This is a genomic window from Halorubrum trueperi (assembly GCF_042662525.1).
In the GTDB taxonomy this organism is placed as follows: Archaea; Halobacteriota; Halobacteria; order Halobacteriales; family Haloferacaceae; genus Halorubrum; species Halorubrum trueperi.
Map to the genome: position 1 here is coordinate 1 of NZ_JBHSXI010000002.1, position 52,710 is coordinate 52,710.

Consider the following 52,710-nt stretch of genomic DNA (forward strand, 5'->3'; position numbering starts at 1 on the left):
CAACAACCTCAAGAAGCTCGCCAAAACACTATGATCCCGCTCCCGTACCGCATTTTCAATAGAGCAAAAATTGAGAAAGTTACAGCCGACAAGCAGGACTGGGAGGGTGGCATTGAGAGACTCCAACAAGCCTTTTCGCAAACAGGGGGCAAAAAAGCGTTCAACGAACATATCGAAGACCATATGAGTGCGATTACAACGTTATTCCAAGCGTTTCAGCGGCCATATGAATTTGATGAGGTTCTACTGGAGGATGACACTGTCAGAGTGAGTCGTCGAGGCTCGGCAGACGACAGTGAGCCCGTCGAAAAGATGAGTTCTGGACAGCGAGCGGCACTTGGGCTGGCGATTTTCATGACGAATAATCTCGCCCATCCAACTGCACCACCAGTCATGCTACTTGATGAGCCGGTAGCTCACTTGGATGATATCAATACAGTCTCGTTCTTCAATCTGCTAATTAGCGCCGCAACGGAACTGGACCGGCAGATTCTATTTGCAACGGCGAATGAAGACATTGCGAATCTTCTCAAAGAGAAGATCGGCGATAGTGACGATTTCAAGTCAATCGATCTGGATAAGGCCCGCTGATTCTACCGCGAAATCCAAAGAACCCGATGAACAATCCCGGCAATCTCTTCAACCGCATAATCGATCTGCGCGAGCGTACTGTCCTGCCCGACCGCAAATCGAATCGCCGAATGCCAGCGATCTGCATCTTCTGTGATCGTCACCAATGCTAACGGTGAAAGAATCTTAGTTGATGCTAGGCGTCGGCCAGTCGGGTGTGATGCCGACCAGTTCGGCGCTTATTCGCCAGAGCCGCCGTCGCACCGCCTGGTTCGTCGCCTCGGGCACGGGGTCAACGGGACCATCGCTGCCGATATATTGGCCACTCATAGAGCCGTACGTCGGCTCCACCAGAAGCGATTGGAGACGTTCGGCGGCCGCTTGCTTTGAGGTAGCGACACCCGGAACCAGCCCTGCGATCCGAACCAGCAGCCGCGTTCGGAGCGACGCCTCACGGAACAGGTCCGTCGACGGAACGAATCCCGGATGAACGCAGTTGACCGTGACTGCGGCGTCGTCCGGGAGCCGGGCATCAAGTTCGACCGTGAACGCGATGTTCGCCAGCTTCGAGCGGGCGTACGCGTCGAGTGAGTCGTACTCGTCCGTCAGCTGTAGGTCGTCCAGATCGAGTGTCGCCCGCCGATGGATGTCCGAGGCAGTGACGACAACACGCGGATCGGATGAGTCACGGAGATGGTCGAGCAATTCGTATGTCAGGAGGTAGGTGGCCAAGTGGTTCACCGCGAGTGTGAGTTCGATTCCGTCCGGACTCTCACGCCGTGTTCCAGCTGAGAGTCCAGCATTGTGAGCGAGGACATCAATCCGATCGTACTCGCGTTTCACGGTTGTTGCGAGAGACCGGATGGTGGATTGGGAGGCGAGATCAGCCTGATGGAACGCGATTGTTCCGGCAAGGTCTTCGGACTGTTCTGTGAGGGTGGCTCCCTTCGACTCGTCGCGGCCGACAACTGCGACGGTCGCACCTCGTTGTGCGAGGTCAACCGCTGCCACCCGCCCGAATCCGCTCGTTCCACCGGTGAGAAGGATCGTGCGGTCGGAGAGATCGTCGATCATGTACCCTTTCGACGCCGGCGGTCCAAAAGCGCGAGTAGCACGTACACAGCGCCGATCACGCGGACGCCGTCGGTGAGATGCTCGTTCCACCCCACCGACTCCGGGTCTTCGTACACGAGCGCCCCCGCGATTTGCTCGTACAGTCGCGGGACGAAAACCAAGACAGCACCAAAGATTCCGGTGACATTCATCAGCCACGCGTAGAGGCGGTCATCACGGAGCGCAGCGGTCGTGAGCACTACTCCTTCCACCCGAATCAGGAGACCAAACCACGAATGGACGGTGTTTTCGTCAGGATTCTCGACCGCAATCGTCTCGAATACCGCCACGATCCGGTCCGGAGCGGGGGTCGTGAGAACGCCGAGAGCACCGAGGAACTGCCGTAGCATACGCGTTCCTTCGCTCTGATGGAGCTTAAGAGTCAGTGCCGGCGGGATAGATCTCTCTCAGTATCACAGCGACCGGTGAATGATCTTAACCAACAGAATTGGGGACTAAGGGTGTGCGTTGGTTAATTCGGATATCGTGATCCCCTGAGCTATTACTCCACCGTGTTCGATACTGCGAAGTCACCATTAGAACAGCATTTCGAAGATCAATACTATTTCAAAACTTGAATACGTAAGACAGGGTATGTATGATCTCACAGGGTTTCAGCGCGATCTGCTGTACGTAGTTGCCGGACTTGATGACCCCCACGGGCTCGCAATCAAAGACGAACTCGAGGATTACTACGAAAAAGAGATCCACCATGGTCGGCTCTATCCGAATCTCGACACACTCGTTGAGAAGGGACTTGTCGAGAAAAGTCAGCGAGACCGTCGAACCAATGAGTACACTACCACTCGTCGGGGCACCAGAGAAATTGAGGCGCGAGCAGAATGGGAAGCTGAGTACATTGACCACGACGCCTGAACCGTCGCGGTCGATATCAGCCTGGCTTCGCCGCTTCACTTTGGCTTGGCGTGTATCGGATCCACAATCGTTTCGCAGTTGGGACACTCTGCCCACACTCCCTCCTCACCCTCGGTAGTCTCGTATTCGATCATTACCCACGCCTCGCGGACCTCGTGACCACATTGCGGACAACTACCCAAGACAGCATTATTTTCGGTCATGAGCTCATACTAGGCGTCCCCTCCGCTCTACATGGCTTCAGGACCGGCAGCCTCCTAACACTTTGTCAGACACCACTGTGGTCCACGTACTGACCAGATTCGTCAAAATATATCTCCACACTACAGCTAACTGCCACATGGAGCGTGTCATAGAATCCAACTCATAGCATCTCACAGCCCGGTTCGTTTCCTCGCTCGTAGTTGGTGATTGCAATGACGAGTCGGAGACACAGTGCAAGGAACACTTCTGTTCGTGCATGGACGCGGCCTCGGGCGCGGACGTGCCCGAGGCCGCAGTCCTTGACTGCGTCGTTGGTTCGTTCCACTCCTGTCCGGTTGTTGTACGTCTCGTCTAAGATGGATTGTTTCAGCTGAACGTCCTCGCTGTGTTCCTCGATTCGGTCTTCGACCCTGTACTCGATATTTTTCGGGTCATCAGTGTTTCGCGGATTGTATGGAGCGATTGGCACGACCCCTGCGGCCAGTAGGTGATCGTGCCAATCAAGGATGTCGTAGGCGCTATCTCCAAGCATCCAGATCGGAGTTTCGACGGCGAGCGCGTCACGTGTGACGCGCATCGCCGTCTCTTTGTCTGCTTGTTTGGCCTGTGTGAATTCCGCCGCAATCGGAATCTTTGACCCGGTTGAGACGATCGTACAGCCGAAGCCGTAGTAGTACTCCTCGGCAGTTGGATCATAGTTCCACGAGGCGGCGTCGTTGTATTGGATCGCCTCGATGTGTGTCGAATCGATAGAGTACGTGGAGTCGAGCAGGCCGCGGGCGGCGGCCTGCTCGATGAGCCTGTTGAAGATATCGTCGATAACGTGTTCGAGATCGGTGAGAAAGCGGTCAACCGTGTCCCTAGACGGCGGTTTGTCGAGTCCACAGTAGTACCAGACGAGGCCGTGCTGGAGTTCTCGTGCAACCGGACGTGTGCCGTAGATATCCTTGTAGTAGCAGTGTAGAAAGCCGCAAAAGAGGGCTGGTGGCTGGTGAACTCGTGTTCGCCCCCGCTTCGAGGGGGCGAACACGTCGTACTCTCTCAGAAACTGGAATTCAAGGTATTCAAACAGCGGTACTGTCTCGGTAGCCGCCGCATTCAAGAAGTCGTCTACCGAAGCTACGTCTTGCAGGGTTGCGCTGGTGTTGGACACACTTTTCGCACCCTGCTGCTTCGTACGTGACGCTTTCTATGACACGCTCGCCCTGTATCCAGACGTAGATGGTGTCGATCCGCGTGAACGCGAACGGCCAGTCACCGAACTGCGGGATGATGTATGCCTCCTCGATGGAGGGTGGACTCACGCCGGCGCTTGCCGCGACCAGCTCGCACGCGGCTTCTCTCACGCGCTGGTCGACAACAGAGAGGCCTCGTCATAGTGGACGTAGGTCTGCGTCTTCGAGATGGTTGACGGCTTGTCTCACCGTCTCGTACGGTCTGTGGAGGTGCTGAGCGACACGCCGGATGGAGTCACCACTTTTGATGGCGAGGATGACCTGGGCTGCCGTGTCGTCGAGCACCTCGTACATCTGGTGGTTACCAATAATTCGGTAACAATTGAAAGCCTTACTAGATAGTTGGTTAGAGCGTATCTGGCTGAGTTCTACCACTCAGGTTTCTCCTCATGTACGGATGGACCATTCGTCTTTAGAGTTGGCAAGGATATGCTCACAAGTCTGTATATTGATGACGTCAAGGAACAGTTCGAAGCCAATTACGGAAGCGCATAGGTTCAGTTGTCGTACTGGATGCCCCATTCTTCAGCCATCTCGAAGACGTCATCGAGGTGTGCGAGGCCGTACACCATCGCGAACTCGCGAAGATCGGCCTTTGTGATGTTCGTGCCATAGCGGTCCTCGAACTCGGTTTGGGCCTTTCGGACAAGGTCGTCGACGTCCGGGTTGAGTTCGAGCGTGGTCCGGTCGCGTGCCGTCGACGTTCCATCTCGCCACGTCGCGTAGGGGACTGGCGGCGACTCGGAGTGATACTCCGGTTGCATGAGTGCTCTCGCGAGCTGCTCGTTCGAGTGCCTGCGGCCGGATTTAAGGTCGCTAATGTAGTCGACTCCGGTCTCGGATTCTTGTCCGACACCGGCTTCACGTAAGTCGTCGCGCCTCGTATTACTCGACGCCTGTCCAGTGGTCTCGTTGGTCGATTTGTCGTCCTCGACAGGCTGCGTGTCTTCCATGTCCATCTCTACTGATTCGTCGGCTTGAGTGTCGTCGCCTTCGTCATTTGTGTCCTCGAACGGGTTCTCCATATCGCCGCCTGACTCGAAGCTCATTGTGACACCTCAGCGGCGTCGGGACCGCCAGTTGTCAGCTGAGAGAGGTCGACTTCTCCCCAGATGTCGTTCCCGTGGAATAGATCTTCTCGCGGCCACCCGCCGTTAGGGAGGTCTTGGCCCGCGCGATGGTAGATGTACGATGCGAGGGTGCGGAACTTCGGCATGATGTCCGCGTTGTAGTCACGGATGCGGCCGTCCTTCAGCTGAGAAAACACCGTCTCGTAGTTCTCCTCGGCCTTCTCGAACGCACCGAGGTTTTTGAAGTAGACTGGAGCCGGATACTGCTCGTGAATCTTAGTGAGGTACTCTTTGTGAATCTTCTTTCCGGCGTCGACTTTCGATGGAACGACACCGCTTAGTGTGATGTTGATATCCATCTCTTCGGCGAAGTTGCGGGCGCTGTCTTCGACGCCGGCGATGCTCTCGATGCCGCCGCGCGTGGGTTCGGCAGGGATGAGGATGTTGCGGGTGGCGTAGAGGGCGAGATAGTAGCCTTCGTCGGCTTTCGCGTTCGGATCGACGAGCATGACGTCGTACTCGTCCTGAATGTCGTTGTCTTGGAGGACTTGGAAAAAGCGTTTGTATCGGGGATACTCCCACTCGGGGGGTTTGGACGCTTCGAGGTAGTCGGCGTGTTGGTCGAGGCGTTGGTCGACGCGGTTGAAGCGTTTGTGTGAGGGAATGACGTCGATGCCGTCGTCGGCCGTGCGAATGAGATCGCGGAACGGCCCTTTGCCCTGGTCAATGAGGTGGAGCGTTAGGTCGTCGGCGTCGGGGTTGTGTTTGTCTTCGTCGACGCCAAGATAGTTCGAGACGCTCCCATTTTGCGCGTCGAAATCCGCGATGAGGACGTTGAGACCGAGTTCGGCGTAGGCGGCGGCGAGATCTCTGGTGATCGTGGATTTGGATTGGCCACCACTCTGGTTATAGACGGTTATTGGTAGCATGTGCGCACCATCATCCGCATCGATAATAAGAGTTGCTCAGACACACACCACATTACTCACTGTAGCAACTACAGACCACACCTTATGACCATACTGTACGTTCATAATGACCGTTCACAATGGACGTTCATAACGGACTGCCACAACTGATGTATGTGGGTGAGTAAAGCAAAATTCGCCGGACGTCGGCACGCTAGGTAGAACAAGGTCGGGCCGTCGACCATTCTTCTCCCTCGATACGGAGAGAATCATTCAGCTACATCAGCTACCGACGCTCTGCATATAATCTCGTACCGTGATCGACGGGGCTCAGATGATCTCCCAGCCAAGAGTCCCCAGCCCCGTAATCAGTCGTGAAGATGTCAAGCAAGCCCATCCGCTATCTCTCTTGGACGGTTGATCCCCTGAGTTCGCCGAAGAAGACTACACTCTCGCGGCGTTGTGGGGCGGCAGAAAGTGAGATTTCGCCAATGTGGTCAATACAACCGTGGCGTGATTTCGCCAGAAATAGATGACACGATTGGGAAGGACAACCGACTCAGCCCCAGTATTTCCCGATTTAGCTTCGACAATCAATCCACCTTCATAACTTCGGAGGATAGATCTCATGCGTGCCTTTGTTTTCTCACAAAAAGCTTGATTAAAACCTCGCTAAATCAATAACAGTCCGTCATTCGAGTACCGCTCCAGCAGGCGCTTGTTTCACTGTGAACCGTTCGCGTGAACTTCGTCGAACAAGTCTGTAACCCGCTGTTCGATATCGTTTCGGATCTCACGGACCTGATCGAGATCTTGGCCGTCAGGATCTGTTAGCGCCCAGTCGCGAACATCTATCTCTTCAGCATCGAGTTCGAGTGTCGAACAGCCCATTGTGGCGACGACGTCACATGATTCGAGCTCAGTTGTTGAGACTTCTCGAGGGACTCGATCCGAGAGATCGATCTCGTGGTCTTGCATGACCGCCACGACCTCGTCATGGACGCTATCGGCGGGGTGAGTGCCACCGGTAATGATCTCAACACTGTCTCCGAGTCCACGACGGTCACGCTCGCGTTCGGCGAACGCTGTTGCCATCTGACTGCGACCAGCATTTTGTACACAAACGAATCCTAGAGTAACCGGCAAATCATCACTCATAAACAACAGAATCGATGCCGTCGACTTGAGAACTTCTATGTGGTATATATACGTCTCATTAGCTCAACACGGCTCTGAGAGTACTTCTCAGATAGCCTATCAAGAGCCGCTGTGCCTGAAGTAACAGCTATACCGATCCCACTCGCTTGTGGAGGTGTGACTGAATCCGATGAGCGGACGGACCACCAGATCGCGTTCGTGTGCGTCCAAAACGCAGGACGGAGCCAAATGGCGGCGGCGTTCGCTGAGCGCGAGCGCGACCGTCGCGGTGTGGGCGATCAGATTACGATCGTTACCGGTGGCACACAGCCCGCAGACCACGTCCACGAGATTGTCGTCGAAGCAATGAGAGAGCGGGACATCGATCTCAGCGACCGAACGCCGCGAGAGGTGACGCCAGACGAGCTACAGGCGGTCGATATCGTCGTCACGATGGGGTGTTCGGCATCGGACGTGTGCCCAGCGACGTGGAACGGCGAGAATCGCGATTGGGGGCTTGACGACCCCCACGAGCGTCCGATCGAGCAGGTTCGGGAGATCCGTGACGAGATCGAAGAACGTATCGTCTCGCTGTTCGATGAACTCCTGTCGCAAACTCCGTCCGCGGAGTGACAATTGGCAGGGCCGTCAGCCGGAACCGCCCCTGTGACCTCCGCTAACAGCAGCCGTCGTCGTCGGCGCCGCAGACGCTCCCGTAGTCGACACCAGTCTCGTCGCCGATCGCTTCGTTACACTGCATCACCATCGTGGTGAACGCGAACTCCGAGGAGGACTCTTTCGCCGCCGCAAGCTCTTCGCCGAGCGACTCGGCGGCCGCGACGACCTCGTCGTCGGTGACTCCGTCCTCGCTGGCGTCCTGACCGGAAGCGCTCAACAGCACCCACCTCCGGTGGACCGCGCGAACTCCTCGCCGATTTCGTCGCTAATGGCGTCGTTCGTTCGCTTGAGCAGTTCTATCAGATCGGCCTGTGCGGCCTGCTGACGCTGGATCGTCTCGTTGTTCGACATTTCGGTCTGGAGCTGCTTCAGCTCGGCCATCACCGACTCGTCGAAACCGCCGCGTTGCATCTGCTGTTGCTTTCGCTGGTACTCGCGGAGCAGCGCCATCGCGTCGTCATCGTCCTGTAACGCCTCGTCGGCCGCGACGAACCGCTGATACGTCTCAGACTCGTCGAGCGTGTCGAGGAACTCGTGGAGCGCCGCCTCAATGTTGGCTTCTACGTCTTCTTCATTCGACATGCCCACGCTGTCCTCGGCCGCACCTTCCACGTCCTGTGCGTCGCTCACGAGGGCGTCACCTCCGGTGCGTCCGCTTCGACAACGTCTGCGAGTCCGGTAATCTCCTCACCGAAGGCGCTGAGTTCGTCGAGCCCAATCGGTTCGTCCTGCCGGAGCGGCGCCAACATCAACGGCGCGTCGAACCGGTCACGGATCTCGTCGAGATACTGCGCCTGCTGAGCGCGCCGATTCGCGAAGAAGGCGTTGTCGCCGTACTCCTCGGGGAGGAGGTAGTTGGCGACGACCAGCGAGGTCTCGATGCCGACCTGATCTTTGAGGTCGGCGGCGGCCCGGTAGGCTTCCATCATAGGCGTGTACTCGGGGTACATCACGAACGCGAACGTGCTCCGTTCGGGGTCTTTCATCGTCTCGATGACCTCGTCGTACTGGTCGCCTTTGGCGGGGGCAGCCCCCTTCGTCAGCGAGCCGAGGTCCATGAACCCCTTCCAGTCGGAGGGAAGTTCGAGCAAGCGAAGGGTGTGGCCTGTCGGCGCCGTGTCGAAGACGACCACGTCGTAGCCGTCCTCGTCGAAGTAGCTCACGAACTTTTCGAGCGCGGCCATCTCCTCGGCACAGGGCGATTCCAATTCCTCTTCGACGTTCGCGATCGCGGCGTCGACGTCGATCTGCGTGTCCTCTTTGTCCTCGTACATCTCGGTGACATGGTCGAGGACTTGCTCGCGGTACTCCGCAAGCGCTTTTTCTTGGTCGATTCGCGCCGCGTCGAGGTTCTCCTGGCCGACCGAGGTGGGTTCGTGGCCCACGGGCTCACCGAAGATGTCCTCTAAGTGCGCGGCCGGATCGGTCGTGACGACAAGCGTCTCGTGGCCCGCCTCAGCGAGTTTCGTCGCTGCCGTCGAGGCGACCGTGCTCTTGCCGACGCCGCCCTTCCCGGTGAAAAAGAGGTACTCCGTCTCCTCGCCCGGCGTGAGCTGGTCGACAACCGCGTCGGCGTCCGCCATCGAATCGAACTCGACCGCACCGTCAGCGTCCACGTCGGTCGCGGTCCCGACGTCGACGGTCGCCTCCGTGCCGTCGTAGAGGACACCGCCCACGTCAGCGAGCAGGTCGAGCCCGGCTATCTCGCCGGGCTGGAGCGGGTATGTCGCCGTCGCGTCCGCGTCGAACTCCTCGCGGGCGCGCTCGATAACGGCCTGCTCGTCCGCGCGTTTCCCCTCGAAGAAGGGGTCCTCGCACACCGACTCTGGGAGGTAGCCGTTGAGGATCAACAGCTGCGACTCGATCCCGAGGTCGCCGAGGTCGCTCGCGCTGCGTTCGATCTCGTCGATCGAGGAGTCCTCCGGCTTGCCGACGAAGGCGAAGGAAGTGCGCTCGTCGTCCTGGAGCGTGTCGATCGCGCGCTCGTAATCCTGTTTCTTGTCCTCCATCGAGGCCGCCGGCCCGATACAGGTCGAGCCGCCCTTCTCGAGTTCGGCGTTCCAGTCGGAGGGGAGCTCCATCAGCCGGATGGTGTGGCCCGTCGGTGCGGTGTCGAAGACGACGACGTCGTACTCCGGGCTGTCCATGAAGTCGACGAAGTTGTCGAAGGCGGCGATCTCCTCGACGCAGGGGCTGTTGAGCTGCTCTTCGACCGTCTGGATCTCCTCTTCACCGAGCAGTTCGCGCATCGGCTCGATCGTCTCCTGGCGGTACTCCTCGGCGGCGGTGTCCGGGTCGATCTCGATCGCCGAGAGGTTCTCGATCCCGTCGATCGCGGTGACCTCATGGCCGATCGACTGCCCGAAGATGTCCGAGAGATTCGGGGCGGGGTCGGTGGTCACCAGCAGCGTCTCGTAGTCGTTGTCGGCGAGCCACGTCGCGGTCGCACAGCTCACCGTGCTCTTGCCGACGCCGCCCTTCCCGCTGAAGAAAACGAACTCGGTTTCGTCGCTACTCGGTTCGACGACCTCACGCGCGCTCGTCGCTGTCGACTGTGATTGTGCCATTTATTAGGCCTCCTGTGGCGCGGCGTTGCCGTCGATGGCCGCGGTCAGTTCGTCGTACGAGAGGTACTCGCCCTCGGCGACGATCTCGTCGTCGACGACCGTGATAGGGAGAATCGACGGTCCGTCCTCCTGAACGCGGTCGTAGATCCGCTGCGTTTCGAGGAACTGATCGATGTTGTGCTGCATGTTCGCCCGGTTGACTTCGAGCTCGTCGAACGCGTCTTCGAGCTGGTCAAGCGCCGCGCTGACCTCAACGAGTTCGTCGTCGGGGTCGGGACCGCAGACGCCGGTGGAGCAACACATCGCTTCTTCGTACAGGGTAAGTTCGGTCATGATTGAGTCGGATCGCGGTCGTACGTCTGACGTATCGTTCACAGCAGGACACGTTTGTTTGTCCTCTCTGTGGCCGATTCATTTGAACAAACTCTCATACAATTATAAGCTCTTCGGTCGGATATCTCCACATCGGTCGCACAGTCATTTCATCTTGAACGGCCGAGACCCCCCGATCACCCGATAAATCCGTTGGTGGCCCACGATCCTGGGTCGTCGACACACGTCGTGGTTCGACACTTCGACGCCGGGGCACTCACGAGGACGAGCGCACTTTCGACATCACCGTTCTGGATCTGCCGCGCCGCAGTCGGCGGAATCCAAACCGCGTCGCCGGCTTCGAGTTCGACGGATTCGTCGTCGATAACGACGGTAGCTTCACCCTCTAAGAGGACGTATATCTCCTCGTGATCCTCCGCGGCGTGGTCATGCGACTTATTCCGCCATCCGGGTTCACAGCGCGCGATTGACACGCCGACCTGCTCGCTATCGAGCGAGTCAGTAAGCGGCCGCATCGCGCCCGAGGTGGTCTCGATGTCGGTGTAATTGACCCGTTTGTAGGAACCGGTCACGGCGAACACCCTGTAGCGGCGCATTCGGTCGTATCGTTGCTCGAGCCTGCCGAGATGGTCGTTGTCGACCGCCAGACACCTGCCACAAGTCTCGTCTCTTTCACACGAGACAATATTTGAGAGATTACTATATTGTTTTCGCTGTCCAGCTATCAGTTGAGACGGCGCTCCGCAACGTTTAATCCCAGCTTGGTTCAATTGTTTGTATGTCATCTACCGAGCGTTTACAGCGGTACGTCGCCGACGAATGTGGCTCCTGTACAGATGAAGATCTCGCCGACCGGTTAGCGGAGCTAGAAGAACTGAACGAGAGCGTCGGCGGGTCGGACCTGGAGACCGATATCGAGCTACTGTCGGCGCTCGGCAACGAGACCCGATACAAGATCGTTCGGATGCTTCACGCGGCTGATGACGAGGAGCTATGCGTGTGTGAGCTCTCGCCGCTCTTGGACGTGAGCGACAGCGCAATCAGCCACGCCCTCTCGCAGCTCACTGATGCTGGCCTCGTCACGCGCCGGAAGGAAGGGAAGTGGCGGATGTATCGCGCCACGCCGCGTGCGAACGCGGTCCTCGTCGCTCTCGACGGGTCGCGGTCGCTGTAAGAAGGTTCCCGGCTCAGAGTAGCCCGGCGAAGACGGTGTTGAACAGCACACCGACGGTGATCCCGATCGTCACGACCGTCGTCGCGTAGATCGCGAGCAGCCGGCGTTCGAACAGCTTGTTCAGGAGGATCAGGTTCGGGATGCTGATCCCCGCCCCGCCGATGACGAACGCAATCACCGTTCCGATCGGGATCCCCGCCTCAGTGAGCGAGTGCGCGATCGGCAGCATTCCGCTGATGCTCACGTAGATCGGCGCACCGGCGAGTGCGGCGATCGGGGTCGCGAGCGGGTTCCCCGGCCCGGCGATCCGCTGGAGGAGCTCCGCCGGTACGGCGCCGTGGATCAGCGCGCCGATCGCGATCCCGACCGCGATGTACGGGAGTGTGTCGCGGAAGAAGGAGAGCGCGCCCTCCCCCGCGGCAGTCACGCGTTCCTTGTGGGTTCTGTTCGTCGCCGTCGTCCCGCACTCGCTACATCCGCCAGCGTCGGCTGCCCCCGACGTGTCCGAGGGAGTCGCTCCGCCGTCGGTCGCGATTTCACGACCGCCCGCGGTGATCCGGACGTCCTTGATATACCCGTCGAGTTCGAACGTCCCGATGATGAGTCCCGCGACGATCGCCGCGAGCAGCGCCGTCGTCACGTACGCGACGGTCACGCCGGTCCCGAACAGCCCGAACAGCAGGAACACGGCGATCCAGTTGACGATCGGGGAGGCGAGCAGAAACGAGAACGCCATGCCCGTGGGGGCGCCGGCCCCCAACAGGCCCGCCAAGACCGGGACGGTCGAACACGAGCAGAACGGCGTCACCGCGCCGAGGCCCGCCGCGAGGACGTTCCCGCTGCCGTGGTCGCGTGCGCGAAGCATCTCTTCGACGCGCTCGGGCGGGAGGTACTCCTGTGCGAGCCCGACGAGGAACGACGCACCGATGAACAGCGGCGTGAGGACCATCGCGAGGTGGAGGAAGTAGTCCCACGAGTCGAGCAGCGCCGCTTCGGTCCCCGGCGGGATCATCGGTCCTCACCTAACGCCGCGGCCAGATCGAGCAGCTGGAGGCTCGCTGTGTCCGCGATCCGGTAGTACGTCCACTTTCCCTCCTTGCGCGTGGCGACGATGCCGGCGTCGCGGAGCTTCCTGAGGTGTGACGCGACCGTCGACTGGGGCGCGTCGAGTACGGTCTCCAACTCGCAGGCGCAGAGCTCGCCTTCTCGAAGCGCGTGAACGACCGCGAGTCGCTTCTCGTTGGCCAGCGCCTTGAACGCCGACAGCTCCGCCTCGACGACCGCGTCGTCCGCCCGTCGAGTCTCCGGGAACGGCCCGTCACAGCAGACGCCTTCCTCCATCCGTCGGAGCGTTCCGCTCGCGGATTCGGAGCCCGCTTGAGCCGCCGCGTTCTGTTCCTGCGACATTATGAATCAGTCCTCCGTACGGTCGGCGCGCTCGTCCGGCGCGTCCGCCTCGTTTTCGTCCGAGTCCACCTCCTCGATTTGCATGTCACAGCAGCTCTCATCGTCGTTTGACTCGCCACCGAGCAGTCGGTCGAGTATCGACATACATATCGATATAATCCGATTTGACTTAACTCATTTGGTCAGGTGTTCAGCTGACTCGAGAGAGCACTCGACTCGGATCTATATTCAGATGTGTTTGTTTGACGCAGTTCTTCCACCGAACTATATACACACAAGATAGTGTGGAAAACCGGATTATTCAAGCATCATACTGTGCTTTACCGGTATTAATCTATTACAGATTATATTAGTACCGAGTAGATTACCTCGATCTCAACACAGTAGAACCGAAAGGACCTTTAACATATGAGGGAATACTAAATTGTATGTCGCAGCAGATAGCGGCTCAAGACGATCGGACGGACCGTGAAAACAAAATATCGATTAACGAGTCGCTGAGCGAGGAGAGCAAACGTCAGCGCGACAGTATCGACAACGTCGGCGCATTCGGCATGCGAACCGGTGAGTCGGATCTGATCTTCTTCCAAGGTATTCTCCCGGAGATCAACGGGACGATAAGAGGATCGGAGCCAATAGACGAGCAGATAGAGATGTGCTTGGATCGGCTCGAACTCATGTTAGAAAACCGTAACGCGTCGCTCTCGGATATCATGAAGGTCGAGATTCAGCTCGCAGACGCAGGTGCGGCGGCGGCCGTGGACAGCGCGTACGAGTCGCGATTCGATGACGTGGCGTTCCCACCGCGCAGCGTCGTCGGTGTATGCTCGTTGCCTGGCGGTGCGGACGTCCAGCTCGACGTGATTGCCGCCGAAGAGTAACCGTAGCTGTCCGTGTAGTTCGATAATAGAAGCATTTCGCTCGTATTTGCCGTTTTGAAGCCCGACAGAACAATTATTCCGGTCGCAGCGAATACGTCAGTTATGCCCGACTCCTCTTCAGACCCGCTTCCTGGCACGGATCTCGACGCACTGATCGACGACGCGACGACGACCGCCGACGTGAAAGCGCTGTCGGCGTTCGGATATGAGACGCGATATCGACTCGTCCGCCTGTTGGTCGACGCGGATGGCGCGGTCAGGTTCGACGAGATCACGCCCTACGTGTCCATAAGCGACAGCGCTGTCAGTCACGCGTTGACGCTTCTGTGTGATGCCGGACTCGTAAAAAAGCAAAAAGATGGACGCTCGCGCAGTTATTCGACCACGGAACGGGCGGAGGCGCTCGTGGAGGCACTTGATCGGACGCGATAAATCAGTAATTGTACGTTCTCTAGCAGGTCAGACAGAGGTTAACTCTAGCAATGGAATCACCGTTGAGCGGAACCGAGACGGGGTGGATGAATCTGGTTGCGTGAAAGTTTGAGTTACTGTGAGTCCTCTCTCGACGTTATCCATCTCGAAATGAGCCACAGAAAATGCTACCAAACTCCTTTACTGTAGCACATTTGATTTAGTTATTATTCATACGTATTGGTGTCCAAACTGTATATTGTGGAAAATACACTTGTCTAATTGGTCTTTATCGACCGTATATTCCACATTAAATAAAAATCTTCGGTGTAAGGGATCCAATTCACTTTAATAGATGAATAGATATAAATCTATTGGAGTAGCAGAATGCATCCATACATTGCCGAGGTCATCGGAACAGCGATCCTCATCATATTCGGCGGGGGCGTCGTCGCCAACGTCGTGCTCAACGAGACGAAAGGGAACGGCGGCGGCTGGATCGTCATCACGTGGGGATGGGCCATCGGAGTGTTCATGGGCGTGTTCACCGTCAGTCAGGTCAGCGGCGGTCACATCAATCCCGCCGTGACGGTCGGCCTCGCTGCCGCCGGGCTGTTCGATTGGGCGCAGGTTCCGGCGTACGTCGCCGCACAGACGGTCGGCGGATTCCTGGGCGGCGTAGTGGTGTGGCTGGCGTACAAAGACCACTTCGCCGCGACCGAAGACGAGGAGGTGAAGCTGGCGATCTTCTCGACCAGCCCTGAGATCCGAAACTATTCGGCTAATCTGCTGACCGAAATCATCGGCACCTTCGTCTTGGTATTCGGCGTCCTCTACCTGAATTCTGCCGGATTCTTCGACGCTCAGTCGGGTGAGGTGCTTCAGTCGATTACCATCGACGGCCAAGCGGTGGGCTTCGGTCTAGGGGCACTGTCGGCGCTTCCGATCGCGCTTGTCGTGCTCGGTATCGGACTCTCGTTAGGTGGCCCCACCGGATACGCGATCAATCCCGCACGCGACCTCGGACCGCGCATCGCCCACGCAATTCTCCCGTTTTCGCACAAGGGACCGTCGGACTGGGCATACTCCTGGGTGCCCATCGTGGGACCGCTCCTCGGGGCGCTTCTCGCGGCCGGACTGTACCGTCTGCTGTGATGTCGTCGGGGCACCACGAGTCTGGACCCCCCGCTCCGCACCCCGAAGCCGGACTCCGATCACAGTTTCCGACTTGCTCCAAAGAGTTTTAATATATGAACAACTGTTCATCTATTATGGGGCAGCAGACAACCGAGGTCGAACCGGAATCGGAGCAGCGTACCGAGATGGATATCGATCCCACACTAAGTAAGGAGAGCAAGCGCCAGCGCGAAGGGACGGACAACATCGGTGCGTTCGGAAAGCGAACGGGCTCGTCCGACCTACGTTTTTTCGAGGGGATACTCCCTGAGATCGACGGAGAAATATTAAGTGAGCACTCAATCGAAGAGCAGTTCTCGACCGCGCTCGACAACCTCGAAGCCGCACTCGCCGACAACCGAAACGCGACGTTCGGCGACGTGATGAAGCTTGAAATTCAGCTCACGGATCCGAGCGCCGCGGAGGCGATCGACCACGTGTACGAGTCCCGGTTCGACGACGTCGAACTTCCCCCGCGGACCGTCGTCGGCGTCTGCTCGCTCCCGGGCGGCGCAGACGTCCAGCTCGACGTGATCGCGGCCGAAGAGTAACCACTGCTGCCGACACACCAATTATGAACAACTATCCGCCTACGCACCGGTATCGCTCTACGGCCGACTCACCCAACACGACGGGGGTGACGGTGGCGTGAGCGGCGCCGCTCACGAGCACGGCCCGAACTGCGACTGTGAGTCCTGCGGGGATCCCCGGTCGATGGACTTCCTCGATAAGTACCTCACCGTCTGGATCTTCGGCGCGATGGGGATCGGGATCAGCCTCGGCTACGTTGCGCCGTCGGTGACCGGTCCGATTCAGGACCTCCACCTCGTGGAGATCGGCCTCGTGTTAATGATGTACCCACCACTCGCGAAGGTCAACTACGGGCAACTCCCCGCTGTCTTCAAGAACGTGAAGGTACTCGGGCTGAGCCTCGTCCAGAACTGGCTCATCGGCCCCACACTGATGTTCGGGTTGGCGGTCATTTTCTTCAGCGGTCTCGTCCCTGGACTGCCTGCCCGACCTGAGTTCTTCCTCGGACTGGTGTTCATCGGGATGGCCCGCTGTATCGCGATGGTACTGGTCTGGAACGAGCTCGCCGAGGGTTCGAACGAGTACGCCGCGGGGATCGTCGCGTTCAATAGCGTCTTCCAGATCGTTACGTACGGCGTGTACATCTGGTTCTTCGCTCTATTTCTCCCCCCGATTCTGGGCATGGAATCGCTCGTTGCCGGCATTTCCGCATTCAATATTACACCGATACAGGTTTTCGAGGCGATCGCGATCTTCCTCGGAATTCCCTTTGCCGCCGGCATCCTCTCCCGATTCGTCGGCACGCGGGCGAAAGGTGTTGAATGGTACGAGGAGACGTTTGAACCCACGATCAGCCCGCTCACGCTGATCGCGCTGCTCTTTACAGTGATCGTGATGTTCGCGATGCAGGGTGAGCGCATCGTCGCGCAGCCAAGTGACGTCCTACTCATCGCGGTGCCGCTGACGATCTATTTCGTTGTGATGTTCTTCGTCAGCTTCGGCATGGGCCGTGGTATCGGTGCCGACTACTCGACGACAACTGCGATCGGCTTCACCGCCGCCTCAAACAACTTCGAGCTCGCGATCGCCGTCGCGGTCGCGGTGTTCGGTGTCGGCTCCGGGGTCGCGTTTGCCACCGTTATCGGTCCGCTTATCGAGGTGCCGGTGCTGCTCGCCTTGGTGAAAGTCGCGTTGTACCTCCAAGACCGGTACGACTGGCGGGGATACACGACCGGGCGGCTAGACGAGACGACTACGACCGAAGATGGATCCTCAAGCTCCACGGCTGATGACTGATACTTAACCAGCTATTCGCCACACGCTTACAATCCATTTGACGATGAAGAGAATATGTTTGTAGTCATGCCGGTGTGGTAACTTTGCTATCGACCTCACCATTTTCTAAATGAGTGGTTCCGGCAGTCCTCCTTCCAAAGATGAACCCCGTATGCAGTCTCTGTGCGAAGCGTACCAGCTCGGTATCACCATCCGGGACAAACTCAAAGAAGCCGATCTCGTCACCGTGTTCGAGGATTTCGATCACGCGATAGACGCGATCGAAGACGGGTATCCAGCATGGCATCCCGCGCCACTCTCGTTTCGCGCGATGGTGCTCTCGTTCGTGTTCATGGAGATAACGGGTGACTCATACGCTAACTTCACTCGACGACTCACCCGACAACCGGAAGTAGCGACTATCCTCGGCTTCAGTCGAGTGCCCGACGAATCAGCATTCTCTCGTGCGTGGCGAAATCGATTCGACGACGCGACCCACGAATACATCCACGCTGCCGCCCACTTCGTTGTCAAAGAAGTCCATGATCGCAGCATCTCAGCACCGGAGGTGCGGCCTAAGGCAGAGATCGTCGACGATACGCAAGAAGACGCAGACCCAGTCGAAGACAAATCCTTCTCACAGGACGAGATTGTCCAGACAACGCGCCTCGCGCGTGATCACGCCTATGGACACTTCGACTCTGGTCGGGCGTCGAACGCCTCGTACGAGGACACGCAATTTTTCGAGTTACAGACGTTCATGGGGATGGTCCGCTGTGGCACCTCGCAGGGAGCGACTCGCTTCCAATATCGGCGCGGGAAAGAGTACGGACCGCATGGTGATACCCACCTCCGCGCAGTCAAACAATTTGGCCCCGAAGAACTCGTGAGGGGATTCAACAAAACGACGGATCGCTTACTCTCGGTGATCGCCTCTGAAGCATCGTTCCGGCGTCCAGTCACAGCCGCGATCGACATCACGACTATTCCCTACTACGGAGAGGTCGAAGAGATGCCGATGGTCAGCGGGACCAAGGACAGAGACGGTCGAGCGTTCAAATTCGCAACACTCTCGATCATTGGACAGAATATCCCGCTCGTTCTTGCCGTGGAACCGGTTCGAGAGAGCTCTGAGTGGGATGAGAACACGTCGAATCAGATCCATCGTACTGTGCGACGGCTCGTTCGACGAGCAAAAGAGCACGTTCCAATCGAGACAGTGCTGTGTGATCGGGAGTTCGACTCGATACAAGTGTTTCAGACACTCTCAAACCTCGATGTGAACTACCTCATACCCAAGCGGGTCTCCAGTTCCGAACGGAATGTACTTGAACAAATGGAGGAAGACGACCAAGAGGTGGCTGTTGAGTCGGCTTCTGTCCATGTGGAATCTGGATCGCATCCAATGCGGCTCCTGTACGTACCGTCGACGAGTGGAGAGGGAACGGCCGTCTTCGCGACGAATCTCCGAGTCGGTCCCGAGGAAGCCGAGACGTTCTGTCAGCGCTACAGCCGCCGGTGGCAGATCGAGAGTGAGTACAAATCGATCAAGGGCGACTTTCTCGCCAAGACCTCCTCGAAAGATTACCGTGTTCGCCTATTCTACTTCGTGTTCGCGGTCCTCTTGTACAATATCTGGCGGCTCACCGATTTCCTGCTGAAAGCAGGTGTCGACGGAGAGATGGACTACGCACCCGTGTTGACTGCGGGTGAGTGTGTTGAGCTCGTTGCCTCGGCGTTGATCCCGCACGACTAATCGGTTGAGCTCTCGCTGGGTCCGCCGCTCAAGAGTGACAACCGTATTCAGCAGCGCCAAAATCCACGCAATTTCGTACGCTCGTCCGGTAGTTCGAGAGTAGGGATTCAAAATCGATCCCCGACTGCTGAGAATCACCACGACTTGATGGCGATTCGATCTAAAACTAGCCTATCCTCCGAAACTGTGAACTTCACACGCCCACGAATTGGTATAGCCATATGAAGTTTATATATCTCCGAATAGCGGAATTGTAGGCTGAGACCGCTGAATTTGGCTAGTACGCCCAAAACAACAACTGGACGTGATTAGTATAGTAATCACGACCAGTTTGAAGTACCCCGCCGCCGTCGGTGAAGCACGAATGCTGCAACCGCCTCACGACGGCGCTTCCCCCGGGGTAGAACTGCCAAGAACGGGGTTTGAGATTTCTCTGACTCTCCTCAGCCGAGGTCGAGGCGATGGCGAAGAAACGCATTCGATATAGAACTAATGACCTCAACCTATATTAAGATAAAGCGCGAACGGTGTTGTATGTCCGAAGACGAATCGAACTCCGAGGGCCTGATGGAACGCCAGACCACGGGTGAAGACCGCGTGAGGATGACCGCCCGGCAGCTTTCGGAGCCTCAGACGGCGAACTGGATCGCCTCGGAAGCGGGCTGGTCACACGAGCCGACCAAACGCGTCCTCGATCGGCTCGTCGACGATGGCATCCTCCACCGTGACGAAAGCGGGACTCACACCACGTATTACCCTGATTACCGCCGCCAAGCAATGCAGGAGGCGATGCGGCTTCGAGACAGCGGGCACACTGTCGAGGAACTCACGGACCGTCTCGCCGATATGAAGACGCAGATTCGCGACTGGGAGAATGAATTCGAGGTCGAGTCACCGAACCAGCTTCGCGGGACGCTCGCTGACGAGTCTCTTGACGCTGAGGAGGAAGATCGTCGCCGTGAGATTGCCCGCGAGTGGGAGCACCTTCAGCGGCGTATCCAGATCGTTGGCTTCGCCATCCGCGAATGGGACTTCCTCGCTCCGACGACAGAGCCCGCTGAGGCCAGCAGCTAACGAATGTCGGTCCCGCATCCAGGTGGTGATCCGAACGCGAACCTCTACACCCAATTGAAGCGGGACGTCCTCGACCGTGTTCCCCAGATCACGGCCGTCGAGTACGTTCCTGACGATATCGAGGCCAAGCAGCTGCGGGCGATTTTCGATCCGGCCCGTCTGGATCCCCCGACAGGCCCTGATTCGCCGGAGCTGACCGTCAAGTGGTATCGGCAGGACCCTCACGATTGGTTCCGTATCAACTACACCGACCCGAACACGGGCTTTCACGCCGGCTGGCACCAGGACGAGGACCATCCCGATCTCGGACGGGCGCATTTCCAGTACTCAGTCGCCGATACGGAGGATCGCTGGGAGATTACATTCGAACACGAGACCCCTTCCCTGGTTCTCTGGGAAATCGTCGAAGAGCTCCTCGAGGACGTCCGTCCGACCTACCAGTACGCGAACGAGGAACCATGACACCCCGAGAACGCGCCGATCAGTCACTCAAGAATTTCTTCGAGCGCTACCTCCAGGATAAGGGGAAAGGCCGCGGTGGCGACGGCGGGAACTACCGACGTAACGCTGCACGCGAGCTCGAGCGGTTCGCCGAGTGGGCCGCCGGCGACCGCGGCGCCGACGACTGGACCGGGATCGTATCCGACGACGTCGACCAGGAGCCCACCTTCGAAGACCTCGATGAACGCGTCTTCCGGGAGTACGCCCGGCATCTCGCCGGCGATCGCGGGCTCAAACAGAATACCGTACAAACCTATTATCGCTATATCTCCGCGTGGTGCGGGTGGTGCGTCAACGAGGGATATCTCGAAGCCCATTACGCGCAGCGGGCGAGTGCGATGGCGCCGCTGCCGGAGGACGACGGTCGCAAGCCCGGTGATCAGCAGGCCTGGACGTCCGAGCAGCGCCACGCCCTGACCCGGTACGTCGACGAGCGAGCCCGTGACGCCATCGAGACGTTCACCACACTCCCGGGGGATACTGACCCTCTTGACAGACAGCGAGCGCGCTACGCGGCGCTGAAGGCGGCTCGTGACCGGGCGCTGGTGTTCGTTCTCGCGTACACCGCTGTCCGCGTCGGGGAACTGCTCCGGGATCCGAACGACCCACGCCGGCGCGGCGTCCGGTGGGAGGAAATTTCGCTCGACGACGGTAGTATGGATGTCTACCGGAAGAAGCAGCAATGGGACGCCGCCAGTCTCCCCGACCCAGTAATCTCTCCACTGCGGAGCTATCGAAGGCTGATGGACCCACCGACGGAACGCTGGCCGGTGTTCCCGACGTTCGACCAACGGACGCTCGCAGGACTCATCCAGGATGAGCTAGCCGAACGAGGGGAACTCCCGGAAGCAATTACTGAGCGCCGTGAAGAATACGCTCGCGATCTACTGCTGGCGCTCGATGAGGACATTCGGCCGCCGTCGATTACGACGGACGGCGCACGGACGATTCTCCAACGGCTCTCGGAGGCCGCAGAGGTCGATATCGACCACCCGAAACACGATTATCTCGCGCCCCACGGTGGTCGACGTGGAATGGGCGAGGTACTTGTCCGCGCGTTTGGGTACACGGTGGCGGCCCGGTATCTCGATAACTCCGAAGAGATGGTTCGAGAACGGTATTCACATATCGAGGCAGGGGAGTTAGGTGATGTTGCTACAGAAGCTCTGGAAGAGGTCGATTCGACTGAGCGCTAACTATACTAATCACTTTTCGATGAGATGCCTAAACGCGGAGAGTGTATTTTTCCCCTCCTCGGTAAGATCTACGTCCGTCCTTCGCCCCACGTCTTTGGTTTCAACGAAGCCCTTCTCGGTTATCATTCAGTGGATCACAGTCTCGTCGACCGCAACGTGATCCGGATTTACCCCATCGAGCGACTGGAGATCTGTCTTCAGTACCCAGTTGTGGATGGTTGACGGACAACGGTTGACCTCACCGTATGTTGTATAAAAACAATTTCCTATATTCACTTAAGCTAAATAGGGCACATACCGAGCTTCATCGCAGGTTTGGGTATTGCCTCGCGCTCCAGAAAATCTAACTCGAAGCAGTCGCTATCTCCTCGAGGCGTGCGATTTCGAGGAACCCGTAATCTCGGCAGGTTCATCATGGAAGACAGGGCTAACCAGCTGGATGAGAAACGTCGGTGCGAGGAACGTCGAAAGGAGTACTGTCACGTCTACAGCTCTGTTCGCGACGATCACCACGCGCAGTATTAGGAGGATCCACTCAGGGGCAACCCCGGAGCTCTCCTGTGCTTTCTCAAGTGTCTTTCGGACATCCACTCTTCGTATCACTTTCCGGAATTTCACTGCCAATTCTTTGGTGGACAGTGTCCGACCGACCGTCTACATAACCCTGCGATAGGCGCATCGTGGAAGTATAGATTCAGTCCTTTCAAAAGACCCCGAGGATGAACCCGATCCCCATCACGATGAGGATCGCTGCCGTAAATGTAGGGAGGTACTCGACATATCCTTCGAGCCGCTCTTCGTACCGCTCATAGCCGGCCACAAGCAGGAGAGTCACTCCGACGAGGGAGACGATGACGGCGAGCGAGTAGAGAAGCATCAACTCGAGACAGTATGCCGAGCCGGTACAGATGGCAATAATGTCAAACTCTTCGTTGTGTGTGAAGCCAAGCGCAAACGCGAGTGCAACCATCCCGTAGAGGCCACGCTCGGGCGTTTCGTCGACGCGACCGTGCGAGTGGTCGTGGCTGGACTCACCGACGAATGGGAGGGCGCGTCGAATGCGAGCCCCCCACGTGGACGTCTCTTCAGTGCGATGTGTGTGCTCGTGGTCGTCCGCGTGATCATGGGCGTGCTTATCTTCCTCTTCTTCTCCGTCGTGATTAAATCCAGTACCGTGGTCATGCCCGTTGAAATACTGCCAGATTCCGAGCCCGATAAGTAGCGCGCCCGCCACGTAATTCATCCAGCTGAGTTGTGTGAGCCCGAAGTACGAAAGCGCCCAGAAGTAGACCACCACCATCGCTATACTACTGATGAGGTGGCCGATCCCGAGGATGAGACTCGATGCAGCGCCGTAGAACCACTTGTTCGGTTTGTCGAGTGCATAGCTCGCCGCGATTGCCCACCCGTGGCCCGGGGCGAGCCCGTGAGAGAGCCCGAGCACACTCGCCCCGAGTGCAAGACCAAGTACTCCAGTCACCATATAGAAGAATACGAGACTGACGGACTGATAGGGGTTGTTATGGCCGATTCGGGGATCCCGTAATAATGAGTTTCATAGGCGTCCCCGGCTAACATTCCCTTAATGCGAACCAGCCTGAATATTCCCGGAGAAATTCTCGAGTCGTTCGACGAAACGTGGCAAGACGAAGGACTCGAATCGCGCTCGCGTGCTGTTCGGGAGGCGATCCAAGAGTATATAGAGCGTCATACCACCCTCGAAGGGCTTGACGGGACCGCAGTCGCTGCGCTCGCCTTCGACTACGAGCACACGCTCGTCATCGGGGATCTCCACACTGTCCAACACGAGTTTGATGATATCATCGGGACGACTCAGCATATGCATCATGGCGAGTGGTGTCTCGAAACAATCTTCTGTGAGGGGTCAGCTGGACGGATTCGCGAACTCGTCTACCAGCTTCGCGATTTCGACGCTGTGGGGAGAGTCAACGTAATGTTCCTTCAGCCGGACCACGATAATCAGACGGCCGACTGATTACACACCAGGAGTGTGGCGTATCTCTGTATTCGTGCGTTGGTCGTGGAGCTGGTCTCCGGATCCGTCAGACTCGACGGGTGAGCCGTCCTCGTCGGCGTCCTTCCACTCGTCCGTTCCTGCCGGATCAAGATGGACGTGTGCGTCGCCGACGGCGGGGAGATCTCGAAGCCTGTCGATAAGCACTGTTTCGATTTCGTGGGCAGTGCGAAGTGTGTAGTCTCCGGGAACCTCGACGTGGAGTTCAACTTCGAGATTAGCCCCCATATAGTAGACGGCAGTGTCGTGGACACCTTCGACGGCAGGGTGTTCACGAACGCAGTCTTCGACGCACTGTTGGACGCCGGCTGGCGGGGCTGCGCCAGACAGATACGTGACGTTCGCCCAGCAGATGACGGTCGTGTTAACTTAGACAGGCTGTGTTGAATCGCTGTAAGGCGTAGTGATTCACTGTTTAACGAAGCGCTTGATGTTATAGACGACACACATCAGAGCGATTTCTCGGAACTCACGAAACTACGTCTGCGCTCGCACGGCGAAGCCGAGCGAGCGCTTCACAGCCGAGTTCACGGTTTCGGTCATAGAGCGCTGATTGTAGCTGTTATCGTCAATTCTGGCGTTGTGTGCGTGGTCGTACGGAGCGAAGATACGGTGCTTGATCAGCGGTCTGATCCCGAGGTCGCGTAATCCTTCACGAAGCGATTGCTTGTCATAGCCTTTATCGGCCGCAAGAGACCGCAGATCGCCCGCGTTCCGGCGGGCGATCTGCTCAGCAAGGTCTGCGTCGCTTCCTTCCCGGTTCGTTGAGCAGTGAACGTCAAGGACGGCTTAAGACGCTGTATCGACTAATTTCGTGACTTTGAGCTTTTGAACGCGGTAGCTAATTCGCTGGCAGTAGTGGCGGCTCGCTGCTGAGCGTTCGTAGAACGTGGCGTCGATCGCGGCGTGTTCAGAGAGATCGTGCAGCTGCGCCGACTGGCGCAGCAGCACTCGACACACGCTCATACTGATCCGGTCGAACGCCTTACACAACGTGGACGGCGCTGGGAGATCGGCCGCGTTGAGGCCGATCTCTCCGGTTATTTGTGGCATTTCTTTGAGCAGGTCGATCGTAATGCGGTACGATGAATCGAGGTAAATCCGCAGACAGTGAAGGGAAACGAGTGCATAGTCGGCGAATCCGCCGCCGCCTTCCGGGGCGGCAGATTCGCCTCCATCGCCAGTAACTCTTTGAGCAACCGGCACAACTTCCCCGATGAAGCGGGAGATTTGTGTCACAGGCAACCGGATCTTCCCGCTTCAACTCCTTTGATTTAGTGGCCTACCCCGCTGCTGTATGGTGATTCAACACAGTCAAATACGGTGACTCCGCCGCTGTCCTCAGAAGAGGTAGAACAGCGGGAAGATGAACACCCAGACGATGTCGACGAAGTGCCAGTAGAGGCCGAAGTACTCGATCGGCCGCTCGTCCTCTAAGTAGTGCCCCTGATACGCCCTGACGAACAGGAAGATGGCGATCACGAGGCCGATAACTACGTGGATCCCGTGGAGCCCCGTCGTCACGTAATAGATCGACGCCTGGATTGGGTCACCGTGGGCGTTCGCCGAAATCGTCACGCCCCGCTCGAAGATCTCTTTGTTCCACTCCCAGAGCTTGATACCCAGGAATGTGAACCCAAGCACTATCGTTGCGCCGAGTGACGCAAGCAGGCCCTGCCGGCTCTTCCGGCGAGCAGCGACCAGCGCCAAGATCACGGTGAACGATGAGGTGAGCAGCACGAACGTGTTGATCAGTCCCGGTAGTGGTTCGGCCAGTGGCTCCCACGTCATCCAGCCGGCGTTGTACCGGACGAAGATGGCCGCGGAGAGGAACGCGCCAAAGACGATCACGTCCGACGCGATGAAGAACCACATCCCCAGCTTGACTTTCTCGACACCTTCGAACGGCCACCGTTCGGCGAACTCGGTCGGTGGGGCATAGAAGTCCTCGAGGCTCCACTTCACCCCGGTCCAGACGAGTCCGACCAATCCGACAACGATGAGTATCGGGTATACCGGATTCGAGATCGTCACGCTCGTCGATGCGAGCGACTCGCCGACCTCGAAGACAACGTTATCGCGGAATCCGGTAAGCCCGAGGAACAACACACCAACTGCAAACGAGAGTGTGAGCGGCCATATGCTTGCGTGGCTCGGGTGCTTGTCCCAGTACGGGTACTCCTTGATGTGCTCGGAGTGGGTGTCACCACCGTCAGTCGCCCCGTTCCCGTTGGCGTCGGTCTTCACTGCCGGACCTCTGTCGGGCACATAATCCTTCACGAATTCGAGCTTGCCGGACGCGTAGGACGGCCGGTTTGGCCAGTTCTGGAGCGGCGGCGGTGAAGAGATGGCCCACTCGGCAGTCCGCGAGTAGTCCCACGGGTTGTCGCCGGCGGGCTCGCCGGAAACGTACGACTTCGCGAAGTTGTAGAACATGATGAAGAAGGAGAATCCGAGTACGAATGCACCGATCGTCCCGAACTGGTGATAGATCTGGAGTTCGGGGTTGTACTCGAAGACACGGCGCGGCGTCTCCCAGCCGAGGAACATCGAGAAGTAGACGGCGTTAAACCCGATGAAGAACAGCACGAAATGGATCTTCCCGAGGAGTTCATCGTACATCTTCCCGGTTATTTTCGGGAACCAGTAGTACGCAGCGCCGATCAGGGCTGTCGCCCCCCCGAACATCACGTAGTGGAAGTGCGCGACCACCCAGTAGGTGCCACGGAACTCGTAGTCGAGGACGATGGCGCCGAGGAACACTCCGGTGATGCCGCCGAGGATGAACAATAGTAGCGCCCCGAACGCGAAGAGGAACGGTGTCGTGAACTGTATTCGTCCCTTGATGAGCGTGTAGATCAGCGAGAACACGATCAGGTCGAAGGGTAAGGAGATCCCGATAGTGGTCGCCATCATCAGCGTCTTGATCTCCAGGTTGATCGTCGTCAGGAACATGTGATGCATCCATACGAGGAACGACTGGACGGAGACAAGACAGATGGCGATGATCACCCACTTCCGTCCGACGAGCCGGCGCCCTGAGAACGTCTGGAACAGCTCCAACATCGCACCGAGAGCCGGGAAGAAGACGATGTACACCTCCGGATGGCCGAAGAACCAGAACAGGTGGCCCCATAGCAGGGACCCGCCCTCTGTTGCGGAGAAGTACACCGACCCAAGCACGCGGTCGGACGCGAGGATGAGTCCCGCAGCGAGCAATGCAGCGAACGCGAACAGCATCATCCACACGGTCGCGAGGATGGTCCAGGTAAACATCGGCATATCCATGATCCCCATTCCTTCGGCACGCGAGTGATGAATAGACACGAGGAAATTCACCGACGAGGCGGTGACTCCGATGGTGAACATCGCGAGTGCCAGTATCGCTCCCGTTGAGCCGATACTCGGTGTGTACGCGGGTATGTTGAGCGGAGCGTATATCGTCCAGCCAGCGCTCAGCGTGCCGCCCTGGAAGAAGCTGATTGACAACAGTACGCCGGAGAACAGGTACATCCAATAGGAGAGCGCGTTAAGCCGTGGGAACGCAAGGTCGTCGGCACCGATCTGGAGCGGCACGAAGTAGTTTGCAAAGCCGAAGGCAAACGGGGAGAGGAACCAGAACACCATTATCAGTCCGTGGGCCGTGACGGCCTCGTTGTACGCGAGCCCAGACAGGATCTGATTCATCGGGTCCCAGAGCTGGACACGGATCAGCAGCGCAAGGACACCGCCGAACAGTAGGAAGAACAGGGCAGTAATCGTGTATAGGATGCCGATGTCCTTGTGGTTGGTCGTGACGAGCCATCGTTTGACGGAAGTCGTTGGCGGGAGTTCGCTCATGCGGGGGCACCTCGAATGACTGCGTTGTCAACGCTGGAGGCATTTCCGGCGCCAGCGCTGTCGACACTAGAAGTGTTTTCACCTTGGGTTCCAGCATACCATTCTTCCCACTCGTCTTGCGGGAGCACCGTGATTTGACCAGTCATCGCAGAGTGGCCCGCGCCGCAGAGTTCGAAGCACTCGACTCGGTAAGTTGCTTCGCCACCCTGTGCTTCAACGTCCTCGGAACTCACGGAGAACCAGGTACTACTGTACTCTCCGGGGATGGCGTCGGATTTTATCCGTAACTCCGACGAGCCGAAGTTGTGCCACACGTCGCGTGAAGTCACGTTGAGGTCGATCCGCTGATCGGCCGGAACGATCATCTCGCCCCTCGTGGAGTAACCGTTCGGATAGATGTACTCCCAACCGAACTGGTACCCCTCGACGGTGATTTCGATATTCCCCGCGTCGCTCGTGTCTGGACCCTCTTCGACGTAGAGGAGGAGTCCGTACGCGTACACGACAAGGCTGATGACGACGATCGCGCTCAATCCGAACGACAGGAAGAGCTTCTTCGCTTTCGGACCGCCCTGTCCGGTCGGGAGTTCACCGACGATCGGCGCGTCAAAGTCCTCCTTCGGTTCACTGCCGTCGTCGCGATATTTGAACACGTTCCACAGCGTGTACGCGACGACGATTGTGCCGACGAGCGTACCGAGCGCGAGGAAGACGAAGAAGATCTCGTCGAAGACCTCCGCCTGCGCGCGCCAGTCGCTCCCCTGTTGCAGGATAATTGGATCTATCATGTTTGCCTTTCGACTCTTGCGCGCCCCTTCACGAGGGTACACTTATTATTTTGTATCGTCCGGCTAGAATGGCCGCACCGAACTCTCGGACGAGACGTTACGGCGACGCCGACAGAGCAAGATTGTAACAGACGATTTGCGCAATCAGACACGCATCCGAAACCGAGACAGATACCCTTCCGTCGCGCGTTCGATATGACTGTATTCCAGCTCATGAACGACGTTCCAACTGTATCAACGACCACCATTTCGACGCGGTCGCCATCGACGAGAGCCTCCACGTGTCTCCTTCTCTCCCCCTCGGTTTTGCGCTCGTGGGATCTTCTGCAGTTGAGACTAATTCACTCGCTACATATGGACCAGAAATGGCCAGTGACTGTCTCACGTTGTCACAAAATTGTCTATTGTATTCCCAATCTATCTCTTTAGTGTCATTACAATAAGCAACATCCTTAGGATGGCTCCCGACACAGACGCAACAGAATGGATTTCGTCGAGAAGTACCAGAGTGTATTCGTTATTATTGCGATTCTGAGTGGGTTAGTGCTCGGTCAGATCGCTGGTGTTCCGCCGATTGCGGACTCACTCATTCTCCCGTTCTTGATGGTGATGCTGTTCGCCGCGTTCACCGGAATCCCACTCTCTCGCCTCCGGGCAGCGTTCGGAAATCGTCGTGTAGTCGGGTCTAGTCTTCTGGTCAATTTCATCTGGAGTCCGCTGTTAGCGGTGGCACTCGGCGCGGTTTTCCTTCGAGATCACCCTGCCCTGTGGGTCGGACTCATCATGCTGATGGTGACACCATGTACGGATTGGTATCTCATTTTCACCGATATTGCGGACGGAGATGTTCCGCTGGCTACCTCTATTCTCCCGTACAACCTCGTTCTCCAGTTGATACTGCTTCCACTCTACTTGTACGTCTTCGCGGGCGAACTGGTCGCGTTACCGATGGAGCTGCTGATCGAAAGCGTCGTTCTCGTACTCGTCGTCCCGCTTGTGGTTGGTGGACTTGCTCGGTGGGCATTGACCCGACAAAAGGGGACGCAGTGGTTCAAGCAGCACTTCCTGCCGAAATTGAGTCCGCTCCAGATTATTTTCCTCAGTCTCGCCATCGGCGCAATGTTCGCTTCGCAGGGGGAGCTAATCCTCGAAAACCCCGGATTACTTGCTCTTCTCGCGGTTCCCGTTCTCGTCTTCTATGCGATCAATCTCGGCATCGGGTTTGGCGTCGGACAAGTACTCTCGTTCTCCTACAAGGAGATGGTCTGTTTCAACAACACGATCCTCTCACGGAACTCACCGACGGCCCTCGCAATTGCCGTCGTCGCGTTCCCGAACGAGCCGCTCATCCCGCTCGCACTGGTTATTGGGCCGCTGTTGGAACTTCCGCTGTTAGGCTTCATTGCACAAATCCATTTGGCGATCCGAAACCGCGAGTGGTGGCCGTTTGATCCAGCAACGGTGTTTAGCAGAGACTGAATGAAGACTGGCAAGAATCATTACTCCCTGATCCTGAGCGGTCTGTGAATCATATGTCTTGACCACTCAGAGTGATCGGTCGATGTTGTGACTGAGACAAGCGATGGTGAGTTCACGGAACTGCTTCCACCATCGTCGTGAGCGGACGAACGCACCGTACTTCCGCTTGAGCGTAGAGTTGACTGTCTCGGATTGACTCCGCTGGCCATAGAGATCAGCATCTAAGCGCGCGTTCCATGCCTTATGGAGCGATGTGAACTCACGATGCTTGATCAGTGGACGAACCTCGTGTTGACGAGCAAGCCGCCTGATCTTCTGGTCGTCGTAGCCCTTGTCACCGAGCAGAATGTCGATATTCTCGGGATTGCGTTTGATCAGTGACGGCGCAACCTGGCTATCGTGTTTCCGGGTCGTCGTCACGTGTAAATCTAGGATTGCGTTCACCTTCGCATCGACCAGCAGCGTCACTTTGAGCTGCTGAATCGTGAGCTCGGCGCGTTTCGTGTAGTGTTTCGAAGCGTGACTGCGGTCGAACCCTGATGCATCAACTCCAACAACTCCGCTCGTCGGAAGTAGCGTCGCTGAGAGAGTCAATATGATACGCCATACGGTCATATCAAGTCGATTGAACGCCTTACAGAGCGTTGAAGGAGTAGGAAGTTCAGCTAATCCAAGAGCTCGACGGATGCGTGGCATCTCGATCAGTTCGTCAAGCAAGCCACGGTAGGTTGTGTTCTTTTGAACTTTGAGACACAACAGAACAACGTGTTGGGGAAGTGTATAGCGGTGTTTAGAAAATTTCGAGGAGTATCGGGAGACCGCTCGACGCGCCAGATGGATCGCCTTCTCAGCAAAACGGAGAATCTGCGACTTCGGGAGGGCCTTCATTTCGTCGAATTACAGGCTAAACATGTAACTCTTTGAGGATTTCAACAGAGCCGCGGCGCTGTATCCCCTCCTTACTCGCTCCCTTCGGTCGCTCGTTGAGGAAGGGGCCATTCGTCTTTAGTTAAGCCCAGTAGTAATACTTGAGTTTAAATTATGTCTAAGAGTATTAGATGTAGTAGAAATCACGGCTGAGATTCTGTTGTTGCTGATATCGAACGACAAGCAACCCTCAAAACCGCCATTTTCCACCTATTGCCGGCACGAACGTGTCGAATCTGGATCGAATATGAAGCTACTAAGTATTACTAAGAGTATTAACTAAAGACGAATGAGGAAGGGGCCTTAGCGCCTCAATTCAGGTAATCGTCGAGAATCCGCGACTGCTCGCTGTGATGGCGATTCCCGTGATCGCCTTTTACGTGATCAACCTCGGTGTCGGATTCGCTATTGGTCGTATGCTTGATTTCTCGTACGAGGAACTCGTGTGTTTCAACAACACTATCCTGTCGCGAAACTCACCGACTGCACTCGCGATCGCCGTCGTCGCGTTCCCGAATGAACCACTCATTCCGTTGGCGCTTGTGATCGGTCCGCTCTTGGAACTGCCCCTGTTGGGGATCATCGCTCAAGTACACATAGCGATCAGCGAGCGAGGGTGGTGGTCGCATATTTCCGAGGATGCTACGTAGGTGTGGATACGACTGATTGACACAGATCCACCACAGAGAGTATCAACAACCACATAAACACGACCCACTTACCGAATCATAAGCGACAGACACCCTATCATCCGAATACGTTCTATAAAAAACATGGTTCATAGTGTCCATTCAGACCGGTGTGCTCTCAGACAGACAGCATGAACCACTCCCACTAATATATGACTGAAAAATGTTATTTGTGTGGTCGAGAGATTCAGTCTTCCACGTTCGAGGCTGATGGTGAACGCTCGTTCTGTTCGAGCGGGTGCCACGATGTACACACGACGCTTGGGGCTCCCGATTCTCTCGATGTCACCCAGACCACAACTGAGAACAAGATTGATGAGGGAGACGACACTGTTCCTCCCGATCAGTATCGTTCTCGGACGTTCCTCCGGATTGACGGCATGTACTCCGCGACGTGTGAGGCGTATCTTGAATCTCTCGCTGAGAAACAAGAGGGAGTGATCAGTGCCGAGGCGAGTTACGTCACCGAGACGATCCGAGTTGAACACGACCCAGACACTGTTTCGAAGGAGTCGCTGCGTGATGTATTGAGTACCCTCGGGTATACGGCGTATCTCCGTGAGGATGCCTCGTCAGACGTGAGCGAAACCGGTGGGACGACGCGCCGAGCACGAGAGATGGGTGGAATTCGAAAGCGTCGAGACGACCAGCTGTTGGGAATGCGATACTCCGTCGGATTCCTCTTCGGTGCGTTTCTGTTGGTCCCGTACGTCGCAATTATCTATCCCGCTCACCTTGCGTCAATATTTGACTGGCAAGCGCTCGAAATATTCGAGGGTGCCTTCCGTCTAGATAGCGAGGGAGCGTTCGTCTTCCTCCGGCTGTATTTCGTGATGACCGGCATTATTCTCCTCTTCACCGGTCTCCCGGTGTTGCGCGGCGCATACCTCAGTCTCAAAATGCGACGCCCGAACACCGACCTGTTGGTCGCGATCACCGCGATCAGCGCGTACACGTACAGTACGGCCGCTGTCATCCTCGGACAAAACGACATTTTCTACGACCTCGCGATCGTCGTCACGGCCGCAGTCACCGCGATGGTGTTCTACGAGTCGTCGATCAAGCAGCGCGCCCTTGATCGCCTCACCGAACTCACGATATCACAAGTCGAGCGCGCACGAACGTATGACTCGGACGGGAAGACTGAGGAAGTTCGCGTGGAGGACCTCAATTCAGGGGATGTCGTGCTCGTTCGACAGGGTGAACGAGTCCCAGTAGACGGTGAACTGGTCGAAGACAGCTGTACCGTCGACGAAGCGATCGTCACTGGCGAGTCGCTTCCGGTGCTAAAACGCGCCGGCAACGAGATCATTGGTGGATCGATCGTCACGGACGGCGCGGCCTTGGTTCGTGTCGGCACGGACGTGACGAGCAGTATCGATCGGATAACCACAGCCGTGTGGGACCTCCAGAGCGCGACTCACGGCGTCCAACGCCACGCCGACCAACTCGCGTCGTACGCGGTACTTCTCGTTGTCGGAGCCGCCGTTGCGATCGGTGGTGCCAGTGTAATCGCGTTCGACATGAGCATCCCGGACGCGATCCTCCTCGCACTGCTGGTCCTCCTCGCCGGTTCGCCGTGGGCCCTCGGACTTGCGACGCCGCTCTCGGTCGCGAAGAGCCTCGCAAGTGCACTCCGTCGGGGGATCATTATCTTCGACGAGACGGTGTTCGAACGACTCCGAGACATCGATACCGTTGTTTTCGACAAGACGGGGACCCTCACGACCGGAGAGATGGAGGTGATCGAAGCGGACGCTCCTGCGGACCTCCTTGACGCCGTCGCAGCGCTCGAACAACGAGCATCACATCCCGCTGCAAACGCCATCACAACGGCTTTCGCCCACAGGAATGCGACCGACCAAGGCCTTGACGATCAATCGAACTCGGACAATAACGGTAATGAGACAGAGAAAACAGGCCAGATAAGCGAGTTCACGAATCACCAGTCCGGTATCGAAGGGGTGATCGATGGAACTCCGTATCTTGTCGGAAACCTCGATCTCTTCGCGGAACAGGGGTGGACCGTGGACGACGACATCCGGTCTCGTGTCGCCGACGCTCGGGGCTTCGGTCAGCTTTCGGTCGTCGTCGGTCGCGACGGGACAGCAGAGGGGCTGATCGTCGTGGGCGATGAGCCGCGGGACGGCTGGGACGACACCATCTCTCGGCTCGGAGCACGAGACACGGACATCGTCGTCTTGACCGGTGACGACGAGGAAGCGACGGACTTCTTCAAGCAGCACGAAGCCGTGACGCACGTCTTCGCGAAGGTTCCACCGGAAGGAAAGACGGCGACGATCCGGCGACTCAAATCAGACGGTCAGGTCGCGATGATCGGGGACGGTACCAACGACGCCCCGGCACTCGCAGCCGCCGACCTCGGTATTTCGTTGGGCGGCGGCACGGCGTTAGCTGCTGACGCCGCCGATATCGCTATCGTCGACAACGACATCCGCTCCGTCGAAACCGCCTTCGACCTAGCGGGTGCGGCTCGTCGTCGCGTGAAACAGAACAACCTCCTCGCGTTCTCCTACAACGGAATCGCTCTCTTGGCGTTGGCCGTCGGGTTCTTCAATCCGCTGTCAGCAGCGATCGCAGTCATTGCCGGCGGCGGTCTAGTCGCTGTGAACACCCGACGAAAGTTGCTTCAGTAGCATGTACGAGCCAAGACGAGAACAGAGTTGAGTCGCTCGGTTGAAATCCTCAGGAGTTGATAGATTTTTCGTGCTAAATTCAGAGGATGACGGCACCGTAGAAAGGTGTATTGATGAGTTACCTGAGTTTTCTATGTGACTTCAATTGAGGTGTCTAAAATAATATTTGTAAGTTATTTACATCAGAGTTTCGTTAAGTCAATAAATTGGGTAATAACGTGTTTAGAGAAAATACTGAACATGAGCAAGAGATGCTCTTTTCGCCTTTGAAAGACCTTTCAGGCAGGATACGAAAGAAACTGCAGAATCACTGGTCTACTCACTTCTGCGAACATGTTTTCACCCAAATTGATGAAACAAAGTTCGAACGGCTATACCACGACGGGTATAGCCGTCCGAACAAGCCAGTCAACGAGCTTGTCTCCTTGGAGATTATCTAACACCTGCCGGTATGTCCGACAAAGAGCTCGAACACGCCTACGTCTTCGACTTTCGCGTCAGGAACGTATTAGGAAAGGAGACACTCGGAGACAATATTTGTGAGAAGACACTCACCAATTTCCGCCGTCGGTTGATGGAATACGAAGAAGAGACCGGTCACGACCTGCTAAACGAGGTTTTCGAGAATCACCGTACCTACTTTCAGGGTGAATTTGAGATTGATGCGAGTACTCAACGGATGGATTCGACGTTCATTGAGGCCAACATCAAGCAACTGTCTCGTGTCGATCTCCTCGCTAAAGTGCTTCACAATTTCCTGTGCGATCTCCTTCGGGAGATCGCACAGGAACTTCCTGCTGGAATGACGAGTTCGCCGACATCGAGAACTTAGAGCTGTCCTATCATCTTGAACCGGGCGAAATTCCCGCAACGATGGAAACGCTCGCCGAGCATACTGCGTGGCTTGTTGATCGATTCGGAGACGAGGATGAATACGCCGGGTTGAACAGCTTCGCTCATCTACAGCGTGTCCTCGACGAACAATGCTATCGCATTCCTGATCTCGAAGACGATGACGATAATCAGGATTCTGCTGATCAGGGCCATCCCGGTGACGAGTCACCGGGCTGGCAGCCACTCCAAACGTACACCTCTTCAAGTGACTCTACAGAGACTGCCGAAGATGAACCCGACTCCGAGTCGTTAGAAAGAGACGCCGAAGACAGACACGATCACATCGGACTGGAAGAGTCCGACGAGATCGACAGCAGCTCACTGCAAAACCCTCACGACGACGAAGCGACGTATCGTTCCAAGGACGCGGAAGATTACTTCGGCTACAAGTCGAATATCGCTGAGACATGCGATGGTGAAAATCCGTTTCGTCTAATTACGGCGGTTCGAGTCGATACGAACAACACGGATGATGGAGACCTCTTGGCCGAAGACGCGAGGAATCTCGCCGAGGAAACGGGATTACGTGACCTGCTCGTAGATGGTGGGTACACGCACAAGGAAGTAGAAAAGTGCTGCCGTGATCAGGAGATCACGCAGCACTTCACAGGAATCACGGGTCAACGGCCTGCGGCGGAGAAGATGTCGCTTGCCGCCCCAGAGTGGGATGGGACGAGAATGGTTGCGTGTCCTGCCGGACACGAACCATTCGAGCAGAACCATTACGAGACCGGCCGTATCTCGGGGAAGATGGACAAGAAGTTCTGTGATGGCTGCCAGCACCAAGAGAACTGTTTCGTCGAGGAACAGCAAGAACACTATAGCTACGGGTTCAGGGAACGGCGGGTAGAAGTGGCTCAGCGACGGAGGCGGTTGGATGATCCAGCGGAACAGGAGTTCCTGAACTTACGTGCCGGAGTTGAGTCATTGATGAACGAGATGTATCACAAAGACGGTGAGAAAACGAAGTTCACGGGGAAAATCAAGGTGAAAAACGCCTCGATAGCGAAAGCAATGGGGAGAAACCTGAAGCGAGCCTCCAGATTCCTGGAATCGGAGGCGAAGCAAGAGAAATCGACAGGATAGCCGGGCAAGAAGTGTCGTTTGTCGCTGTCAGCTGGTCCCTGTGTGGTGACGGCTCCGTTTTGATGAGAGAATCACCGGTGATCGGGCCGGGGTGTTCTCGTCAGAACACCCCTTTCTACGGTGCCATCAGAGGATCTATGTAGCACTCGGCCAGTGTGATTTCACGGCGATAATTGTAAATCAGTTGATCATCAGATTTGCTTTCTTAAACACTTTGTTTGTCCAGCCACCATTCCTGATATGGAATTCGACTTCACGCGCTCGGTGATTCCACTTGCTGTGATCGTCGCCGTCGCAACAGTCGCGCTAACGGTTATGATGACCCCCTCGACGGTCTTCATGATGGTCCTCCCCTCAATGATCGTCTTCTCGGTCATCGCGTTCTTCTTCGGGATGAAGCACGGTGAGTTCCGCGCTAGTCCGTAGTGGTACAGCCCAGTCCGTGAGATTCACAGGGTCGAGATCCATGCTCGCCCTGCGTTGTCTCTATCCGATTGATATTGCTGATCAATACGCTCTTTATTTCAACAAGACCTCGGTGAACAATCACCGACAGAGGATATCAACAGATGTAGTTGAGTCTATCTAATCCGCACTAACCTCAAACACGTCTTTTCGGGTAGGTGTAGCGGAATCGATCGAATAGATGAGCGTCCCGGTGAATAGCGCGATGCTACCCAAGAGGAATATCGAGTTGAGCGGCGACGCCGAATCGACGAAGATCCAGTATATCGGCGCCGCAATCGTGGGACCCGCGGCGATTACTGCGACTTGGGAGACGAGCGGCCCACAGCATCCACACGTACACGCACCGACGACCGTCGCCGTCCCGGCGGTGCCCTGTGTCGCTCCTGCCTCACGATTGAGACGCCAAGAGTGAGCAACGGCGGCCGCATTCAGGCCCACGAGAACGCCAAGCGATCCGAGTACCAGTAGTACTCCCGGAGAGATAGCGATGAAGAACGGAACGTCCGGAAGGAGTATTTCGAGTGTGGGCCACCGTACGATCTGATACAGTACGGATAAGACGGCCACAGTTGTCTCTTCGGGGGCACCTTCCTCACTGAAGAACGACAGATACCCCGATGTCGCCATAAAAAAGATACTCACCATGGCTCCGATACCGAATCCGAACCGACGTGCTACCGGATCCTGAAGAATCACGGACAGCGTCGGGCCCACATCTTTCCAGAGAATATATCCAACGAGCAGTGGTGTTGCGAGGACAATCCCGTAACCTATCGGATTCGTGTAGCCGCTAAAACCCGGAAGTAGGTACGGATACAGTATCCATCCTCCAAGTATCATTCCGAGAACCATGTACCGGGGACATGTTGTCCAACGCACGACCCCGACGATGAAACTCACAACCACGACCGAAAGACCCGTTACGATCGCGAGCGGCTGATACCACGACCGGGGGAACGGCATCGAACTGGCCTGATACGTCGGGTCCGGGGCCAGCCCCTCGAACAGAATCGCTCCGGCGACAGTAATCCCGATGCCGACCGCAATCCCGTACAGAGCGGCTGTCGGAGAGATTCGCCCGCTTCGTTTGAGCAGTACGAGAGTACCGACTGACAGGACGCCGATCAGAACGATCGCCAGTCCGTGCGATTGCGAGAGGCCTGACGCTTCGGAGCCACCGTGAGCGGCCACGGTCGGGATCAGAGAGAGGAGGATAACCCCGACTGAAAACAGGATACATAAGCGGGAGAACCTTCGATGAGAGCCCTCTCTGTCACCGTCTGTATCCTGTTGGCGTCCTCTCGGAAGCATTACCCAAGTTTAGCGATCCGCATACAATTATCTGTCTCTTTCGGCCCTCACGAAATCGTTGAAGTGACTCCGCGGAAATTTCCGTCCGGGCAAAACGTTTTGGAGAGAGCCCGATCAGGTTGTTTTGTGAAAATGTCCGATCTTATCAGTTCGGTTCGTATCCGGCGTACTCCATGAGCTGGCTGAAGATGTCCGAATCCATGACGGAGCGATACACGACTCCGGTAAGCATCCCGCCGGGATAGAACGTCCCATTCATGACGTGGTTGACCTTGTGGCAGTGCATGAGGTAGATGCCGGGGTCCGCGTCGGCCGTGAACTCGATCGTGTGCCGCTCGGCGGGGGCAATGTTCGTGACGTCGATGTCGTGTCGGGCTGCTTCCGGGACGACTCCACCGTCCTTTTCGACGCGCTGGAAGCGGTGGTTGTGGATGTGCATCGGGTGGGACATGTACCCGCCGTTGACGAGGTGAATTCTGACTAAATCTCCCTTATCGACGATGATCGGAGAGCCCTGTTCGGGATGGAGGGTTCGGGGTGCGCTCTTCCCGTTGACGGTGAAGACGTCCGGATTGCGCGAGGCCGTGTCGTACGTGAAGTCCGCTTCACCGGCCCACTTCTTCGGGACCCGCGAGTCCCAGTCTTTGATCGTCATGAAGTATTCCCGGTCCGCCGGTTCGTAGCCTTCGGGGTCGACCCGGAAGATCCCGTACATCCCCATATCGATGTGGCGGTGGGTCTGGAGGTGACAGTGGTACAAGTGCGTCCCCGGAACGTTCGCCGGGATCTCGTACGTGTGTTTCTCGCCTGCCGGGACTTGGATGCCGGTCGACGTCGGAACGCCGTCATTCTTCCACGTCTTCGTGACGCCGTGGAAGTGGATCGTGTGCGGCCGGCGTCCGTTCGTGTTGTCGAGCGTCACTTCCATGTCGTTACCTTCGGTCGTTCGGAGGATCGGGCCCGGAACGCTCGGGTCGTTGTCGTCGGCCTGCCACGCCCAGACGCGCGGGAACTCGACCGGGCCACCCATTGAATCGAGCGGGTGGACGGCGTGTCGCGCCGGCTGCGTCCCCATCGTTACGGAACCTCCCTGCTCGTCGACGTTGACCACCGTTGGAGGACTGGTGTAGGGAAGGTCAGACGACGTCTGTCCTTCGTTCGGGGCGTTCGCGGCCGCCGTCGGCGCGTTAATTGTTTTTGATGAACAGCCTGCCAACGCCGATACACCCGTCACGCCGGTTGCAGCGAGAAATTCCCGCCGGGACAGTCCAGTTCCAGGGGCACCGAAAGATCGGGTCATGGTCCATTTGGACGTTGTGCTGTCGCGATAAAGGGAGACTGCAGAATCTCTGTCTGTGAGAGGGCACGCTAACATGTTCGGTAACAGCCGGACGGATCCGGCAAGCAAACGCTTAGTTCTCCGTCACGAGAGCTAGTATCCGGGGTCAACGGGTAGCAAACAGTTACATTCCACCTGTGGCCGTCAAATATGCGCTCGTAAACTGTATCGCATTATACGCACCGTGAATCAGAGCCGGAACAACGAGGTTATCGGTGTACTCGTAGGTCGCACCGAGTACTAGAGCTAGCACGAATGCGATACCGACGTACACAAGCTTTCCTTCTCCACTCAACGAGAAGAGATGGATCGACGCGAAGAGGGCACTCGCAAGAACGATTGCACGGGTTGGATGTAGCGTTTCTCGAAGTGTTCCCTGAACCAGTCCTCGGTATAACAGCTCTTCGCCCGGACCGACTAGCAGAAACGATAGAGGGATGAGAATCAGAAACGCTGTCGGATTCTGCTGGCCAACTGTTACTACCTGGTTTTCCGCCGATTCCAGTCCGAGTGAGGAGATAACGCGTGATGCGACAATGAGCAATCCGAGAAGTGTACCTATTCCCCCGATGATTACAGCAATATCCCGCCTGTCCGGAATCGAAAGCGAAACGAATTCGAAGTCGAGATCGCGAAATCTGAGATAGAGGATTGAGAGCCCTCCGAATGTTACCCCCTGTAATAGGATCGTGCTCATTACGAGGCGCAACGATGGACGAGCGGTTACATCGACCCCGAATGCGCCCAGCAGTGCGGCAGCGATGGTGACAATTATCGACCCGATAACCGTTGAGCCGTACGTGAGCCCAACTGCACTCCCGACAGACTGAATCCGTGTCGTTGATTCTGTCATTTGAAAATACTGGTCACTGATCGATCTGTGAAAGCGATACGTCGAGTTCTGATACTGGGTTGTGCTTGTAAATTGGGTTTGATCATTGGTTGCGTGGTTTTGTCTTCGTTTGTCTCACAGATACAATTATACAGATAGCTCCTGCGGCTGTAATGAGCGTGAATGCCAGAAGTGAGAGATTCAGAATTGTCATCTTTTCTACAGGAACTGCTATTGTACAGCGGCACACGGTCCTTTGAGGGAGCAGGTGGTTGTCGCGCTTGCAACACTGTGTGATACGTTGCGATCACTCCACCCAGAACTGACAAGGGAATACTAGTCCGCCAAACAGTAGGGCGAGCTTCGATCGCTGCGACACCCATAACCATTACTAGTGGGTACATCAGAATTCGTTGGTACCAACAGAGGTCACACGGTACCAGTCCGAGGCTAAACCAGAGACTCCCAGCTGTTGCGATCCCGGCGATGAGGGTTGCACTACCCAATACGAGCCAGATCCGATCACGATCCATCTGCGAGTTGTTCGATAAGGGTACGAGTTCGTTGTTCGTCACTCAGCGGGTTGACTGTTTCACCATCGATCACAAGGGCGGGGGTTCCCGAAACGCCGGCGTCGGCTGCTGCCTGACTCGTCTCTCGAACCGGTGATTCGTAGGCTTGTTCCTGAATTTTTGTCCGGAGCTGTTCCGTCTCCGTTACTCCAGCCTCCTCAGCGAATGACACGAGTTTGTTAGTGGTTGCCCATTCCTCACCCTCCGGTGGTTGATTGGCGAAGACGTATTCGTGGTATCGCCAGTAGGTTTCAGGAGCTACATTCCAGACACCGAGACCACCTTGAGCGGCACGAGGGGCATCAGAGGCGAGGAATGGCTCACCGTCGATGTAGGCCAACGCACGGAATTGTAGGCTGATGTCTCCGGGCTCGACGTAGTCTGTGACTATATTGCCGAGAAAATCTGTGCTGAAGTCTGCACAGTACGGACATTTCCAGTTCCCATAGTAGGTCACCGTTGGTCGGTCGGCCGCTCCCGCTCTTGCGTATGTGGATGATGTGGGGTCGTCTGGGTCCGGCGCGTTAGCTACCGCATCATCAACAGCAGCATTTGTTGATTCATTATTTTCGCCACCGAGACATCCACTGAGCGCCAATACTCCACTTGTCGCGAGGAACTGACGTCTCGTTAACAGTCTATGTCCTCCACCAGATGATGTGAGCATAGTCGAGATGCGTTCGCTATCGGTCATGCTTCTCCCCATATTTTGGATTTATCGACTCGTGTGTCACGAAGATAGGTCGTAAGGACGGTCATGAGCAGGCTGAGGAGAATGAGAATAGCGACTCCGAGGTGCGTCGTGACTATTATTGGTTCGAGGTTCTCTGTGACAGTCAGTCGTCCGAGTACGACCTGAATTGGAAGCAAGATGAGTGCCGTTGTTGCGGACCACTTGACTAACGTATCGTCTGGGTAGAAAATCCACGCACCAACTGCTGTCCCCGCGATGAAGAGGCCAGCAGTCATCGCAAGTCCCCGGTGGGCCCATTCGGCGAATATCTGCAGGGCAGAGTACGGTGAATTTGCGATGATATCGGGTTGGAAGAAGGGTACCCAGGTACCGTAGCAGCTCGGCCAGTCGGGGCAAGAGAGTCCAGCACCGATTGCACTCGTATAGGCGCCGAGAAGCATCACGATGTACGTCAGAACCAGCGTCAGGCCGGCGATGTGCTCGAACTTAACTGGACCCTCTGAAATCGTCTTTCGAAGGTAGTTTGAGTTCGCTGAATTTTGGGCCATATCTCGATTGATGGGATGCCTCCCAATTACGATAAGGCTGTTAAAGGCATGATGACAAAGGTATAGGTCGGATTCCCCCTAAGTGGGATTCCGCCACTTGTTCATTGCGGAGCCACCCCTCCGAATTGTCAAGAAGACCCACGATTTGGAGGTGCAAACCTGTCCATAATATTATCATTATGTGTCAAAAACAAAGCAACGAACAGTCGTTAGATAGTCGCAAGCGGGTCTCGGAGTGTATCGAGAGCAATGTGTGTCCTGAGTGTCAAGGCCAAATCATTCAGAAGGGCAATGGAGGTGAATCGGCTTGTGAAGGTTGTGGGTTAATTTTCAAGGAAAGCCGAGTCGATCACGGCCCGGAATGGCGTGCGTTCACGTCGGAAGAACGTGATGAAAAGAGTCGTGTTGGTTCCCCGACGACGCATCTGATGCACGATAAGGGATTGAGTACTACCATTGGTTGGCGGGATAAGGATGCCTACGGACAAGCAGTTCCTGATCGCAAACGCGCTCAACTACAGCGCCTTCGGATGTGGGATGAGCGGTTTCGGGCGAAAGATTCCTATGAGCGAAATCTCAAACAAGCACTCGGTGAGATCAACCGCATGGCGTCTGCTCTCGGTCTTCCGAAATCAGTCCGAGAAACTGCCGGCATCCTGTATAAGCGTGCTGTAGAGAAGGACCTGCTACCTGGCCGATCGATTGAGGGGATGTCAACGGCTTCGTTGTATGCGGCTGCTCGACAGCATGGGACGCCACGTCCACTGACTGAATTCTCCGACGTAAGTCGTGTCAAAAAAATCAGAGTCCAGCGAGCATACCGATATCTCTCCCGTGAACTCGGGTTGGAGATCGAGCCGCAAAATCCGACTCAATATCTTCCACAATTCGCGTCATCGCTTGATGTGAGCGATGAAGCAGAACGACGTTCTAGAGAACTTCTTGAGGTGGCAACAGATAATGGTGTCCACAGTGGGAAAAACCCGGCAGGATTGGCGGCCGCCGCGCTGTATGCTGCGACCCATCTCACGAACGAACAGCTCACACAGGAGACTGTAAGTGAAATCGCCCACGTCAGCCAAGTAACGATCCAAAACCGATATCAGGAACTTCTCGAGGTGTATGAGAAGCATGCCTGAATGGGTGGGTCTGTTCGGACAGCAAACAGCTCTTCATTCACTCACAGCCGTAATTCTAATATGAGCAAATTTCAGATAGAGACCAAGATTGATCGAGATACAACAGTTAGTAGCCAGCCACCTTCTTACGTAATAGATATTGTTAATTCAGTTGACAAACATTTGATTGCTGTCGAACAAACATGTACCCACTTTCATAATGACGAGTTCATCAGTTCGCTCGGGCGAGGCTTCTCCGAAATCATTGAAGAAACGGCACAACGATCCGAAACTCAGTATAGGTTATAACACCCCGCTATTAGTATCACTATGTCGACTCTCATCTCGCGATTCTTTCGACAACTTACCTGTTATGAGCTGGATATCGCAACCGGTCTTAGATCCGAACCATCAGGAGCATTCCCGAAGAACAATTGGACCCCATATTCCGCCCAACATATTTAATAGAACAATGCGAGACAATTCAGCGTCATCTGAGGACACACCGGCGTTACAAGATGTCCTCGATGCGTTGGACGATCCTGAGTGTCGATCCATTCTCCGCGAAACCATTGAACCTATGACTGCAAACGAATTGAGCGATGTCTGTGACATCCCCAAGTCGACGTTGTATCGCAAATTAGAACTTCTCAGCTCCGCTGCTCTCGTACGAAAGTGGGATACGATCAATCCCGGTGGCGGACGTGTCACTCACTACGAGCGGTCATTCAATGACGTAATGATTTCCCTGGATGACACGGGTGAGTTTTCGGTGAATATCGAGCGGCTATCACAGTCTACCGACGAGCGACTTGCTGACATCTGGACAATGATGGGGGACGAAATATGAAGGAAGTTGTACCCGCAATTGCGATAGTTAAGTTTGTAATCCTGATTCTCGGGGGTGGAATTACTTATATCGCGTTCAAAGCTTATCGGCGAACTGGTGAGAATTCTCTCCGCGTTCTGGGTATCGGATTTGGTGTCCTCACGCTCGGAGCACTGTTGACAGGTGTAGCTAATCAGTTCTTCTCTGTCTCATTGGCATATGTTGTCCTCATAAATAGTATGTTCGTCGCTTTCGCACTCGCGATTATTATGTATTCTTTGTATATTCAGAAATAGCTCTGATCTTGCCGAGAGCGAATGTACGGTCGAGAAAGCAGTCACGGCGGGTGAATCACCTTCCAGCCCTGAAGCGAGTGGGCGACAATCTCGTCGGCGGAGCGGTCGTCACAAACGGGGCTGCTGTGTTCACGGTGAGTGACAGTGTATCCAGCAGAGTTGACGGCTCATCACGTGGGTCTGAGGTCACCAGAGTGGAGACCACGGCATCCAGCGATGGGTCGATCGATCCGGGTCGTCCGGTCTTTCAGTCGTCGTGGGCGGAGCGGTATTGCTGGCGGCTGGTCGCTCGTGATGGGGGCTGGCGTCTCGATCGCCGTCCTGACGGCGTTGTCAGTGTCTTGATCGGGTGTCCATGGGTACTCGAGTTCGCGACACCATTCTCCGTCGCAACGAGTATCGAGGAAACAGTGATCCGCGGTATCATCGTGTTCGACGAAATCGTCTTCGAGTGTCTCCGAAACGGCGACGTTGTCGTCGGCGAATCACAATTGGGTAGAGATGACACGCTCACGCAGCTGAGCAACCGTGATACGAAGATCATCGTTCTGATCGGCGATGACGAGGATGCCACTGGCTTTCTTGACATCTACCTGCCGTCGACAACGTGCTTGAAGGAGTTCCGCCTACGGTAAATACGACCGTCGCGGTAGCAAAAGCAACCAGACATAGGCTGGTGATTGCAACTAGTTCTACGGAGGTATACCTGCCCAACACGCGATTCTGTGAAGCTAGTCGTGTAGTGGGCAGATATGAGGTCGGCCTATAGAGGGTCGAAGCGGGTTGGAGATGCTCCATCGAGGATTTGAACCTCGGTCCTCGGCGTGAGATACCGAGATGATTGGCCGAGCTACACCAACGGAGCATATTGATCTCACTGGCGAATCCAGTTAAGCCTAATCACTTTACGAAACAGAATTCGACATCCGTAGACGACTCATGGTGTCTACATAACGAGTCCGTGGTCACTCCGACTTTGCGAGTTCGGTACGTCAAATGAGGTCGGTGTCCTACGTATTGGGTATCCTCCTTTGCCTCTTACGCTCTTCGGAAGTAGATTGTTGGTCAGGTAGAGCTGTCGCTGTGGAAGCGTAGCGGGCAAGGGTGACGCGAACGCGTCACCCGAACGCAATGTTCCCATTTGAATTGCTGAGTTCAGAGGCGAGCGCCGCGAGGGCCTCTGTTGCCCCCGCTGCCGGTCTGAGTCAGTGATCAAACACGGCAGCTATCGAGAGTATCAACGGTATCTCTGTAAGGATTGCGACCGCACGTTCAACGACAAGACTGGCACGATCTTCGCGCACGCGAAGATCGGCCTCGACAAGCTCTTGTTCGCGTTCTACTCGTTCCTCCGATTCAACACGAGTATCCGCCAGTTAGATGCTGAAATTGACGTTTCGTATCGTTCACTTCGCCGGCGCGTCGAGCAGTTCGCCAGAACGCTCGACGCGCCAGACATCTCTCTCGTTGGCCCGGTCGAGATTGACGAGTTCTACGTCTCTTCCGGCTTGAAAGGCCGCGAGCGCGACCGCTGGTCGCGCTCTCGCGGCCTCTCTCGACGCGGACGCGGAACGTATGATCAAGACAAACCACCCGTGTTCGTCCTCGTGGATCGCGGCAGCGGTCAGCGATACGTCATTCCGGCGAAATCCGCCGACGAAGCGACGGTGCGACTCCTTCTCGGCAACCACGAGAAGGAGTCGCTGACCGTGTATACTGACGGATTTCGGGCCTACGATCCACTCGACGATGACGAGAACTTCCACCGAGAAGCAGTAATTCACGATGACGGCGAGTACGCTGATGGAGACGCGCACGTGAACACGTGCGAGAGCCACGCGTCGCTGGCGCGACGGTGGCTCTCGCCGCATCGAGGCGTCTCAAAGGACAAACTGACAGCGTATCTCAGACCGCTCCAGCTTCGGCGACGAATCCTCCATAAACCGGGTCGAGAGGCACTGAAAGAGATTGTCCAAGCAGTTCTCTGACTCACCAACAATCTACGTCACAAGAGCGTAGTGCCATTCTCACTACTGCTCGTTGGTCCTGGCGAAGAATTCTTATTCCGAGGGCTTATCCAGGGAACACTACGACAAACCTTCCGGCCAGGGAGTGCAGTCGTTATTGCGAGTGCGATCTTCGCTGTGAGTCACACGACAGCTCTCAGTGGTGATGGCCAACTCACCTACATGGCCGTCGTGTTCGTTCTCGCACTCGTCCTCGGCGCCACCTACGAATATGCGGAGAACCTCGTAACCCCAGCTGTGATCCATGGTGTGTATAATGCCGTATTGCTCTCCGCCCTCTACTTGCAGGTAACGTGAAGTGCTCAGAGAAACCGTGAGTCCCACGCCGTCATCGCTTACTGATGCTCTGGCACCTGTGCATATTCGTTCGATTCACTAGCCATGTCGATAGTCGCGTGGTCAACGTCGAATTCGTCGTGAAGAACGTCGACAGCCTGTGTTTTGAGTTTCTCCCGCTCCTCGAGTGACTGGACATCGTCTTTCAGATGCATCGACGCGACGCGGATCGTACTCGATAACTGCCAAACGTGTACATCATCGACTGCCACGACGCCCTCGAGTTGTTTTAACCGGGTTTCGACTTCGTCGACGGAAACCGGACTCCGCTGGAAGAATATTTTGCCGCTCTCACGGAGTAGTTTCACAGCCGACCAGATAATGATGACCGCGATCAACACTGCCGTGATTGGGTCAGCGAGTGTCGATCCAGTGAACTCAACAACGAGCATCGAAACGATGACAGCGACGGACGCGCCGGTATCCCCGATAAGATGGTAGTACGCACCCTTCTCGTTGAGGTTCATTTCGCCGCCCTGTAAGTAGTACACGGACGCGAAGTTCACGACCAGTCCGCCCGTAGCGAGTCCTGCTGTCATCAACGGATCGATCTCGACGGGTTTGAGGAATCGCTGATAGGACTCCCAGACGAGGTATCCCACCATCGGAACGAGGAGGACACCGTTCAGAAACGCAGTGAACGGCTCGACACGGTCCAGTCCGTATGACCAGTACTCGCCTGGTTCAGTACGTCGTGAGACGTAGGCGGCACCGAAGGCGAGAACGTACGCGAGCGCGTCGAACAGCATGTGGAAGGCGTCGCCGATCAGGGCTACGGAACCGAAGAGGAGACCACCAGCAAGTTCGATCACGAAGCCGACGAGGTTGATCAGGGCGACCACGCCCAATTTCCGGATGCTCCGTTCGCCACTATCATGGCCGTGTCCGCTGTCGTGGCTCTGAGTAGTTCCCAAACGAAATCACCTACATTGTGATTCTTAATCTAGTAGATTAAACACACAGGTTTGGGTTCTGCCGTACGAAGGAAACACTCCAGTGCATCATCTGTAGAAGGAGAAGAGCCTGGAGGACGGATATGAAAGACTAGATCCTTGGACAGAGAACACCTCGTCACAGTAACTATTCCGTTATCAACCTGGATTTCGTACGTCAACGGAGGATTACCCTGATATCTTAATAATTCTATCCGTTGTGGCTCTCCGCTAACTCGATGTGACCTGCCGATTGTGGACCGTGTTGAGTGTTGATGAATCACCGAACGCTACGTCAATTATTACCCGATCTCATCCCATCGACGGACAAGTGCGATCCCGAAGATGAAGACGATCGCCCCCACACCGAGCTGTCGCCCGACCGTGCCGAACTCCACGTTCTGGAGCGCGACAAACCCTCTGATAGCCATGATCGCCGTCACCAGACAGACGAGCACAAGAACGACACGCCGGGTATCCATACGGCGGCGTTATCGGTCGACATAATAAACGGTTCGCCGCTTCCCGGCGAGAAGGAGGTGCGGATATGTTTAACATGATATGTTCTTTAGAATCGGCTGTTAGCCACTCCTTCAGCCATGGTCGATCCACTTATCGCTAGCCGGCTCCAGTTCGCCCTCACCACAATCGTCCATATCATCTTTCCGGTGATGAGCATGGGGTTAGCCCCGTTTCTTATCTATTTTACATGGAAGGACATTCGAACTGGCGAGCCGGTGTACGAACAGTTGCGTCGCTTCTGGACCAAGATCTTCGCCATCTCCTTTGTTGTCGGCACCGTTACTGGAATCGTCCTCGAATTCGAGTTCGGGACGAACTTCGCGGCGTTTTCGATTGCCGCCGGCGAACTGTTTGGTGGCCCGCTAGCCGTTGAGGGGATGATGGCGTTCATGCTAGAGGCGACGTTCCTCGGGATCTTCGTTTTCGGCCGTGAGCGCGTCGATGACACGCTCTACTTCATTTCAAGCGTCGCTGTCGGTCTTGGCACGTGGCTCTCAGCCGTGTGGATTCTCATCGCGAACTCATGGATGCAAACCCCGCGTGGCTATGAACTAGTCACCGAGGGCGGCCAGACGGTCGTTAAGCTCGTCGATCCGCTTGCAGCGTATTTTAACCCCCGATTCGGCTACATGTTTGTCCACATGCAGAACGCGGCCGTCGAATCGGTCGCGCTCTTCATGGCCGGCATCGCCGCCTACTACGTGTTCAAACACCACGTTCGTGGGATCGATGTCGACAACGTGAATTTCTGGGAGATGACCCTGAAGATCGCCCTCGTCGCTCTGCTGATCACGGCCCCGTTTCAAGTCTATCAGGGCGACATGTACGCCCGCTCGGTCGCCGAAACCCAACCGCAGAAGTTTGCCGCAATGGAGGCCGTCTGGGAGACCGACTCCTACGTGCCTGAGTATCTTATCGCCGTCCCGACGAACCTCGATTCGATCACCGACCCACGGGCGAAGGAACTGTTCGGCATCGGGATACCCGGTGGCGCGTCGTGGCTCGCCAGCGGGGGTGATCCGACCGCCGAGATACGTGGATTGAACACCTTTGAGAGCCAGGCGCCGCCGGTCGCCATCGTCTTCTGGGCTTTCCGTGCGATGGTCGGTCTGGGATTTTGGTTCATCCTGTTATCGTTCTGGGGTGGCTACCGATGGTACAAGGGCCAGCTACTGAATGATGGTCTGTTACACAAGGCACTGATGGGCTCGTCACTGCTGGGCATCCTCGCGGTCGAACTCGGCTGGATCGTCACCGAGGTCGGCAGACAGCCGTGGGTCATTCAGGATGTGATGAAGACCAGTGAAGCGGTCTCACCCGGGTTAACGGGAACTGAAGCGACGATCTCACTCGTTGGCTTCGCCGTGGTGTACCTTGCGTTGCTCGGGCTGTATACCTACGTTATCACTCGGGTCATCCGCAACGGCCCGCCCGGTCGCGAACAGCTTCGCGAGCGTCCCGACCGCACACCTATGCTAGACACGTCGGCCGCGGGAGGTACCGACGATGACTGACGTGCCGACGGTCATGGGGAGGTCGACGCAGATTGATACTGCTAGCGGACAGCCGAGAGGTATCATCAATGATTAGCGTCGAGTCGCTCAGTGCTGGACCGCTGTTCGGCCTCCCGCTCTCTGAGATGTGGTTCGGTCTCATCTTCACGCTGCTAGCGACGTTCCTGTTTCTCGATGGGTTCGATTTCGGGGCAGGGGCGATTTACGGTCTGCTCAACACCGACCGGGAACATGAGGCTGTCCTCGCTGCCGTCGGTCCGTTCTGGGACGGCAACGAGGTCTGGCTGGTCGTCTTTGGCGGCACACTCTTTGCCGCCTTTCCCGCGGCCTACGCGAACCTGTTCAGCCGGCACTACCTGCTGATGTTCGGGATTTTGGGTGCGCTCATCCTTCGTGGGCTGGCGCCTGAGATGTACGAACAGCGTCATGACGAGCGCTGGCAGCGGGCGTGGAGTGTCGCCTTCGTTGCTGGGAGCGTCCTCGCGCCGTTCCTGCTCGGTGTCTTCGCCGGCAACTGGCTCGTCGGCAACGAGAGCTCCGTCTCGCTCATCGGCGTCGTCGTCGGCTTCACGCTGACGCTGCTGACGGTCGTCTCCGGGGCGGCGTTCCTCCGGCTGAAAGCGCCACTCGATCTGCCCGAGCGGGTGTCGACGTACGGTCAGTTCGCGGTCGTCGGCTACTTGGTGGCGGTGGTGGCAACGCTAGCGATCCTCGCCGTGCGACTGCCCAGTGGGCTGTTGACACTGCTACATCCGGCCATCGTCGTGTTAGTGGTGACTTCGATCGGCCTCACCGCGGGATACATCGTCGCCATGCGGCGCGGTGAGAGTCTACTGGCACTCGGGGCGGCAGCGGTCCTCACGTACGGGCTGATCGCCGTTGTGGGGATTATTATGTATCCTGCCATCGACCCAGCAACTGGAGCAACGATCAGCGAAACCATTGTCTCGACGCTCCCGCTGAATCTGATGTCAATAGCCGCCGCACTGTTGTTGCCGCTGGTGGCAAGCTACTTTGTCGTGCTCTACTCGGCGTTCAGTGGTCCCATATCCCCCGAGGAGGCTTACTGACAGTGGTCGACGCCAACGTTCCTGACGACGGGGAAGGGCTCACCGTCGCGTCGGACGAGCAATCGATTGATGCCGACCGAACGTGGCTATTGTCGCGCATTCTGCTGACGTGGGCTGAGCTCATCGTTGTTGGACTCGGTGGCGCGGCCCTCGGTGGAACGGTTTCCGGACCACCCGGATTGATCGTCTATCTGGGAACCGTCCTCGCCTCGGTCAGCGTGCTCCTGTACAACGTCGATCAGATGATACAGCAGCGGCTCACGCTTGTCAAAACGAACTAAGAGAAATGTGTCGGAAGGGCGTTACTCCGGGTTGGATCCCGATGGCGATAGATTGCCGATCAATCCTTGTTCTCGGAGCCCGATGCCGAGGAGGACAACCGCATTCGGCAGAAACAGGAGTGCACCGAGTGCCGCCACCGTGTCTTCGGTCTGGACGCCGTAGGTAACGGCGAGCCCAGCGATGACGAACCCCGAGACGCCGAGGAAGTACATCCGATACTCATAGACCCTCGCAAGCGCCTGTTTGAGTAACGTCATGGTTATATTCCTGTATATGAATTCAGATCATATATACAAACGGATCTCTGACGTCGATCTCATTTTCTCCCAGAAGCAGAGTCCGTAATTAGGAACGATGGGAACTACCGATAGTGGATGAGCATATATCAGATAGACTACTGTTAGTGTAGGCACCAATGAGTAGGTTCGAATCAAGTCTCCGAGTGCGTCCCTTGGCTGGCTGTAAATCATCCGCTTTTATTATTCTACACTACAGAATTTAATAAGAATTGTTAATATTGGGGGGTATTATAGCAGCCAGGTTAATAAGTTTGAGAGCATTCGTTTCACATAATGACATCACCACCAGAAGAAGGTGGTCACGACCACGAACACGACCATGACACTAACGGACAGGACACTGATAGCGTATCCTCGACCTCGTCAAATCGGGACGATGTTGCCCAGTTCTCGGTGCCCGAGATGGATTGCCCATCTTGTGCGGGGAAGGTGAAAAATAGTGTCAGAAAACTTGATGGTATTACCACTGTTGACCCACAGGTGACGACTGGAACACTCTCTGTTTCTTATGAGAGAAGCCAAACATCTCCGGACGAAATCGCCGACCGCGTCAAAAAAGCGGGCTATACGGTTGAGTACCAGGGCGAGACAACCGCGGCGTTCACTGTCCCCGAAATGGACTGTCCATCCTGTGCGGGAAAAATTGAGAACGCCCTTGATGATCTCCCGGGGCTCTCGAGTTACGAGACACAACCGACTACTGGGAAAGTAGTGACGACCTACGATGACGACTCCACTTCGCCATCGAAGATCACTGATGCGATCGAGAGTGCTGGCTACGAAGTGACCGACTCGACTGCGAACGACGCAAACACTGCCGAGAGTTCGACTGACGAACGGGAGAACGTTTGGACAAGTTCGCGGGCGATAAAAACGTGGATTAGCGGGGGGCTCGTCGCACTTGGGCTCCTCTTTGAGTTCTTCCTTACGGGCCAGAACGTCCTTGTGGCCGAGCTCGTCGGGCGCGAGTTACTTGTCGCCGACATCCTGTTCCTCGGCGCGGTTGGGATCGCTGGCCAGATCATTTTCCGCAACGGCTACTACTCTGCGTTGAACCGGAATCTCGACATCGACCTGTTGATGAGTATTGCCATCAGCGGCGCCATCATCGCCAGCCTCGTCTTCGGGGAAGCGCTCTACTTTGAGGCCGCCACACTCACGTTCCTGTTCAGTATTGCAGAGCTGCTTGAACGCTATTCGATGGATCGCGCCCGGAACTCACTCCAAGAGTTGATGGATCTATCGCCGGACGA

General features: G+C 56.4%; 57 protein-coding genes, 1 tRNA gene and 7 pseudogenes. 30 read left to right on the forward strand and 35 right to left on the reverse strand.

Annotated features, from left to right (window positions below):
- Positions 1-591 (forward strand): annotated as a pseudogene (locus tag ACFQEY_RS04175) (hypothetical protein); the annotation flags it as partial.
- A 2-nt stretch (positions 592-593) separates the two neighbouring features.
- Here ACFQEY_RS04175 and ACFQEY_RS04180 read toward each other — a convergent pair.
- The 3 genes from ACFQEY_RS04180 to ACFQEY_RS04190 are packed head-to-tail and all read right to left on the reverse strand — an operon-like array spanning position 594 to position 2,033.
- On the reverse strand, positions 594-734 hold the full coding sequence (locus tag ACFQEY_RS04180) for a hypothetical protein (RefSeq protein WP_379765125.1): 141 nt from the start codon (positions 732-734) through the stop codon (positions 594-596).
- Between the two features lie 22 nt (positions 735-756).
- A complete protein-coding gene (locus tag ACFQEY_RS04185; protein ID WP_379765127.1) occupies positions 757-1,644 on the reverse strand; it encodes an SDR family NAD(P)-dependent oxidoreductase in 888 nt (295 codons plus the stop codon).
- Positions 1,641-2,033, reverse strand: a complete 393-nt coding sequence (locus tag ACFQEY_RS04190; protein WP_379765129.1) for a hypothetical protein — start codon at positions 2,031-2,033, stop codon at positions 1,641-1,643. Before ACFQEY_RS04190 ends, ACFQEY_RS04185 begins: the two co-directional genes overlap by 4 nt.
- 244 nt (positions 2,034-2,277) lie before the next feature.
- Here ACFQEY_RS04190 and ACFQEY_RS04195 point away from each other — a divergent pair, with 244 nt between their 5' ends.
- The gene (locus tag ACFQEY_RS04195) at positions 2,278-2,559 is read left to right on the forward strand and encodes a helix-turn-helix transcriptional regulator (protein WP_379765131.1); all 282 of its coding nucleotides are present in this window, start codon (positions 2,278-2,280) and stop codon (positions 2,557-2,559) included.
- A 35-nt stretch (positions 2,560-2,594) separates the two neighbouring features.
- Here the strand turns inward: ACFQEY_RS04195 and ACFQEY_RS18750 are convergent, their stop codons facing one another.
- The 6 genes and pseudogenes from ACFQEY_RS18750 to ACFQEY_RS04220 form a co-directional block, all read right to left on the reverse strand.
- Positions 2,595-2,762, reverse strand: coding sequence for a DUF7837 family putative zinc-binding protein (locus ACFQEY_RS18750; protein ID WP_459864919.1), 168 nt, complete (start codon positions 2,760-2,762; stop codon positions 2,595-2,597).
- A gap of 161 nt (positions 2,763-2,923) precedes the next feature.
- Complete coding sequence (locus ACFQEY_RS04200) at positions 2,924-3,916, reverse strand: transposase (RefSeq protein WP_144928157.1); 993 nt, start codon at positions 3,914-3,916, stop codon at positions 2,924-2,926.
- A gap of 49 nt (positions 3,917-3,965) precedes the next feature.
- Positions 3,966-4,292, reverse strand: a pseudogene (locus ACFQEY_RS04205) (helix-turn-helix domain-containing protein); the annotation flags it as partial.
- Between the two features lie 203 nt (positions 4,293-4,495).
- Entirely contained in the window at positions 4,496-5,047 is a 552-nt protein-coding gene (locus ACFQEY_RS04210; RefSeq protein WP_379765133.1) for a DUF7970 domain-containing protein, read from the reverse strand.
- A complete protein-coding gene (locus tag ACFQEY_RS04215) occupies positions 5,044-5,997 on the reverse strand; it encodes a ParA family protein (protein ID WP_058365046.1) in 954 nt (317 codons plus the stop codon). Before ACFQEY_RS04215 ends, ACFQEY_RS04210 begins: the two co-directional genes overlap by 4 nt.
- Positions 5,998-6,699: 702 nt before the next feature.
- Positions 6,700-7,134 (reverse strand): low molecular weight phosphatase family protein, encoded by a 435-nt coding sequence (locus tag ACFQEY_RS04220; RefSeq protein ID WP_128906375.1) that lies wholly within the window; start codon positions 7,132-7,134, stop codon positions 6,700-6,702.
- 189 nt (positions 7,135-7,323) lie between these two features.
- Here ACFQEY_RS04220 and ACFQEY_RS04225 point away from each other — a divergent pair, with 189 nt between their 5' ends.
- Positions 7,324-7,746 carry an arsenate-mycothiol transferase ArsC gene (locus ACFQEY_RS04225; protein ID WP_379765391.1) on the forward strand — a complete coding sequence of 141 codons (423 nt, stop codon included), beginning with the start codon at positions 7,324-7,326 and terminating at the stop codon, positions 7,744-7,746.
- 43 nt (positions 7,747-7,789) lie between these two features.
- On the opposite strand, the gene hcsS is transcribed toward ACFQEY_RS04225, so the two are convergent.
- The 5 genes from hcsS to ACFQEY_RS04250 form a co-directional block, all read right to left on the reverse strand.
- Positions 7,790-8,014: a halo-CC-star protein HcsS gene (gene hcsS, locus ACFQEY_RS04230; RefSeq protein WP_112077628.1), complete on the reverse strand. Its 225-nt coding sequence runs from the start codon at positions 8,012-8,014 to the stop codon at positions 7,790-7,792.
- Positions 8,005-8,421, reverse strand: coding sequence for a halo-CC-star protein HcsL (gene hcsL / locus ACFQEY_RS04235; protein ID WP_128906377.1), 417 nt, complete (start codon positions 8,419-8,421; stop codon positions 8,005-8,007). Before hcsL ends, hcsS begins: the two co-directional genes overlap by 10 nt.
- On the reverse strand, positions 8,418-10,358 hold the full coding sequence (gene arsA, locus ACFQEY_RS04240) for an arsenical pump-driving ATPase (RefSeq protein WP_004595749.1): 1,941 nt from the start codon (positions 10,356-10,358) through the stop codon (positions 8,418-8,420). The genes hcsL and arsA overlap by 4 nt, the downstream gene beginning before the upstream one ends.
- Positions 10,359-10,361: 3 nt before the next feature.
- Positions 10,362-10,691 carry an arsenite efflux transporter metallochaperone ArsD gene (gene arsD, locus ACFQEY_RS04245; protein ID WP_094519407.1) on the reverse strand — a complete coding sequence of 110 codons (330 nt, stop codon included), beginning with the start codon at positions 10,689-10,691 and terminating at the stop codon, positions 10,362-10,364.
- Between the two features lie 176 nt (positions 10,692-10,867).
- A complete protein-coding gene (locus ACFQEY_RS04250) occupies positions 10,868-11,287 on the reverse strand; it encodes a cupin domain-containing protein (protein ID WP_004595751.1) in 420 nt (139 codons plus the stop codon).
- A gap of 182 nt (positions 11,288-11,469) precedes the next feature.
- Here ACFQEY_RS04250 and ACFQEY_RS04255 point away from each other — a divergent pair, with 182 nt between their 5' ends.
- Positions 11,470-11,865: an ArsR/SmtB family transcription factor gene (locus ACFQEY_RS04255; RefSeq protein WP_004595752.1), complete on the forward strand. Its 396-nt coding sequence runs from the start codon at positions 11,470-11,472 to the stop codon at positions 11,863-11,865.
- Positions 11,866-11,878: 13 nt separating this feature from the next.
- On the opposite strand, the gene ACFQEY_RS04260 is transcribed toward ACFQEY_RS04255, so the two are convergent.
- The 3 genes from ACFQEY_RS04260 to ACFQEY_RS04270 are packed head-to-tail and all read right to left on the reverse strand — an operon-like array spanning position 11,879 to position 13,416.
- Positions 11,879-12,877, reverse strand: coding sequence for a permease (locus ACFQEY_RS04260; protein ID WP_004595753.1), 999 nt, complete (start codon positions 12,875-12,877; stop codon positions 11,879-11,881).
- The gene (locus tag ACFQEY_RS04265; protein ID WP_004595754.1) at positions 12,874-13,272 is read right to left on the reverse strand and encodes an ArsR/SmtB family transcription factor; all 399 of its coding nucleotides are present in this window, start codon (positions 13,270-13,272) and stop codon (positions 12,874-12,876) included. Before ACFQEY_RS04265 ends, ACFQEY_RS04260 begins: the two co-directional genes overlap by 4 nt.
- Before the next feature lie 6 nt (positions 13,273-13,278).
- Positions 13,279-13,416, reverse strand: coding sequence for a hypothetical protein (locus ACFQEY_RS04270; RefSeq protein ID WP_158295129.1), 138 nt, complete (start codon positions 13,414-13,416; stop codon positions 13,279-13,281).
- 284 nt (positions 13,417-13,700) lie between these two features.
- Between ACFQEY_RS04270 and ACFQEY_RS04275 the strand changes: the two genes are divergently transcribed.
- The 9 genes from ACFQEY_RS04275 (at position 13,701) to ACFQEY_RS04315 (ending at position 22,073) form a co-directional block, all read left to right on the forward strand.
- A complete protein-coding gene (locus ACFQEY_RS04275) occupies positions 13,701-14,153 on the forward strand; it encodes a RidA family protein (protein WP_128906802.1) in 453 nt (150 codons plus the stop codon).
- A gap of 102 nt (positions 14,154-14,255) precedes the next feature.
- Positions 14,256-14,585, forward strand: a complete 330-nt coding sequence (locus ACFQEY_RS04280; RefSeq protein WP_128906801.1) for an ArsR/SmtB family transcription factor — start codon at positions 14,256-14,258, stop codon at positions 14,583-14,585.
- A gap of 366 nt (positions 14,586-14,951) precedes the next feature.
- Entirely contained in the window at positions 14,952-15,719 is a 768-nt protein-coding gene (locus ACFQEY_RS04285; protein WP_137711674.1) for an MIP/aquaporin family protein, read from the forward strand.
- A 116-nt stretch (positions 15,720-15,835) separates the two neighbouring features.
- Positions 15,836-16,291, forward strand: a complete 456-nt coding sequence (locus ACFQEY_RS04290; protein ID WP_128906803.1) for a RidA family protein — start codon at positions 15,836-15,838, stop codon at positions 16,289-16,291.
- A gap of 97 nt (positions 16,292-16,388) precedes the next feature.
- Positions 16,389-17,567, forward strand: coding sequence for an ACR3 family arsenite efflux transporter (gene arsB, locus ACFQEY_RS04295; RefSeq protein WP_379765140.1), 1,179 nt, complete (start codon positions 16,389-16,391; stop codon positions 17,565-17,567).
- Between the two features lie 151 nt (positions 17,568-17,718).
- Positions 17,719-19,302, forward strand: a complete 1,584-nt coding sequence (locus tag ACFQEY_RS04300; protein WP_205252831.1) for a transposase — start codon at positions 17,719-17,721, stop codon at positions 19,300-19,302.
- Positions 19,303-19,794: 492 nt separating this feature from the next.
- A complete protein-coding gene (locus ACFQEY_RS04305; RefSeq protein WP_058365912.1) occupies positions 19,795-20,376 on the forward strand; it encodes a DUF7342 family protein in 582 nt (193 codons plus the stop codon).
- Between the two features lie 3 nt (positions 20,377-20,379).
- On the forward strand, positions 20,380-20,838 hold the full coding sequence (locus ACFQEY_RS04310; RefSeq protein ID WP_058365911.1) for a hypothetical protein: 459 nt from the start codon (positions 20,380-20,382) through the stop codon (positions 20,836-20,838).
- Positions 20,835-22,073, forward strand: a complete 1,239-nt coding sequence (locus ACFQEY_RS04315; protein ID WP_144800126.1) for a phage integrase SAM-like domain-containing protein — start codon at positions 20,835-20,837, stop codon at positions 22,071-22,073. Before ACFQEY_RS04310 ends, ACFQEY_RS04315 begins: the two co-directional genes overlap by 4 nt.
- Before the next feature lie 9 nt (positions 22,074-22,082).
- On the opposite strand, the gene ACFQEY_RS04320 is transcribed toward ACFQEY_RS04315, so the two are convergent.
- The 3 genes and pseudogenes from ACFQEY_RS04320 to ACFQEY_RS04330 form a co-directional block, all read right to left on the reverse strand.
- Positions 22,083-22,199, reverse strand: coding sequence for a DUF6293 family protein (locus tag ACFQEY_RS04320; protein ID WP_379765143.1), 117 nt, complete (start codon positions 22,197-22,199; stop codon positions 22,083-22,085).
- Positions 22,200-22,205: 6 nt separating this feature from the next.
- Positions 22,206-22,486 (reverse strand): annotated as a pseudogene (locus ACFQEY_RS04325) (IS6 family transposase); the annotation flags it as partial.
- Positions 22,487-22,776: 290 nt separating this feature from the next.
- Positions 22,777-23,556: a hypothetical protein gene (locus tag ACFQEY_RS04330; RefSeq protein ID WP_058365910.1), complete on the reverse strand. Its 780-nt coding sequence runs from the start codon at positions 23,554-23,556 to the stop codon at positions 22,777-22,779.
- 102 nt (positions 23,557-23,658) lie between these two features.
- On the opposite strand from ACFQEY_RS04330, the gene ACFQEY_RS04335 reads away from it, so the two are divergent.
- Positions 23,659-24,069 carry a CopG family ribbon-helix-helix protein gene (locus ACFQEY_RS04335; protein ID WP_058365909.1) on the forward strand — a complete coding sequence of 137 codons (411 nt, stop codon included), beginning with the start codon at positions 23,659-23,661 and terminating at the stop codon, positions 24,067-24,069.
- Here the strand turns inward: ACFQEY_RS04335 and ACFQEY_RS04340 are convergent.
- From ACFQEY_RS04340 to coxB, 4 genes and pseudogenes are all read right to left on the reverse strand, one after another.
- Positions 24,070-24,450 (reverse strand): annotated as a pseudogene (locus ACFQEY_RS04340) (cation transporter dimerization domain-containing protein); the annotation flags it as partial. It lies immediately after the preceding gene.
- A gap of 66 nt (positions 24,451-24,516) precedes the next feature.
- Positions 24,517-25,347: pseudogene (locus tag ACFQEY_RS04345) on the reverse strand (IS5 family transposase).
- 102 nt (positions 25,348-25,449) lie between these two features.
- Entirely contained in the window at positions 25,450-27,948 is a 2,499-nt protein-coding gene (locus ACFQEY_RS04350; protein WP_144800188.1) for a cbb3-type cytochrome c oxidase subunit I, read from the reverse strand.
- Positions 27,945-28,736, reverse strand: coding sequence for a cytochrome c oxidase subunit II (gene coxB, locus ACFQEY_RS04355; RefSeq protein ID WP_058365907.1), 792 nt, complete (start codon positions 28,734-28,736; stop codon positions 27,945-27,947). The genes ACFQEY_RS04350 and coxB overlap by 4 nt, the downstream gene beginning before the upstream one ends.
- A gap of 483 nt (positions 28,737-29,219) precedes the next feature.
- Here coxB and ACFQEY_RS04360 point away from each other — a divergent pair, with 483 nt between their 5' ends.
- The gene (locus ACFQEY_RS04360; RefSeq protein WP_144800187.1) at positions 29,220-30,215 is read left to right on the forward strand and encodes an arsenic resistance protein; all 996 of its coding nucleotides are present in this window, start codon (positions 29,220-29,222) and stop codon (positions 30,213-30,215) included.
- Between the two features lie 66 nt (positions 30,216-30,281).
- Here the strand turns inward: ACFQEY_RS04360 and ACFQEY_RS04365 are convergent, their stop codons facing one another.
- Positions 30,282-31,103: an IS5 family transposase gene (locus tag ACFQEY_RS04365; RefSeq protein ID WP_080508277.1), complete on the reverse strand. Its 822-nt coding sequence runs from the start codon at positions 31,101-31,103 to the stop codon at positions 30,282-30,284.
- A gap of 356 nt (positions 31,104-31,459) precedes the next feature.
- Here ACFQEY_RS04365 and ACFQEY_RS04370 point away from each other — a divergent pair.
- The 5 genes and pseudogenes from ACFQEY_RS04370 to ACFQEY_RS04390 all read left to right on the forward strand — a co-directional run.
- Positions 31,460-31,792, forward strand: a pseudogene (locus ACFQEY_RS04370) (arsenic resistance protein); the annotation flags it as partial.
- A gap of 191 nt (positions 31,793-31,983) precedes the next feature.
- A complete protein-coding gene (locus ACFQEY_RS04375; RefSeq protein WP_058365062.1) occupies positions 31,984-34,488 on the forward strand; it encodes a heavy metal translocating P-type ATPase in 2,505 nt (834 codons plus the stop codon).
- 451 nt (positions 34,489-34,939) lie between these two features.
- The gene (locus ACFQEY_RS04380; protein ID WP_206664951.1) at positions 34,940-35,320 is read left to right on the forward strand and encodes a hypothetical protein; all 381 of its coding nucleotides are present in this window, start codon (positions 34,940-34,942) and stop codon (positions 35,318-35,320) included.
- 41 nt (positions 35,321-35,361) lie between these two features.
- Positions 35,362-36,468: a transposase gene (locus ACFQEY_RS04385; RefSeq protein ID WP_206664950.1), complete on the forward strand. Its 1,107-nt coding sequence runs from the start codon at positions 35,362-35,364 to the stop codon at positions 36,466-36,468.
- A 240-nt stretch (positions 36,469-36,708) separates the two neighbouring features.
- Positions 36,709-36,894, forward strand: coding sequence for a DUF7333 family protein (locus tag ACFQEY_RS04390; protein WP_058365063.1), 186 nt, complete (start codon positions 36,709-36,711; stop codon positions 36,892-36,894).
- A 159-nt stretch (positions 36,895-37,053) separates the two neighbouring features.
- Here ACFQEY_RS04390 and ACFQEY_RS04395 read toward each other — a convergent pair whose 3' ends face one another.
- From ACFQEY_RS04395 to ACFQEY_RS04420, 6 genes are all read right to left on the reverse strand, one after another.
- The gene (locus ACFQEY_RS04395; protein ID WP_241659220.1) at positions 37,054-38,247 is read right to left on the reverse strand and encodes a hypothetical protein; all 1,194 of its coding nucleotides are present in this window, start codon (positions 38,245-38,247) and stop codon (positions 37,054-37,056) included.
- A gap of 145 nt (positions 38,248-38,392) precedes the next feature.
- On the reverse strand, positions 38,393-39,547 hold the full coding sequence (locus ACFQEY_RS04400; protein ID WP_058365064.1) for a multicopper oxidase domain-containing protein: 1,155 nt from the start codon (positions 39,545-39,547) through the stop codon (positions 38,393-38,395).
- Positions 39,548-39,710: 163 nt separating this feature from the next.
- Positions 39,711-40,283: a CPBP family intramembrane glutamic endopeptidase gene (locus ACFQEY_RS04405; protein ID WP_206668691.1), complete on the reverse strand. Its 573-nt coding sequence runs from the start codon at positions 40,281-40,283 to the stop codon at positions 39,711-39,713.
- A 152-nt stretch (positions 40,284-40,435) separates the two neighbouring features.
- Positions 40,436-40,951: a disulfide bond formation protein B gene (locus ACFQEY_RS04410; RefSeq protein WP_343771647.1), complete on the reverse strand. Its 516-nt coding sequence runs from the start codon at positions 40,949-40,951 to the stop codon at positions 40,436-40,438.
- Positions 40,941-41,684 (reverse strand): DsbA family protein, encoded by a 744-nt coding sequence (locus ACFQEY_RS04415; RefSeq protein ID WP_206664949.1) that lies wholly within the window; start codon positions 41,682-41,684, stop codon positions 40,941-40,943. The genes ACFQEY_RS04410 and ACFQEY_RS04415 overlap by 11 nt, the downstream gene beginning before the upstream one ends.
- The gene (locus ACFQEY_RS04420) at positions 41,681-42,232 is read right to left on the reverse strand and encodes a COX15/CtaA family protein (protein ID WP_080508279.1); all 552 of its coding nucleotides are present in this window, start codon (positions 42,230-42,232) and stop codon (positions 41,681-41,683) included. Before ACFQEY_RS04420 ends, ACFQEY_RS04415 begins: the two co-directional genes overlap by 4 nt.
- Positions 42,233-42,411: 179 nt before the next feature.
- On the opposite strand from ACFQEY_RS04420, the gene ACFQEY_RS04425 reads away from it, so the two are divergent.
- The 4 genes from ACFQEY_RS04425 to ACFQEY_RS04440 all read left to right on the forward strand — a co-directional run bounded on the left by ACFQEY_RS04425 (position 42,412) and on the right by ACFQEY_RS04440 (position 45,110).
- Positions 42,412-43,371, forward strand: coding sequence for a transcription initiation factor IIB (locus tag ACFQEY_RS04425; RefSeq protein WP_080508280.1), 960 nt, complete (start codon positions 42,412-42,414; stop codon positions 43,369-43,371).
- 451 nt (positions 43,372-43,822) lie between these two features.
- On the forward strand, positions 43,823-44,200 hold the full coding sequence (locus ACFQEY_RS04430; RefSeq protein ID WP_080508281.1) for a winged helix-turn-helix domain-containing protein: 378 nt from the start codon (positions 43,823-43,825) through the stop codon (positions 44,198-44,200).
- Positions 44,197-44,475 (forward strand): DUF7521 family protein, encoded by a 279-nt coding sequence (locus tag ACFQEY_RS04435; protein WP_080508282.1) that lies wholly within the window; start codon positions 44,197-44,199, stop codon positions 44,473-44,475. Before ACFQEY_RS04430 ends, ACFQEY_RS04435 begins: the two co-directional genes overlap by 4 nt.
- A 77-nt stretch (positions 44,476-44,552) precedes the next feature.
- The gene (locus ACFQEY_RS04440; protein ID WP_125919944.1) at positions 44,553-45,110 is read left to right on the forward strand and encodes a hypothetical protein; all 558 of its coding nucleotides are present in this window, start codon (positions 44,553-44,555) and stop codon (positions 45,108-45,110) included.
- A 155-nt stretch (positions 45,111-45,265) separates the two neighbouring features.
- Here ACFQEY_RS04440 and ACFQEY_RS04445 read toward each other — a convergent pair.
- A tRNA-Glu gene (locus ACFQEY_RS04445) sits at positions 45,266-45,340 on the reverse strand.
- A gap of 266 nt (positions 45,341-45,606) precedes the next feature.
- On the opposite strand from ACFQEY_RS04445, the pseudogene ACFQEY_RS04450 reads away from it, so the two are divergent.
- Both ACFQEY_RS04450 and ACFQEY_RS04455 read left to right on the forward strand, forming a co-directional pair.
- A pseudogene (locus ACFQEY_RS04450) lies at positions 45,607-46,463 on the forward strand (IS1595 family transposase).
- A 30-nt stretch (positions 46,464-46,493) separates the two neighbouring features.
- Positions 46,494-46,799 carry a CPBP family intramembrane glutamic endopeptidase gene (locus ACFQEY_RS04455; protein WP_080508283.1) on the forward strand — a complete coding sequence of 102 codons (306 nt, stop codon included), beginning with the start codon at positions 46,494-46,496 and terminating at the stop codon, positions 46,797-46,799.
- Between the two features lie 38 nt (positions 46,800-46,837).
- Here ACFQEY_RS04455 and ACFQEY_RS04460 read toward each other — a convergent pair whose 3' ends face one another.
- Both ACFQEY_RS04460 and ACFQEY_RS04465 read right to left on the reverse strand, forming a co-directional pair.
- On the reverse strand, positions 46,838-47,752 hold the full coding sequence (locus tag ACFQEY_RS04460; RefSeq protein ID WP_058365067.1) for a cation diffusion facilitator family transporter: 915 nt from the start codon (positions 47,750-47,752) through the stop codon (positions 46,838-46,840).
- A gap of 320 nt (positions 47,753-48,072) precedes the next feature.
- Positions 48,073-48,252: a DUF8073 family membrane protein gene (locus tag ACFQEY_RS04465; RefSeq protein WP_058365068.1), complete on the reverse strand. Its 180-nt coding sequence runs from the start codon at positions 48,250-48,252 to the stop codon at positions 48,073-48,075.
- A 117-nt stretch (positions 48,253-48,369) separates the two neighbouring features.
- Here ACFQEY_RS04465 and ACFQEY_RS04470 point away from each other — a divergent pair, with 117 nt between their 5' ends.
- The 3 genes from ACFQEY_RS04470 (at position 48,370) to ACFQEY_RS04480 (ending at position 51,157) form a co-directional block, all read left to right on the forward strand.
- Positions 48,370-49,806 (forward strand): cytochrome ubiquinol oxidase subunit I, encoded by a 1,437-nt coding sequence (locus ACFQEY_RS04470; protein ID WP_144800185.1) that lies wholly within the window; start codon positions 48,370-48,372, stop codon positions 49,804-49,806.
- A gap of 68 nt (positions 49,807-49,874) precedes the next feature.
- Complete coding sequence (locus ACFQEY_RS04475) at positions 49,875-50,876, forward strand: cytochrome d ubiquinol oxidase subunit II (RefSeq protein ID WP_144800184.1); 1,002 nt, start codon at positions 49,875-49,877, stop codon at positions 50,874-50,876.
- A gap of 2 nt (positions 50,877-50,878) precedes the next feature.
- A complete protein-coding gene (locus tag ACFQEY_RS04480) occupies positions 50,879-51,157 on the forward strand; it encodes a hypothetical protein (protein WP_241659219.1) in 279 nt (92 codons plus the stop codon).
- A gap of 21 nt (positions 51,158-51,178) precedes the next feature.
- Here the strand turns inward: ACFQEY_RS04480 and ACFQEY_RS04485 are convergent, their stop codons facing one another.
- Entirely contained in the window at positions 51,179-51,415 is a 237-nt protein-coding gene (locus ACFQEY_RS04485) for a hypothetical protein (protein WP_058365397.1), read from the reverse strand.
- A 315-nt stretch (positions 51,416-51,730) separates the two neighbouring features.
- Here ACFQEY_RS04485 and ACFQEY_RS04490 point away from each other — a divergent pair.
- A partial coding sequence (locus ACFQEY_RS04490; RefSeq protein WP_379765394.1) for a heavy metal translocating P-type ATPase occupies positions 51,731-52,710 on the forward strand: 980 nt, incomplete at its 3' end.

Coding starts and splice junctions, on each gene's coding strand:
- ACFQEY_RS04315 (WP_144800126.1), top strand. CDS start 20,835: ATGACACCCCGAGAACGCGCCGATCAGTCACTCAAGAATTTCTTCGAG.
- ACFQEY_RS04185 (WP_379765127.1), bottom strand. CDS start 1,644: ATGATCGACGATCTCTCCGACCGCACGATCCTTCTCACCGGTGGAACG.
- ACFQEY_RS04210 (WP_379765133.1), bottom strand. CDS start 5,047: ATGAGCTTCGAGTCAGGCGGCGATATGGAGAACCCGTTCGAGGACACA.
- ACFQEY_RS04465 (WP_058365068.1), bottom strand. CDS start 48,252: ATGGATACCCGGCGTGTCGTTCTTGTGCTCGTCTGTCTGGTGACGGCG.
- ACFQEY_RS18750 (WP_459864919.1), bottom strand. CDS start 2,762: ATGACCGAAAATAATGCTGTCTTGGGTAGTTGTCCGCAATGTGGTCAC.
- coxB (WP_058365907.1), bottom strand. CDS start 28,736: ATGATAGATCCAATTATCCTGCAACAGGGGAGCGACTGGCGCGCGCAG.
- ACFQEY_RS04435 (WP_080508282.1), top strand. CDS start 44,197: ATGAAGGAAGTTGTACCCGCAATTGCGATAGTTAAGTTTGTAATCCTG.
- arsD (WP_094519407.1), bottom strand. CDS start 10,691: ATGACCGAACTTACCCTGTACGAAGAAGCGATGTGTTGCTCCACCGGC.
- ACFQEY_RS04300 (WP_205252831.1), top strand. CDS start 17,719: ATGCAGTCTCTGTGCGAAGCGTACCAGCTCGGTATCACCATCCGGGAC.
- ACFQEY_RS04365 (WP_080508277.1), bottom strand. CDS start 31,103: ATGAAGGCCCTCCCGAAGTCGCAGATTCTCCGTTTTGCTGAGAAGGCG.
- ACFQEY_RS04470 (WP_144800185.1), top strand. CDS start 48,370: ATGGTCGATCCACTTATCGCTAGCCGGCTCCAGTTCGCCCTCACCACA.
- ACFQEY_RS04285 (WP_137711674.1), top strand. CDS start 14,952: ATGCATCCATACATTGCCGAGGTCATCGGAACAGCGATCCTCATCATA.
- ACFQEY_RS04415 (WP_206664949.1), bottom strand. CDS start 41,684: ATGACCGATAGCGAACGCATCTCGACTATGCTCACATCATCTGGTGGA.
- ACFQEY_RS04195 (WP_379765131.1), top strand. CDS start 2,278: ATGTATGATCTCACAGGGTTTCAGCGCGATCTGCTGTACGTAGTTGCC.
- ACFQEY_RS04280 (WP_128906801.1), top strand. CDS start 14,256: ATGCCCGACTCCTCTTCAGACCCGCTTCCTGGCACGGATCTCGACGCA.
- ACFQEY_RS04410 (WP_343771647.1), bottom strand. CDS start 40,951: ATGGATCGTGATCGGATCTGGCTCGTATTGGGTAGTGCAACCCTCATC.
- arsA (WP_004595749.1), bottom strand. CDS start 10,358: ATGGCACAATCACAGTCGACAGCGACGAGCGCGCGTGAGGTCGTCGAA.
- ACFQEY_RS04360 (WP_144800187.1), top strand. CDS start 29,220: ATGGATTTCGTCGAGAAGTACCAGAGTGTATTCGTTATTATTGCGATT.
- ACFQEY_RS04400 (WP_058365064.1), bottom strand. CDS start 39,547: ATGACCCGATCTTTCGGTGCCCCTGGAACTGGACTGTCCCGGCGGGAA.
- ACFQEY_RS04190 (WP_379765129.1), bottom strand. CDS start 2,033: ATGCTACGGCAGTTCCTCGGTGCTCTCGGCGTTCTCACGACCCCCGCT.
- ACFQEY_RS04390 (WP_058365063.1), top strand. CDS start 36,709: ATGGAATTCGACTTCACGCGCTCGGTGATTCCACTTGCTGTGATCGTC.
- ACFQEY_RS04425 (WP_080508280.1), top strand. CDS start 42,412: ATGTGTCAAAAACAAAGCAACGAACAGTCGTTAGATAGTCGCAAGCGG.
- ACFQEY_RS04335 (WP_058365909.1), top strand. CDS start 23,659: ATGCGAACCAGCCTGAATATTCCCGGAGAAATTCTCGAGTCGTTCGAC.
- ACFQEY_RS04330 (WP_058365910.1), bottom strand. CDS start 23,556: ATGGTGACTGGAGTACTTGGTCTTGCACTCGGGGCGAGTGTGCTCGGG.
- ACFQEY_RS04260 (WP_004595753.1), bottom strand. CDS start 12,877: ATGATCCCGCCGGGGACCGAAGCGGCGCTGCTCGACTCGTGGGACTAC.
- ACFQEY_RS04275 (WP_128906802.1), top strand. CDS start 13,701: ATGTCGCAGCAGATAGCGGCTCAAGACGATCGGACGGACCGTGAAAAC.
- ACFQEY_RS04350 (WP_144800188.1), bottom strand. CDS start 27,948: ATGAGCGAACTCCCGCCAACGACTTCCGTCAAACGATGGCTCGTCACG.
- ACFQEY_RS04220 (WP_128906375.1), bottom strand. CDS start 7,134: ATGAGTGATGATTTGCCGGTTACTCTAGGATTCGTTTGTGTACAAAAT.
- ACFQEY_RS04385 (WP_206664950.1), top strand. CDS start 35,362: ATGGAAACGCTCGCCGAGCATACTGCGTGGCTTGTTGATCGATTCGGA.
- ACFQEY_RS04420 (WP_080508279.1), bottom strand. CDS start 42,232: ATGGCCCAAAATTCAGCGAACTCAAACTACCTTCGAAAGACGATTTCA.
- ACFQEY_RS04250 (WP_004595751.1), bottom strand. CDS start 11,287: ATGCGCCGCTACAGGGTGTTCGCCGTGACCGGTTCCTACAAACGGGTC.
- ACFQEY_RS04475 (WP_144800184.1), top strand. CDS start 49,875: ATGATTAGCGTCGAGTCGCTCAGTGCTGGACCGCTGTTCGGCCTCCCG.
- ACFQEY_RS04290 (WP_128906803.1), top strand. CDS start 15,836: ATGGGGCAGCAGACAACCGAGGTCGAACCGGAATCGGAGCAGCGTACC.
- ACFQEY_RS04485 (WP_058365397.1), bottom strand. CDS start 51,415: ATGACGTTACTCAAACAGGCGCTTGCGAGGGTCTATGAGTATCGGATG.
- ACFQEY_RS04270 (WP_158295129.1), bottom strand. CDS start 13,416: ATGTCGATACTCGACCGACTGCTCGGTGGCGAGTCAAACGACGATGAG.
- ACFQEY_RS04215 (WP_058365046.1), bottom strand. CDS start 5,997: ATGCTACCAATAACCGTCTATAACCAGAGTGGTGGCCAATCCAAATCC.
- ACFQEY_RS04255 (WP_004595752.1), top strand. CDS start 11,470: ATGTCATCTACCGAGCGTTTACAGCGGTACGTCGCCGACGAATGTGGC.
- ACFQEY_RS04405 (WP_206668691.1), bottom strand. CDS start 40,283: ATGAGCACGATCCTATTACAGGGGGTAACATTCGGAGGGCTCTCAATC.
- ACFQEY_RS04430 (WP_080508281.1), top strand. CDS start 43,823: ATGCGAGACAATTCAGCGTCATCTGAGGACACACCGGCGTTACAAGAT.
- ACFQEY_RS04375 (WP_058365062.1), top strand. CDS start 31,984: ATGACTGAAAAATGTTATTTGTGTGGTCGAGAGATTCAGTCTTCCACG.
- ACFQEY_RS04320 (WP_379765143.1), bottom strand. CDS start 22,199: ATGATAACCGAGAAGGGCTTCGTTGAAACCAAAGACGTGGGGCGAAGG.
- ACFQEY_RS04265 (WP_004595754.1), bottom strand. CDS start 13,272: ATGTCGCAGGAACAGAACGCGGCGGCTCAAGCGGGCTCCGAATCCGCG.
- ACFQEY_RS04395 (WP_241659220.1), bottom strand. CDS start 38,247: ATGCTTCCGAGAGGACGCCAACAGGATACAGACGGTGACAGAGAGGGC.
- ACFQEY_RS04310 (WP_058365911.1), top strand. CDS start 20,380: ATGTCGGTCCCGCATCCAGGTGGTGATCCGAACGCGAACCTCTACACC.
- ACFQEY_RS04305 (WP_058365912.1), top strand. CDS start 19,795: ATGACCTCAACCTATATTAAGATAAAGCGCGAACGGTGTTGTATGTCC.
- ACFQEY_RS04380 (WP_206664951.1), top strand. CDS start 34,940: ATGTCCGACAAAGAGCTCGAACACGCCTACGTCTTCGACTTTCGCGTC.